This window comes from Salinactinospora qingdaonensis (assembly GCF_039539445.1).
Classification (GTDB): Bacteria; Actinomycetota; Actinomycetes; order Streptosporangiales; family Streptosporangiaceae; genus Salinactinospora; species Salinactinospora qingdaonensis.
Window position 1 is genome coordinate 1 of sequence record NZ_BAABDD010000030.1, and the last position, 56120, is coordinate 56120.

52 protein-coding genes and 1 pseudogene are annotated in these 56120 nt (G+C 69.1%); 34 read left to right on the plus strand and 19 right to left on the minus strand.

Annotation, left to right across the window (positions count from 1 at the left end; all coding sequences use genetic code 11):
* The first annotated feature begins 1285 nt into the window (after window positions 1-1285).
* Window positions 1286-1699 carry a CBS domain-containing protein gene (locus ABD848_RS20840; protein WP_344975347.1) on the plus strand — a complete coding sequence of 138 codons (414 nt, stop codon included), beginning with the start codon at window positions 1286-1288 and terminating at the stop codon, window positions 1697-1699.
* A 182-nt stretch (window positions 1700-1881) separates the two neighbouring features.
* Here ABD848_RS20840 and ABD848_RS20845 read toward each other — a convergent pair whose 3' ends face one another.
* Window positions 1882-2652 (minus strand): DUF2306 domain-containing protein, encoded by a 771-nt coding sequence (locus tag ABD848_RS20845; protein ID WP_344975350.1) that lies wholly within the window; start codon window positions 2650-2652, stop codon window positions 1882-1884.
* A gap of 85 nt (window positions 2653-2737) precedes the next feature.
* Between ABD848_RS20845 and ABD848_RS20850 the strand changes: the two genes are divergently transcribed.
* The 6 genes from ABD848_RS20850 (at window position 2738) to ABD848_RS20875 (ending at window position 11766) form a co-directional block, all read left to right on the plus strand.
* Window positions 2738-3343 carry a TetR/AcrR family transcriptional regulator gene (locus ABD848_RS20850; RefSeq protein ID WP_344975352.1) on the plus strand — a complete coding sequence of 202 codons (606 nt, stop codon included), beginning with the start codon at window positions 2738-2740 and terminating at the stop codon, window positions 3341-3343.
* Between the two features lie 394 nt (window positions 3344-3737).
* Window positions 3738-4187 (plus strand): RrF2 family transcriptional regulator, encoded by a 450-nt coding sequence (locus tag ABD848_RS20855; RefSeq protein ID WP_344975355.1) that lies wholly within the window; start codon window positions 3738-3740, stop codon window positions 4185-4187.
* A 126-nt stretch (window positions 4188-4313) separates the two neighbouring features.
* On the plus strand, window positions 4314-5525 hold the full coding sequence (locus ABD848_RS20860) for a globin domain-containing protein (protein WP_344975358.1): 1212 nt from the start codon (window positions 4314-4316) through the stop codon (window positions 5523-5525).
* Between the two features lie 428 nt (window positions 5526-5953).
* Window positions 5954-10024, plus strand: coding sequence for an AAA domain-containing protein (locus ABD848_RS20865; protein ID WP_344975359.1), 4071 nt, complete (start codon window positions 5954-5956; stop codon window positions 10022-10024).
* A complete protein-coding gene (locus tag ABD848_RS20870; RefSeq protein WP_344975362.1) occupies window positions 10025-10864 on the plus strand; it encodes a hypothetical protein in 840 nt (279 codons plus the stop codon).
* A 272-nt stretch (window positions 10865-11136) separates the two neighbouring features.
* Window positions 11137-11766 (plus strand): methyltransferase family protein, encoded by a 630-nt coding sequence (locus ABD848_RS20875; protein WP_344975365.1) that lies wholly within the window; start codon window positions 11137-11139, stop codon window positions 11764-11766.
* A gap of 123 nt (window positions 11767-11889) precedes the next feature.
* Here the strand turns inward: ABD848_RS20875 and ABD848_RS20880 are convergent, their stop codons facing one another.
* Window positions 11890-12654: an alpha/beta fold hydrolase gene (locus ABD848_RS20880; RefSeq protein WP_344975367.1), complete on the minus strand. Its 765-nt coding sequence runs from the start codon at window positions 12652-12654 to the stop codon at window positions 11890-11892.
* 380 nt (window positions 12655-13034) lie between these two features.
* On the opposite strand from ABD848_RS20880, the gene ABD848_RS20885 reads away from it, so the two are divergent.
* The 6 genes from ABD848_RS20885 (at window position 13035) to ABD848_RS20910 (ending at window position 16838) form a co-directional block, all read left to right on the plus strand.
* Window positions 13035-13781 (plus strand): hypothetical protein, encoded by a 747-nt coding sequence (locus tag ABD848_RS20885; RefSeq protein ID WP_344975370.1) that lies wholly within the window; start codon window positions 13035-13037, stop codon window positions 13779-13781.
* A 61-nt stretch (window positions 13782-13842) separates the two neighbouring features.
* The gene (locus ABD848_RS20890) at window positions 13843-14076 is read left to right on the plus strand and encodes a hypothetical protein (protein ID WP_344975373.1); all 234 of its coding nucleotides are present in this window, start codon (window positions 13843-13845) and stop codon (window positions 14074-14076) included.
* A 158-nt stretch (window positions 14077-14234) separates the two neighbouring features.
* Window positions 14235-14927, plus strand: a complete 693-nt coding sequence (locus ABD848_RS20895) for an energy-coupling factor ABC transporter permease (protein WP_344975376.1) — start codon at window positions 14235-14237, stop codon at window positions 14925-14927.
* Window positions 14928-14930: 3 nt separating this feature from the next.
* Window positions 14931-15284 (plus strand): PDGLE domain-containing protein, encoded by a 354-nt coding sequence (locus ABD848_RS20900; RefSeq protein WP_344975379.1) that lies wholly within the window; start codon window positions 14931-14933, stop codon window positions 15282-15284.
* Window positions 15281-16048, plus strand: a complete 768-nt coding sequence (gene cbiQ / locus ABD848_RS20905; protein ID WP_344975382.1) for a cobalt ECF transporter T component CbiQ — start codon at window positions 15281-15283, stop codon at window positions 16046-16048. The genes ABD848_RS20900 and cbiQ overlap by 4 nt, the downstream gene beginning before the upstream one ends.
* 13 nt (window positions 16049-16061) lie before the next feature.
* Window positions 16062-16838 carry an energy-coupling factor ABC transporter ATP-binding protein gene (locus ABD848_RS20910; protein ID WP_344975385.1) on the plus strand — a complete coding sequence of 259 codons (777 nt, stop codon included), beginning with the start codon at window positions 16062-16064 and terminating at the stop codon, window positions 16836-16838.
* A 214-nt stretch (window positions 16839-17052) separates the two neighbouring features.
* Here the strand turns inward: ABD848_RS20910 and ABD848_RS20915 are convergent, their stop codons facing one another.
* From ABD848_RS20915 to ABD848_RS20940, 6 genes are all read right to left on the minus strand, one after another.
* Window positions 17053-17841 carry a sulfite exporter TauE/SafE family protein gene (locus ABD848_RS20915; protein ID WP_344975388.1) on the minus strand — a complete coding sequence of 263 codons (789 nt, stop codon included), beginning with the start codon at window positions 17839-17841 and terminating at the stop codon, window positions 17053-17055.
* A 41-nt stretch (window positions 17842-17882) separates the two neighbouring features.
* Entirely contained in the window at window positions 17883-18476 is a 594-nt protein-coding gene (locus ABD848_RS20920; RefSeq protein WP_344975391.1) for a rhodanese-like domain-containing protein, read from the minus strand.
* A 272-nt stretch (window positions 18477-18748) separates the two neighbouring features.
* Complete coding sequence (locus ABD848_RS20925) at window positions 18749-20143, minus strand: MBL fold metallo-hydrolase (protein WP_344975395.1); 1395 nt, start codon at window positions 20141-20143, stop codon at window positions 18749-18751.
* Window positions 20144-20171: 28 nt separating this feature from the next.
* Entirely contained in the window at window positions 20172-20501 is a 330-nt protein-coding gene (locus tag ABD848_RS20930; protein WP_344975398.1) for a rhodanese-like domain-containing protein, read from the minus strand.
* 55 nt (window positions 20502-20556) lie between these two features.
* On the minus strand, window positions 20557-20826 hold the full coding sequence (locus ABD848_RS20935) for a metal-sensitive transcriptional regulator (protein WP_344975487.1): 270 nt from the start codon (window positions 20824-20826) through the stop codon (window positions 20557-20559).
* A 161-nt stretch (window positions 20827-20987) separates the two neighbouring features.
* Complete coding sequence (locus tag ABD848_RS20940; RefSeq protein ID WP_344975400.1) at window positions 20988-21821, minus strand: alpha/beta fold hydrolase; 834 nt, start codon at window positions 21819-21821, stop codon at window positions 20988-20990.
* A 404-nt stretch (window positions 21822-22225) separates the two neighbouring features.
* Between ABD848_RS20940 and ABD848_RS20945 the strand changes: the two genes are divergently transcribed.
* The 4 genes from ABD848_RS20945 to ABD848_RS20960 all read left to right on the plus strand — a co-directional run bounded on the left by ABD848_RS20945 (window position 22226) and on the right by ABD848_RS20960 (window position 25791).
* A complete protein-coding gene (locus tag ABD848_RS20945) occupies window positions 22226-22900 on the plus strand; it encodes a redoxin domain-containing protein (RefSeq protein WP_344975403.1) in 675 nt (224 codons plus the stop codon).
* A 127-nt stretch (window positions 22901-23027) separates the two neighbouring features.
* On the plus strand, window positions 23028-23915 hold the full coding sequence (locus ABD848_RS20950) for a cytochrome c biogenesis CcdA family protein (protein ID WP_344975406.1): 888 nt from the start codon (window positions 23028-23030) through the stop codon (window positions 23913-23915).
* A gap of 125 nt (window positions 23916-24040) precedes the next feature.
* Entirely contained in the window at window positions 24041-25153 is a 1113-nt protein-coding gene (locus ABD848_RS20955; RefSeq protein WP_344975408.1) for a CapA family protein, read from the plus strand.
* Window positions 25150-25791 carry a protein-L-isoaspartate(D-aspartate) O-methyltransferase gene (locus ABD848_RS20960; protein ID WP_344975411.1) on the plus strand — a complete coding sequence of 214 codons (642 nt, stop codon included), beginning with the start codon at window positions 25150-25152 and terminating at the stop codon, window positions 25789-25791. The genes ABD848_RS20955 and ABD848_RS20960 overlap by 4 nt, the downstream gene beginning before the upstream one ends.
* 178 nt (window positions 25792-25969) lie before the next feature.
* Here the strand turns inward: ABD848_RS20960 and ABD848_RS20965 are convergent, their stop codons facing one another.
* Window positions 25970-26683: an arsenate reductase ArsC gene (locus tag ABD848_RS20965; protein WP_344975412.1), complete on the minus strand. Its 714-nt coding sequence runs from the start codon at window positions 26681-26683 to the stop codon at window positions 25970-25972.
* Between the two features lie 41 nt (window positions 26684-26724).
* Window positions 26725-27138, minus strand: a complete 414-nt coding sequence (locus ABD848_RS20970) for an arsenate reductase ArsC (RefSeq protein ID WP_344975415.1) — start codon at window positions 27136-27138, stop codon at window positions 26725-26727.
* Between the two features lie 175 nt (window positions 27139-27313).
* Between ABD848_RS20970 and arsB the strand changes: the two genes are divergently transcribed.
* Both arsB and ABD848_RS20980 read left to right on the plus strand, forming a co-directional pair.
* The gene (gene arsB, locus ABD848_RS20975; protein ID WP_344975417.1) at window positions 27314-28414 is read left to right on the plus strand and encodes an ACR3 family arsenite efflux transporter; all 1101 of its coding nucleotides are present in this window, start codon (window positions 27314-27316) and stop codon (window positions 28412-28414) included.
* A 141-nt stretch (window positions 28415-28555) separates the two neighbouring features.
* Window positions 28556-29152 carry a hypothetical protein gene (locus ABD848_RS20980; protein ID WP_344975419.1) on the plus strand — a complete coding sequence of 199 codons (597 nt, stop codon included), beginning with the start codon at window positions 28556-28558 and terminating at the stop codon, window positions 29150-29152.
* A gap of 59 nt (window positions 29153-29211) precedes the next feature.
* Here ABD848_RS20980 and ABD848_RS20985 read toward each other — a convergent pair whose 3' ends face one another.
* The gene (locus ABD848_RS20985) at window positions 29212-30186 is read right to left on the minus strand and encodes a helix-turn-helix domain-containing protein (protein WP_344975422.1); all 975 of its coding nucleotides are present in this window, start codon (window positions 30184-30186) and stop codon (window positions 29212-29214) included.
* A gap of 255 nt (window positions 30187-30441) precedes the next feature.
* Here ABD848_RS20985 and ABD848_RS20990 point away from each other — a divergent pair, with 255 nt between their 5' ends.
* Complete coding sequence (locus ABD848_RS20990; protein WP_344975425.1) at window positions 30442-31269, plus strand: alpha/beta hydrolase; 828 nt, start codon at window positions 30442-30444, stop codon at window positions 31267-31269.
* A 38-nt stretch (window positions 31270-31307) separates the two neighbouring features.
* Here ABD848_RS20990 and ABD848_RS20995 read toward each other — a convergent pair whose 3' ends face one another.
* On the minus strand, window positions 31308-32339 hold the full coding sequence (locus ABD848_RS20995) for a YbgA family protein (RefSeq protein WP_344975429.1): 1032 nt from the start codon (window positions 32337-32339) through the stop codon (window positions 31308-31310).
* Window positions 32340-32401: 62 nt separating this feature from the next.
* Complete coding sequence (locus tag ABD848_RS21000; protein WP_344975432.1) at window positions 32402-32941, minus strand: MarR family winged helix-turn-helix transcriptional regulator; 540 nt, start codon at window positions 32939-32941, stop codon at window positions 32402-32404.
* Between the two features lie 538 nt (window positions 32942-33479).
* On the opposite strand from ABD848_RS21000, the gene ABD848_RS21005 reads away from it, so the two are divergent.
* Window positions 33480-34631, plus strand: coding sequence for a polyprenyl synthetase family protein (locus ABD848_RS21005; protein ID WP_344975435.1), 1152 nt, complete (start codon window positions 33480-33482; stop codon window positions 34629-34631).
* 156 nt (window positions 34632-34787) lie between these two features.
* Here the strand turns inward: ABD848_RS21005 and ABD848_RS21010 are convergent, their stop codons facing one another.
* Window positions 34788-35495: a class I SAM-dependent methyltransferase gene (locus tag ABD848_RS21010; protein WP_344975438.1), complete on the minus strand. Its 708-nt coding sequence runs from the start codon at window positions 35493-35495 to the stop codon at window positions 34788-34790.
* Between the two features lie 518 nt (window positions 35496-36013).
* On the opposite strand from ABD848_RS21010, the gene ABD848_RS21015 reads away from it, so the two are divergent.
* A complete protein-coding gene (locus ABD848_RS21015) occupies window positions 36014-38071 on the plus strand; it encodes an MMPL family transporter (RefSeq protein ID WP_344975441.1) in 2058 nt (685 codons plus the stop codon).
* A 106-nt stretch (window positions 38072-38177) separates the two neighbouring features.
* On the opposite strand, the gene ABD848_RS21020 is transcribed toward ABD848_RS21015, so the two are convergent.
* A complete protein-coding gene (locus ABD848_RS21020; protein ID WP_344975443.1) occupies window positions 38178-39335 on the minus strand; it encodes a PucR family transcriptional regulator in 1158 nt (385 codons plus the stop codon).
* A 1037-nt stretch (window positions 39336-40372) separates the two neighbouring features.
* Here ABD848_RS21020 and ABD848_RS25105 point away from each other — a divergent pair.
* The 9 genes and pseudogenes from ABD848_RS25105 to ABD848_RS21060 all read left to right on the plus strand — a co-directional run.
* Window positions 40373-41539, plus strand: a pseudogene (locus tag ABD848_RS25105) (amino acid adenylation domain-containing protein); the annotation flags it as partial.
* Window positions 41537-42058 carry a phosphopantetheine-binding protein gene (locus tag ABD848_RS25110; RefSeq protein WP_425567639.1) on the plus strand — a complete coding sequence of 174 codons (522 nt, stop codon included), beginning with the start codon at window positions 41537-41539 and terminating at the stop codon, window positions 42056-42058. The pseudogene ABD848_RS25105 and the gene ABD848_RS25110, both read left to right, overlap by 3 nt.
* A gap of 49 nt (window positions 42059-42107) precedes the next feature.
* Complete coding sequence (locus ABD848_RS21030) at window positions 42108-43064, plus strand: chlorinating enzyme (RefSeq protein ID WP_344975449.1); 957 nt, start codon at window positions 42108-42110, stop codon at window positions 43062-43064.
* 75 nt (window positions 43065-43139) lie between these two features.
* Entirely contained in the window at window positions 43140-44351 is a 1212-nt protein-coding gene (locus ABD848_RS21035; protein ID WP_344975452.1) for an alpha/beta fold hydrolase, read from the plus strand.
* Window positions 44348-45736, plus strand: coding sequence for an FkbM family methyltransferase (locus ABD848_RS21040; protein ID WP_344975455.1), 1389 nt, complete (start codon window positions 44348-44350; stop codon window positions 45734-45736). Before ABD848_RS21035 ends, ABD848_RS21040 begins: the two co-directional genes overlap by 4 nt.
* A 53-nt stretch (window positions 45737-45789) precedes the next feature.
* Window positions 45790-46995 carry a benzoate/H(+) symporter BenE family transporter gene (locus tag ABD848_RS21045; RefSeq protein ID WP_344975458.1) on the plus strand — a complete coding sequence of 402 codons (1206 nt, stop codon included), beginning with the start codon at window positions 45790-45792 and terminating at the stop codon, window positions 46993-46995.
* Window positions 46985-47761: a thioesterase II family protein gene (locus ABD848_RS21050; protein ID WP_344975461.1), complete on the plus strand. Its 777-nt coding sequence runs from the start codon at window positions 46985-46987 to the stop codon at window positions 47759-47761. Before ABD848_RS21045 ends, ABD848_RS21050 begins: the two co-directional genes overlap by 11 nt.
* A gap of 20 nt (window positions 47762-47781) precedes the next feature.
* A complete protein-coding gene (locus ABD848_RS21055; protein ID WP_344975464.1) occupies window positions 47782-48951 on the plus strand; it encodes an acyl-CoA dehydrogenase family protein in 1170 nt (389 codons plus the stop codon).
* Window positions 48952-49143: 192 nt separating this feature from the next.
* Window positions 49144-49824: a response regulator transcription factor gene (locus ABD848_RS21060; RefSeq protein ID WP_344975467.1), complete on the plus strand. Its 681-nt coding sequence runs from the start codon at window positions 49144-49146 to the stop codon at window positions 49822-49824.
* 70 nt (window positions 49825-49894) lie between these two features.
* Here the strand turns inward: ABD848_RS21060 and ABD848_RS21065 are convergent, their stop codons facing one another.
* Both ABD848_RS21065 and ABD848_RS21070 read right to left on the minus strand, forming a co-directional pair.
* The gene (locus ABD848_RS21065; protein WP_344975470.1) at window positions 49895-50566 is read right to left on the minus strand and encodes a CBS domain-containing protein; all 672 of its coding nucleotides are present in this window, start codon (window positions 50564-50566) and stop codon (window positions 49895-49897) included.
* Window positions 50563-51075, minus strand: coding sequence for an STAS domain-containing protein (locus ABD848_RS21070; RefSeq protein ID WP_344975472.1), 513 nt, complete (start codon window positions 51073-51075; stop codon window positions 50563-50565). The genes ABD848_RS21065 and ABD848_RS21070 overlap by 4 nt, the downstream gene beginning before the upstream one ends.
* A 238-nt stretch (window positions 51076-51313) precedes the next feature.
* Here ABD848_RS21070 and ABD848_RS21075 point away from each other — a divergent pair, with 238 nt between their 5' ends.
* The 3 genes from ABD848_RS21075 to ABD848_RS21085 all read left to right on the plus strand — a co-directional run bounded on the left by ABD848_RS21075 (window position 51314) and on the right by ABD848_RS21085 (window position 53578).
* Complete coding sequence (locus tag ABD848_RS21075; protein WP_344975475.1) at window positions 51314-52060, plus strand: SDR family NAD(P)-dependent oxidoreductase; 747 nt, start codon at window positions 51314-51316, stop codon at window positions 52058-52060.
* A 50-nt stretch (window positions 52061-52110) separates the two neighbouring features.
* Entirely contained in the window at window positions 52111-52767 is a 657-nt protein-coding gene (locus ABD848_RS21080; RefSeq protein WP_344975477.1) for a CBS domain-containing protein, read from the plus strand.
* 100 nt (window positions 52768-52867) lie between these two features.
* Window positions 52868-53578 (plus strand): CBS domain-containing protein, encoded by a 711-nt coding sequence (locus ABD848_RS21085; protein ID WP_344975480.1) that lies wholly within the window; start codon window positions 52868-52870, stop codon window positions 53576-53578.
* An 862-nt stretch (window positions 53579-54440) separates the two neighbouring features.
* Here ABD848_RS21085 and ABD848_RS21090 read toward each other — a convergent pair.
* Together ABD848_RS21090 and ABD848_RS21095 are read right to left on the minus strand one after the other, a co-directional pair.
* Window positions 54441-54980, minus strand: a complete 540-nt coding sequence (locus ABD848_RS21090; RefSeq protein WP_344975482.1) for a flavodoxin domain-containing protein — start codon at window positions 54978-54980, stop codon at window positions 54441-54443.
* A gap of 147 nt (window positions 54981-55127) precedes the next feature.
* Window positions 55128-55676 (minus strand): flavodoxin domain-containing protein, encoded by a 549-nt coding sequence (locus ABD848_RS21095; RefSeq protein ID WP_344975484.1) that lies wholly within the window; start codon window positions 55674-55676, stop codon window positions 55128-55130.
* Window positions 55677-56120 lie beyond the last annotated feature (444 nt).

A 56120-nucleotide genomic window follows, 5' to 3' on the forward strand; every position in this document is an offset into this window, starting at 1 on the left:
TGCGCCTAGGGCGGGTGCCCTAGCGCCACGTCCCCACAGGAATCCGCCCCCCTGCTAAGGGCAAGCTGCGCCTAGGGCGGGTGCCCTAGCGCCACGTCCCCACAGGAATCCGCCCCCCTGCTAAGGGCAAGCTGCGCCTAGGGCGGGTGCCCTAGCGCCACGTCCCCACAGGAATCCGCCCCCCTGCTAAGGGCAAGCTGCGCCTAGGGCGGGTGCCCTAGCGCCACGTCCCCACAGGAATCCGCCCCCCTGCTAAGGGTGGGGTGTGCCTGGGGTGGGTGCCTTAGCCTTGCGTCGTCCTTCGGGGTATCTGCCGCAGGGGTTGTGCCTGGGGCCTAGCTTGGTGTCGCTTCTCGGAGTGTCGGGCGCAGGGGGGCATGCCGAGGGGCTCGCCTGCCACTTTTCGGGGGTGCCGCCTGCCCTTGGGCGGGTGTGCTCGCGCCTTGGCCACCGGGTGGGCCATGGCGCGGTCATGGCGCCGCCTGCCCTTGGGCGGGTGTGCTCACCGGGCCCCGTATCCGGGGAGGTTGTCGCCTGCTTGTTGTGTGTCGACCTAGCGCAGTGTTCCTTCGCCCGGGCGGCCACCGGCCTCGTTTCATGCCCCTTCGACTCCGGGGTGCCCGTATCGTCTCGCGCCACCTCAACCACCGCCCCCCTTCAGGGTGCCTCAACTACCGCGCCCCCACACTTCTCGTGTCACCCCAGCCACCGTGCCCCCACACTTCTCATGTCACCTCAACCACCGCGCCCCCTTCAGGGCGCCTCAACTACCGCGCCCCCACACTCACACTTCTCGTGTCACCCCAGCCACCGTGCCCCCACACTTCTCATGTCACCTCAACCACCGCGCCTCCTTCAGGCTGCTGAGATCGCGCAGCGATCGAGGCACGAGCGGACGACGCACTCTCCCACCCCGCCGAACACAACCACCCCTCGCGCGGGGAGCACGTCGCGGTGCCGTGTCCCTGGGGCGAGCCCGAAGGTCCATCCCCGCGTGCTCGGGGCTCACACACCCAGACATGGCAGAAACAACTTCACACCCGGTCCATCCCCGCGTGCGCGGGGCTTGGGGTGCCGCTGCGCGGGCGGGCAGTGCCAACGTCCCCCTCACGTGGGTCGATCGGCTCTGGGAGCCGCCGCTTGGACCGGCCAGTCTGGGAGGAGGAGCCTGCCGGCCCTCAGCCGGGAGGAACCGGCTAATCGAACCGGTGCGCAGCGGCCCGGAGGGAGCGTGCCCCGCCGGCATGTCTTGGGCCGGTCGCCCAGCAACTCCAGGGAGGAGCCCGTGAAGACGCAGCAGAGCGAGATCACCGCCGCACATCCCGTTCACGCCATCATGACGACCTCGATCTTCACTGTCGACGGCGGCGATCCGCTGCGCAGTGTCGCCGCAGCCATGACACACCATCGGATCGGCGCGCTCGTGGTCATCGAGGAGGAGGCTCCCACGGGGATCATCTCGGAGCGTGACGTGGTCGATGCCCTAGCCGAGGGTGGCGATCCCGACGAGGTGTGGGCGGCCGACATGATCGGTACCCACACTCTCTGGGCCGATCCCGAGGACAGTGTGCTCCACGTCGCCCGGCTCATGCGCGGAGCCGAAGTGCGGCACATCCCTGTGAGCCACGAGGGGGAGCTGGTGGGGATCGTGTCGCTGCGCGACGTTCTCGACGTGCTCACCGCCGCGGCCGAAAGCTAGGACATCTTTCTCGGCCCCACGGGGGACGTGGGGGTGGGGCCTGGTGCCGCGAGGGCGAGACGACACCCGACCGCCGGGGCGGACCGCCATGCGCGCAGCAAGGGAGCGTGCGCCGCGGGAACACGGCAGCACGACGGTGGCTGGGGCGGCGGTAAGCGGATTGGGCGCATCGGCGTAGCCGGTCAGGAGGTCGCCACGGGGTTGCCCTGCTGCGAGCCGGTGGCGGGCAGTTGGAAGGCGGGCAGGCCGCGGCGGCGGATCAGCCACTCGGCGACGAACATGTTGGGGACCCAGCACAGGAACGGGACGGCGTAGTAGGCGTTCTCGAACATGGCCTGCGGGTCGGCGCTGGGAGCGGCGAAAGGCACCTGGACCAGGATCAGCACACCCAACCACATCCGCAGCATGGGGGCAGCGTAGGTGAAGGCGTAGTTACGGATCATCCACGCCTGGTGGCTGGCGAAGTCTCGGGCGCGGACAGCACGGTAGGCCCGCAGTGCGGTGATCAGCCACAGCACAGCCAGGCCGCCGAAGCCGAAGAAACCCACCATGCCCGCGAAGTTGAACGGCGCCATGACCAGGGCCGCGACACCGGACACCGCGATCATGACCAGGTAGACGCGACCGCTGGCACGGTGGGCCGCGCGGAAGCGCCGCCGCAGCAGGGCGGAGAACTGCCAGGGGCCCAGCAGCAGCGCCACTGAGGCGGTGACGACGTGGACGTAGAAGGCGGCCTGGATAACGAGCGGGGCGGTGGCATAGGTCGAGGCCAGTCCCACGCCGCCTTGGGCCAACTGTTCCAGGGTGCCTTGGGCGTAGGTGTAGAGCGCGTAGGCGACGACGAACAGCGAGGTGAGGGTGACCAGGGTCCAGCCGAAGCGGGAGCGGACGGCAGGGCGGTCAGCCGAGGTCAGCGTGACCGATGGTGGGGTGGCGGGGGGCGCGGCGGACATGCCAATCTCCTCAATAGATACTGATGTATGAGCCATTTACAATGTGATGGTTTCTAACATAGGGCATGATGGAGCTGTGTCCAAGATGTCGCCAGATACCGGCAGCCGCACCTCGTACCACCACGGCGCACTACGGCAGACCCTGGTCGACAGCGCCCGCGAGCTCCTGATCGAGCGCGGCGACGCGGGCTTCAGCCTCAACGAGCTGGCGCGCCGAATCGGCGTGAGCACGGCGGCGCCCTACCGGCATTTCGAAGACCGCGAGGCACTGTTGCTCGCGGTGGCCGAGGAAGCCTACGAGGAACTGCGCGTGGCCTTGGACGCGGCATCGCGGACCACGGACGACCCGGCGGAACGCATCCTGCGCATGGGCGCGGCCTACGTCCGGTTCGCCGCCGACAACGCCAGTGTCTTCAGCATCATGTTCCGCGGCCGAGCGGCACGAGAACACTCCTTCGACCCGGCGGCGTTCCAGTCGCTGGTGGAGGCGGTGACAGTGGCCCAACACAGCGGCGACCTGCGCTCGGAGGCCTCGGCGCGGATGCTCTCGCGCTCCATCTGGGCCACCGTGCACGGCCTGGCCACGCTGCACCTGAGCGGCGGGTTCGTGCGCGTGGGGATGGACGACACCCCGGAACGGCTGGCCAGCGAGACCCTGGCCACCTTTCTGCGCGATCGCGACGGCCGCTGAGCCTGGGCGATGCGCAGGGGACGGCAGTGGGCTAAGGTAACCGGGTCGTGGTCGGGCCGGTCGGCTGGCTCTGGCTGTCCCTGACCGCGCCTACCGTCGTGCGCCATCCGTGACCGGCCCCTGTCCCCCGGCCACCACGGTGGCTAGGGGTCGCCCCGCCGAGCGAGGTGGCCCGCGAATCACCAGGGCCGGTTGCTCCCGGCCAGACGAGGATGGTGTCCAGCCCGTTGGAAGCACGCGAGGAACCGGCACCGCTGGTCGCCGGTGCCCGCCACGCGGCGCCCCCGCGCCGCAGCTCCCCGAACCGCGCGCCCGGGCGCTCACGGCGGCGCCGGGGGCCTGCTGTGTCGGGGCAGCTCCGCGTTCCGATGTTTGGCCGCCCTACGGTGGAGCTATGCGACTGACCGCTTTCACCGATCTCTCGCTGCGGATCGTTATGCGTCTGGCCGTCGCCGAGGGCGAGAAGCTGACCACGCGCGACGTGGCGGGGATGGTCGCCGTCCCCTACACGCACGCGGCCAAAGCGGTGGCGAGGCTGAGCGAGATGGGCCTGGTGGAGGCGAGGCGCGGCAGGGGCGGCGGGCTACGGCTCACCGAGACCGGCCGGCGGGCCTCGGTCGGTCACATCGTGCGGACCTTGGAGGGCAGCGGGGATGTTGTGGGCTGCGAGGATTCCCCGCCGTGTCCACTGCGCGCCGGCTGCCAACTGCGGCGGGCGCTGCACCAGGCTCAGGAGGCGTTCTTCGCCTCACTCGACCCGGTGACGGTGGAGTCCCTCGTGGCCAGCCCCACTGGCCCACTGCTGTCGGCGCTCCGGCCGCCCACCGCCGAAGCAACCTCGTGAGCGGCTGACTCCCCCGCGAACCGTACCCCCCACGCGAGTGGCGTGGCTCACGACTCTAATATTCATTTCAGATTCCAATTAAAGGAGTCGCCCCCCGTTTTCTGTCGAGGACGACCAGGAGGTCGCATGCTGTCCACGGAGTCCGCCACGCTCGTGCGCGCCACCCTGCCCACTGTTGGCGCCGCGCTCGACGCGATCACGGCGCGCTTCTACGACACGATGTTCGCCGAGCGCCCAGAACTGCTCGACGGGCTGTTCAACCGAGGCAACCAAGCCAACGGGCAGCAGCGCCGCGCGCTGGCCGGATCGATCGCCGGCTTCGCCGCCGCCCTCGTGGATTCCCCCGACGAGCGCCCCGACGCGCTACTCGCGCGCATCGCCCACAAGCACGCCGCCGTGGGCGTCACCGAGGACCAGTACGTCATCGTGCACAAGTACCTGTTCGCCGCCATCGCCGACGTGTTGGGGGAAGCGCTCACCCCGGAGGTCGCGGCGGCCTGGGACGAGGTCTACTGGCTGATGGCCGGTGCGCTCATCGCGCGCGAGGCGCGGCTGTACGCCGAGGCGGGCGCGGCATCCGGGGACACCTGGCGCACGTGGACGGTCGTGCAGCGTGTGACGGAGACCTCAGACGTGGTGTCGTTCACGCTGCGCCCCACCGGGGCCGAACCGGTGCCGCCGGCGCGCCCCGGCCAGTACGTCAGCGTGCGCGTGCGCATGCCCGACGGCCTGGAACAGCAGCGCCAGTACTCGCTGTCGGCGGGGGTGGGCTCGGACCTGCGCCGCATCACCGTCAAGCGCGAAGCGGGTGGAGCGGATGAGGCGGGCCACGGTGCGACTCCCCCCGGCGAGGTATCGAGCCTGCTCCACGACACGGTGGAGGTGGGTGACGCGCTGCGGCTGTCGGCGCCCTTCGGCGACGTGCACCTGGAGGAGGGCACCGCGCCCGTGGTGCTGGCCTGCGCCGGGATCGGCTGCACCCCCATCTCGGCGATGCTGCACTTCCTGGCCGCCCACCAGCCGCAGCGGCGCGTGCTGCTGCTGCACGCCGACCGCTCCCCCGCCACCCACGCGCTACGCCGCGAGACCGAGGAGCTGATTGGCGCGATGGACAACGCCGAGCGGATCTTCTGGTACGAGGAGGGCGGCGACGGCGACAGCCTCCCCGGTCGGATGCGTCTCGACGGCGTCGACCTCCCCACCGACGCCGAGGTCTACCTGTGCGGCCCGCTGCCCTTCATGCGCGACGTGCGTAGCCAACTCCTCGCCGCCGGCGTGCCCGCCCGCGCCGTGCACTACGAGGTCTTCGGCCCCGACCTCTGGCTCGGCGCAGACTGACCCCGACTCGTGCACGTGCGCTCCAGAAAAGCCCGGCCATGACTGGCCGGGCTTTTCGTTCGCTCCCCCCTCCCGGCGGCAGTGCCGCTTTCCGCGAATGTGGCAGGTGCCACTCGCCCCTACCTGCTCCGCGTACTTCCACCTCGCGGGCGAATCCCAGAGCAGCCCCCTGAACTGGGAAAAGAAAGCACGCAAGAGACCCAAGAGCTCTCCCCCAAAGAGAACATGAGAAATTTTCACCACAAAAATCAGTGAAATAAGTGACAAATGTCGCATTCAATGCAATTGCATCAGTAGCTAATAAGCTTATCTGGTTGATAACGGCCGGAAGATTCGAGACTATTTAAGGCTCACCACAGAACGGTGGGCCCTGAGGAGCGCTGACATACCTCAGGTGAACCGAACTGTTCTGTCGGAGGAACCGGCCGATGGTTGGCAACATCGACCAACAGCGGGCCGAGCTGGTGCGCCGCAAAGCCGATGACTGGGCGAAGCGACTCATCACCCTCGATCACCGCAATGGACTGCTGAATTTCAAGAATCCGAAGACCGCAAGCCTGGAGCTGACACACTGCGACGAGGCCACGCTGGATCAACTGTTGGGGGGCACCAAAACCGGGCTGAAGAAACTGTTCCCCGATGCGAAAAGCCACAGCGACGCCGTCAACCGCGCTCGGAACCTGCGCCGAAGGATTCGAGAGTTCCGCGAGGAACAGGGGGTCGGTGTCGGCCGGCTGGCTCACGGCCTCGTCTGCACTCCTGACGACACCAAGCGCGGGGCGAAGGCCCCGCTGCGGCTGCGGGCACCTCTGGTACTGCGTTCCCTGAGCATCGAAGCGCAGACCACCACCGAGAGCGACTTCAAACTGGGGGTGGCCGACGACCCTCAGGTCAACCAGGCACTGCTTTACGCGCTGCGCCAAGAGCACGGCGTGGAACTGGAGGTCGCCGAATTCGCCGGCAAGCTGGACGCTCGGCTGGGCGAGCTGGCGGCCCCCGAGGAGCAGCTCCAGACCGTGTTCGCCGAACTGGAGGCCGCAGCCCAGCGCCAAGGCGTACGGCTGGAACTGGAGAAGTCGATCGTCCTGGGCCTGTTCAGCTACCAGAAACTGCCCATGGTGGAGGACCTCCAGACGGCAGGCGAGCAGCTCGCCGCCCACGACTTGGTGGCCGCGCTGGCCGGAGACGAACCCGCCATGGCAACCACACGCGAGGCCGCGGCGGGCTATGCCCCGCCAGAGATCGACCGGCTCGCGCCCAAGAACGAACACCTCGTACAAGACGCCGACTCCTCCCAGCACAAGGCGATCGAGACTGCTCTGGCCGGTCACCACGTGCTGATCGAGGGGCCGCCCGGCACCGGTAAGAGCCAGACCATCGCGAACCTGATCGCTGGAGCCGCCGCACGAGGTCTGCGCGTGCTGTTCGTGGCGGAGAAACGGGCGGCCATCGAGGCGGTCACCGACCGGCTCGCAGAGGTGGAACTCCAGGGCCTGGTGCTGGACCTGCACCAGGTCAGTAACGGCAAGCGCCGACTGGCTGAGCAGCTCTCCACAAGCCTCGCCCGCTCCGCTAACGAGAGGCCGGTCGAGGTCGCCGAGACCCACCGCAAGCTCATCGACCGGCGGGAACGGCTCCTCTCCCACTCTCGGGAACTGCATACCCCGCAGGACCCCTGGGGTTACAGCCCATACCAGGTGCGGGAAGAACTGCTGCGCATCGGCGACGAGCACGCCGGCAGATGCTCCCTGCGCGGCCGGCAGCTACACGACCTCAACGGCGACCGGATCGTGCAGGTGGAGGAGGAGCTGCGCGAGTTCGTCGAACTCGGCGGGCTGCGCCTGGTGCGCCGGGAGTCACCGTGGTGGCAGGCCCAGGTGTGCGACACCGAGGACGCCAGGCGGGTGCTGGCTAAACTCGACGAGGTCACCGCGACGACCCTGCGCCGCAGCAACGACAGCGTCCACCGACTTCTCACCCAGGCCGGCCTGGCCGTGCCCAACGACCTCGCGGGCTGGGAGAAGGCGCTGAAACTGCTCGACAGCGTGGCCGAAAGCGTGGCGGCGTTCGGCCCTGAGATCTTCTCCCACGAGCTGGACGGGCTGTACTACGCCACCGCACCACGGGCCGTCCGCGCCCAGGCCCCGTCCCCCCTCACGTGGCGACAGCGCCGCGCCCTGGTCAAGCGGGCACGGCAATTGAGCCGAGCGGGCCTCACGAAGAAACCGGCGCTGCACGCCGCGCTGCGCAAGGCTGTGGAGCAGCGCGAACACTGGCGGGAATTGGGCGGGCCGCAGGCGCAGCCATCGAAGGTCAGCGGGCTCGACGAGGCCATGCGTGACTACCAGGAGCTGCGGCACCAGCTCGCAGCCGTAGCCGCCTGCGCCCGACTCGACGCACCGGAGCACCGCCCCACCGACGATGTCAAGGCCGATCTTGAGGAACTGCAACGCGAAAAAAGCATGCTGCCCCTCCTTCCCAGGCTCAACGAGACGCGCAGCCGGTTGTCGTCGTTGGGCCTGGAAACACTGCTGGCCGAGATCGCCGAACGCGACGCCTCCCCCGAGCAGGCACGGCTGATGCTGCGCCATGCCTGGCTTCGCGGCCTCGACGAGGAGTTTCGGCTGCGCAGCAGGATCATCGGCGAGTTCACAGCCGGACAGCACAGCCGGATCGCCGCGGAGTTTCGCGAAACCGACGTCGACCACCGCCGGTTGGCCGCACGCCGGGTACGGCGAGCGGTAGCCGAGCGGGCACGGCAGGTCCGCGACGAGCACCCCGAGCAGACGGACCTGGTCCGCACCGAGGCGTCCAAGAAGTCCCGCCACCTGCCGCCGCGCAAACTCGTAGAGAAGGCGCCCGACGTGCTGCTCTCGCTGCACCCGTGCTGGGCGATGTCGCCCCTCGTGGTAAGCCAGACCCTCCCCCAGGAGCAGCTGTTCGACCTGGTCGTCTTCGACGAGGCGAGCCAGATCCAGCCCCACGACGCCATCACCTCCATCATGCGCGGCCAGCGTCTCGTCGTCGCCGGCGACGAGAAGCAACTACCGCCCTCGACGTGGTTCGACCGGATGCTCGCCGAGGACGAGGGCGAGGACGACGAACAGGCGGACCTGGCCGACTTCGAGTCGATCCTGACCTCCACCCGCGCCTTCCTCCCACACCGGCTGCGGCTGCGGTGGCACTACCGCAGCCAGGACGAGCGGCTGATCGCTTTCTCGAACCGGGAGTTCTACGACGACGACCTGGTGACCTTCCCGGGAGCGACCCGGGCGAGCCCGGTACGGCTGGAGGTGGTGGAGGGGGTCGCCTCCCCCGGCCAGGACGGATCAGCCCCCGAGGAAGTGCGCCGGGTCGTGGAATTGGTGGTAGAGCACGCCGAGCAGCGCCCCGAGCAGAGCTTGGGTGTGATCACACTGGGTGACAAGCACCGAGCCCGGGTAGAGAAGGCGATCCGTGACGCCAGGCAGGACCGGCGGGACCTGGACGGTTTCTTCGCTGAGGACGCCGGCCCCACCAAACGGTTCTTCGTGAAGAACATCGAGACCGTGCAGGGCGACGAGCGCGACGCGATCATCCTGAGCGTTGGAGTGGCCAAGAAGAGCAACGGCACCGTTTCACGTACCTCGTTCGGACCGCTCAACCAGTCCGGGGGCGAGCGGCGGCTCAATGTGGCGGTGACCCGGGCGAAACGGCAGATAACCGTGGTGAGTTCGTTCTCCCCCGGCGAGTTGGCCCCTTCGGAGAAGGTCAACGGCACCGAACTGCTGCGGCGCTACCTCGAAGCGGCGCAGCGGCAGAAGTCACCCGATGCCGTGGACCGGATGACCGGCGCCGAACTCAACGGTTTCGAGCAGGACATCATGCATCGGCTGTCGGCGCAGGGCATCGCGGTGTACCCGCAGTGGGGCTGCTCGGGCTACCGGATCGACTTCGCGCTGGCCCACCCCGATGAGCCTGGGCGGATGGTCCTCGCAGTCGAGGCCGACGGCGACACCTACCACCGTTCGGCCAGCGCCCGCGACCGTGACCGGCTCCGCCAGGAGCACTTGACCCGGCTGGGCTGGCGATTCCACCGCGTGTGGGCCTCGGCCTGGTTCGACGACCCTGAGGCTGAGACCCGCCGCATCGTCGAGGCATGGCATCAGGCCGCCCAGGCCCACACGGCGGAACAGGAGCGGGCCGCAGAACCCGCCGCGAGCGACAGCACCGAGCACGTCCCAGAGGACGAGCAGGAGGAGCCGGCCACGTCGATCGGTCGAGAGCGGGGACCGCGCCCGCGGGTACCCAGTGGCCTCAAGACCAGCGAGTACACCGACGAGGAGTTGGTTGAGCTGTGTGCGTGGCTGATCAGCGATGGACTGTTGCTCGACCGTCGGGAGCGGGTGAGCGAGGCGCTTCAAGAGCTGGGGTTCCAGCGGCGCGGTCGCCGGATCGTCGAACGGCTGGAGGCCGCGGTGCAGGAGGCGCAGCGCCGTGCCGACGTAGAGGAGAGGTAGATGTTTCCCCTGGACACCAAGACCACGGAGCGTCTCGCGAAGGTGATCGTCGACATAGAGGGCCCCTACGAACGCAAAGGGTGGCAGATCGCGGAACTGCTGCGCAGCGCATCGTGGCCGGACGCACCCGAGTACGACGGCTCACCGCGCGTGCCCTGGCTGGCCGAGCTTTTGGAGGAGCGACGTGACGACCGAGGGGCCGTTGAGCGGCTGCTGTGCCGAGTGTGCGATCCATTGGAGTATGAGGACGGCATGGCCAGCGCCAAGGACTTTCAACAGGTGGTCAACGCCAAGTTGGAGCACGAGGGCTTGGCTGTCAGCTACGTTGAGGGGCGGCCCGTGCTGGGCGAGGTGGGCGCGGACGGGGCCACGCCAGTCCACTCGGCGCCGCCGGATCTGGAACGGCGGCTGCGCGCTTTGATCAGTGACGACGCCACTGCGGAGATGCAGGTGCGCAGGGCCAACGAGACCCAGTTGTGCGAGCACATCGGTGCGCACACGATGGCGATCATCGGCATCGGTAGCCTGGTGGAGGGGCTGCTGCTGGCCGTGCTCATCGAGCATGACGCCGAGGCGCGCAACAACCGGTTCATCAGCGGCAAGGGCAAACCCGTCCATACGGATCAGCCCAGCCTGGCGCTGTTGATCGACACGGTGCGCGCCAAAGGCTGGATTCAGCTCGACGCGACGAAGTTCATCCACCACGTTCGCGACTTCCGCAACTACATCCACCCCCGTAAGGAGCTGGCGGAACAGCCTGACTTCGACGCCGACAGCGTGGGCCTGTGCTGGGCCCCGGTGCATGCGATCCTCAACGACCTCGAACAACAGCTCAGGTGAACTCCATATCCCTAAGCGGGAAAGTCCGAGGCTCCGCAGCCCCCAGGCAGAGGTAGCGCCGACGGACCCAAAGGTCGGCGAGGAGCGCATCTAGCCCCTCGCCGGCCTTGGGTCCCTGCGGTGAGGGATAGTCCGTGTTCCACGAAGCGGGGCAGGTATAAGAGGCACACCGTCAAAGCAACTACGAGGAACGGTGTCGCGGCCGGCCGCCTATGATTCACTCTCTACTGGATACAGTAGAGGCTGTACTCAAAGATCGAGAGGTGTGGACCGTGCTGGGATGGATCGCGCTGGGAGGCTTCGCCGCGTGGTTGGCGGTGACCTTTGGGTGGCACACGTGGCGGCTGTACCGGCGCACCGGCGACACCGGAGTGCGCATGGCGGGAGGCCGCAGCGGCGTACAGCGGGCGGCGATGCTGCTGTTCGCCGTCGCGCTCCTGGCCGGGATCGCCGCCCCGGTCGCGGCGCTGCTGGGCTTTCCCACCCCCACCGGCCCGCTCGCGCTCCCCGTGGCGGGCGGGATCATCGTCGCCGCCACGATCGTGGCCACACCCCTGACCCAGGCGGCGATGCGCGACTCGTGGCGGATCGGCGTCGAATCGGACGAACACACCGCCCTCGTGACCAGTGGCCCGTTCCGGCTGGCCCGCAACCCGATGTTCACACTGAGCGCGGCCGTGAGCCTGGGGCTGGCGCTGCTCGTACCCAACGTGATCGCGCTCCTCGGCGTCACCGCCACCATCGCCGCGGTTCAACTCCAGGTGCGCGGGGTAGAAGAGCCCCACCTGCTCGCCGCCCACGGCCGCACCTACCGTGACTACGCCGCTGTCACCGGGCGCTTCGTCCCCGGACTTGGCCGGCTCACCGCTCCGGCGCCCGCTGGTGGGCGCCGGAGCGGATGAGCGCGACACCATCGGCCACGCACGCCCCCACGGGCGCGGCCGAACGTCTCCCCGGCTGGGCCCACCTGGCCACATCTGGCCTCCCCCAGCCGGCCGTGGGCGCCCACGGTCAAGACGCGCTGCTCACTTGGCAAGGAACGAGATGATTTCCTCAGTGAACGTGGGGGCACGGACCGCTCCCAGGTGGTCACCGGAGACCATACACAGCCTGGCCCCCGGGATCGCGTCGGCCAGCACCTCCGGACGTGCCGCGAACACGTCCTCGTCCCCGGCGAGCAGCAGCGTGGGGGCGGTGATGCGATCCAGTTCGATGGGCTTTTGGTGCATGGCGCCGGCCTGAGCCGCCAGGGCCAGCCGGTCGGCACCGGTGAAGTCGGCGAAGGCGCGGAACTCGGCGGCCGGCGGATCGTCGATCGAGGCGGGATCGTCGGCACGCAGCGCCGCGATCAGGTTGGCGCCGCCGATCACCCGACTGTCGACCCCGCCCAACTCGACCACGGCGGCGCCGACACCGCCGACGGCCAACCGGCGTACACACTGTTCCCGCGCGGCCACCAGCAGCGAGACGACAGCGCCCATCGAGTAGCCGACGAGGTCGACGCGGGACTCACCGAGCAGTTCCAGCAGGGTGAGCACGTCGGTCGCCATCTTCTCCTCACCGAAGTAGGCGGGGTCATGCGGTTTCTCGGAGTTGCCATGGCCCCGCGCGTCGATCGTGGCCACCCGCCGGCCGGCGTCGCGCAGCGCGTCGACGACGCCGGGAGCCACCCAGTTCGCCTCCCCGCTGGCGGCGAAGCCGTGGTGCAGCACAACGAGGGGAAGGTCGGAGTCTTGCTCCCAGAGTCGGTAGGAGAGGGTAAGCCCATCGGCGGAAGAGAAACTCGGCATGTCTGTGGTCCCTTTGCTTTCGAAACGACCCGAGAGTGGCGCCAGTGCCGCCGCCACCGGGGGCGGCTGTTCCGGAGTCGTTCCCCCGCGTATGACAGGGGTGGTTGTGGAGCTGTCCTCTCAACGATTCCCCTGTGGGCCGCAAACCCCAAGGACTGACATGGAAACTGGTGAAAACCCTGGGTAGAGGCGGTGAGGGGGGCCGGGGCCGGAATTCGGCCGGCTGCTTACACCCTTGCATTTACAGGGATTGATCGATGGAGCGCTCACAGACGGCGGATCTTTGCTTTCATGGGGATCTGAGGGTTCTCAGCCGTGAGGCCCGGAGCCCGCACGGGCTCGACCGCGGACCGTTCGACTACGGGGAAACAGGGATAGCTGTGTCGACAGCAAACACGGAGAGCAATCATTACATCACCCAATACATAGAGCGTGGCGAGTCGCCGGCGCCCGAGCCGCGAGAGCGGTGCAGCGCGACCGACGCGGCTCAAAACGCGGAACTCGCTCGCCTCATCCGGAAACTCGGCACCGTCCGTCCCGACATCCTCTCCGGCCATGGCATGCCCAGGCCCGCCGCGGCCACGGTCACCGCGCCGCACGCAGCCGAACCGGCCACCACCCAACCGGTGGACGAGACCGCCGAACCCGCCGCCGACACGGCGCCCGAGCCCGCCCGCGCCCACGATTCGGCGCCGCTGCCCGCTGGCGTCCCGTCCTCTTCTGAACAGCCCGTTGCCTGTCCTGCCCCCGCGCCGGCTCCCGGCGACACCGCGGGGCACGCTCGGCAGCCGACCCGGCTGCCTTTCCCACGTCCCCGGAGGCCGCTGGAGCCCGAATCGGTGACCGGACGCCGGCCCACCCGCGAGGACTTCCCGGTCGACCGCGACGCGCTGAACCGGATCGCCTGGCTGCGCGCCAACGCCGCCGGGAACGTGCGCCCGGGCGACTACTGGCCCGCCCACGCCAACGCGGCGTTTCGCGCCAGGATGGCCCGCCCCTCCCTGCGCACCCGCACCAAGCGAGCCGTCAAGAAGGGCATGAAGGACCTGTGCACGATCGTCGGCGCCTGCACCCTCGTGGCCGCCCTCGCCAGCGCCGCCATCCTGCCGTTCGTGCCCGCCGTCTGATCGCGAGAGTCCCGGCCGGCAGAAACGGCAGGGCCGTAAGCGTGGCGAGGGCGGGTGCCGGATGGACTCACTCGGTGTCGATATCGGCCTCCCCGAGGAGTTCATCGGCGTGCGCGGCACCGAGTTCGGCCATGAACCCGCGTTCAAGGTCGGCGAGGTAGTTCGCTCGCATATCGATGAAGCCCTGATCGTCGCCGCTGCGCAGCCGGTCGAGCGCCTCTGGCGGAATCCCGTGCGATTCGAGGATCTCATCGCGGATTTCACAGGCTCACCGGCTTCTCCGGTCCAGCGCTGAGCGACACAGAGGAGGCGAACGCCTCCGATCCAGCCGCGCGGTTGCTCGCTCGACGGTGACCTCTCGGTGGGGGCGGTGCATGGGCATTTCGGACTATTGCGTATCTTTTGCTGTTGCAATCCAATGGCGATTAGGCATGCTCTGAGAGGAGGGGCCGGATGCACGTCCCCGACGGGTTCATCAACGCCACGGTCTCGATCGGCGCCGGCGTCGTGGCGGCGGGTGGAGTGGCGGTGTGCCTGCGCAAGGCCCGCGGCGAGGTGGACGAGCGCCTCGTGCCCATGGCGGGTTTGGCCGCGGCGTTCATCTTCGCGGTCCAGATGTTGAACTTCCCGGTCGGGGCGGGCACGAGCGGTCATCTGATGGGCGGAACCCTCGCGGCGCTACTGGTCGGCCCCTACGTCGGCGCGTTAGCGGTGACCGTGGTCCTGATCGTGCAGGCGCTGCTGTTCGCCGACGGCGGGCTGACCGCACTCGGGGTGAACGTGCTCAACGTGGGGTTGATCACCGCCTTCGCCGGATACGGGCTCTTCGTCCTGCTGGTGCGCCTGCTGCCGAAGAACAAAGCGGTCGTGATCGTGGCCGGCGGGGTCGCTGCCGGGGTGTCGGTGCCGCTGGCGGCGTTGGCGTTCGTCGCCGAGTACGCCATCGGTGCGACCACGAGTGTGCCGCTGGCGACGGTGGCTGCCGCCATGGGCGGGGTGCATCTCGCCATCGGCGTGGGGGAAGGGCTGATCACCGCCGCCACGCTGGCCGCCGTGCTCGCCGCCCGGCCCGACCTTGTCCACGGCGCGCGCCATCTGCGCGCCTCCACCCGCCGTACCTCCTCCCCTCTCACTGCGGAAGGCTGACCCATGCGTGAAGGAATCCGCCCCTTCGTTATCGTGGGGCTGCTGGTGACGCTCGTGCTCGCCGGCGGCGTCAGCTACTACGCCAGCACAGCCCCCGACGGTTTGACCCGGGTCGCCCAAGACCTGGGCTTCATGAGTTCCGAGCAAGAACACGCCTTGGGTGACAGCCCGCTGGCCGACTACGGTACGGCGGGCGTGGGCCCGGCATGGCTGTCGGGCGCGATCGCCGGCGTCACCGGCGTGGTGGTCACGTTCGCCATCGCGGGCGGGCTGTTCCTGCTGGTGCGGCGCCGCACCGGCGGCTCGGGCGGCGCGGCGACCGCGGAGGGCTCCGGCGCTCCCGCCCGCGACGAGTGAGCGCGGGCCACCGCCCCCTGCTCTACCGCGAGGGGCACACCCCCCTGCACCGGCTGCCGGCCCAGTGCAAGCTGGCTGCGGCCTGCTGCTTCGTGCTGATCGTCGTGGCGACACCCCGGGAACAGTTCTGGGCCTTCGCGGTATACGCGGGACTGCTCGCCGGGGTGGCCGCGGTGGGCCGGGTGCCGCCCGGCTTCGTCGCGGCTCGGATGCTGATCGAGATCCCGTTCGTGGTGTTCGCCCTGGCGTTGCCTTTCCTGTCCACCGGCGAGCAGACGGTGGAAGTGCTGGGAGTCTCGCTGGTGGTCAACGGGCTGCTCGACGCTTTTGCCTTGCTGGTGAAAGGATCGCTGGGCGTGGCGACCTCGATCGTGTTGGCGGCCACCACGCGGGTCGCCGAGCTGCTCGACGGGCTGGAACGGCTGCGCCTGCCCCGGATCTTGGTGCTGATCGCGGCGTTCATGATCCGCTACATCGCGGTCGTGGCCGAGGAGATGGGGCACATGCGGGTGGCCATGGCGTCGCGGGGCTTCCGGCCGCGGACGCTGCGCCACCTGCCGGCGCTGGCGTCCCTGGCGGGCTCACTGTTCATCCGCACCTACGAGCGCGGCGAGCGGATCTACGTGGCGATGCTCAGTCGCGGCTACAGCGGGACGATGCCGGCGACCGCGGTCCCGGCGACACCGCGCGCATGGGCGGCCACGGCCACCCTGCCGACTTTGGCGCTGGCGGTCCTGGCCGCCGGCTGGATGCTACAGCTTTAACGGGAGCGGCTGCGTGACGGAAACGAGCGAGGCGGGGGCCGGTGCCGTGCCGGCGCTGCACATCGAGGACCTCACCCACGTCTACCCTGATGGCCACGAGGCGCTGGCGGGAATCACCCTCACTGTGGGGCAGGGAGAGCGGGTGGCGCTGCTGGGCTCCAACGGTGCGGGCAAGACCACACTGGCGTTGCACCTCAACGGCGTCCTGACCGCGACATCGGGGCGGGTGCGCCTCGGGGGGCTCGACGTCAGGCGCGAGAACCTGCACGAGATCCGGCGCCGGGTCGGCATCGTGTTCCAAGACCCCGACGATCAACTGTTCATGCCCACCGTCGGCGAGGATGTGGCGTTCGGCCCCGCCAACCACGGGCTGCGCGGTGCTGCGTTGCGCGAGCGCGTGGCGGCGGCACTGGAGCAGGTGGCGATGGCCGAGCACGCCGACCGCGCCCCCCACCATCTCAGTTTCGGGCAGCGCCGCCGGGTGGCGCTGGCGACCGTGCTCGCCATGCGGCCGGAGGTCCTGGTGTTGGACGAGCCGACCTCCAACCTGGACCCGGTGAGCCGCCGTGAACTGGCCGAGGTACTGGCTGCCCTGCCGGTGACCACCCTGGTTGTCACGCACGATCTGCCGTACGCGCTACAGACATGCCCGCGGTCGGTGCTGCTGGGCGGCGGCGAGATCGCCGCCGATGGCGCCACCGCCGACATTCTCAGTGACGAGACGTTGATGCGCGCCAACCGGCTGGAACTGCCCTTCGGCCTCGATCCGGCCGTGCTCCGCGCCCACTAGGTTGTTGTTTTTCGAACGGCTGGAGGTGGGGGCCGTGGGCAGTGTTCTCCGTTCGCTCGTGCCTCGACCGCTGTCCGATCTCGGCAGCCTACGGGGGCGCTCACCCGCTCGCTCTCGCCGCCCTTTTCAAAAAACAACAACCTAGCTGTACTTAGCCGTGTGAGCCCCGCCCTAGGTGTGACGTTCGGATGCGGGCGCGGGCCCGCGGGTGGGCTCAGCCGGCGCCGAGCAGGTGAGGGGCGGTGGTCACCGCGACGGCCATGCCCGCGGCCACCGTGAGCACGGTGACGGCGAAACCGATACGCAGGGGCGCGGCGGGGATGCGGGTGGCCACTCGGCCGGCGGCCAGCGAGGCGACCATGGCCGCACCCGCGAACACGGCGATGCGAGTGTAGTCCAGGTCGGGGGCCGAGCCGAGGTGGGCAGCCAGGCCAGAGACGGCGTTGATGACCACCACGACCAGCGAGGTGGCCACTGCCTCGGCGGGCGCCAACCCGAGGAGCAGGGTCAGCGCGGGGACGATGACGAAACCGCCCCCGACGCCGAACATGCCGGTGAGAAGGCCGACCCCTGCCCCGGCGGCGACGGCTTTGGGCAGGCAGCTCCGCCAGTTGACACCGCCGGAGCTACTACGGCACGCACCGCCGTGGCCGCCTCGGTCGCGCACCATACGCACCGCCACAACCGTCATGAGTACCGCGAACGCGCCCAGCAGCCAGCGTTCGGGTACCAGCCGCCCCAGTGCGGCACCGGCGAAGGCCGCGGGCAGGCCCGCCGTGCCAAAGACCAGCGCGACGGGCCAGCGGATCACGCGGCAGCGCAGCCGTGGCAACAGCGCGGCCACAGCCGAGGCGCCGACCACGACCAGCGATGCCGGGACCGCCTCCGACATCGCCATCCCCACCCCGAAGACGAGGGCGGGCACGGCCAGGATGGAGCCGCCTGCTCCCAGCAAGCCGAGTAGCACTCCGATGAGCAGGCCGAACAGTACAGCCATGACCATGGCTACCCCCTGCGTGTCGTGGCCGGTGTCGGAGCGTCCGGTCAGCGGGCGGCCGGTGCGGGCTCGGTGAGAGAGGCGATCCTGGCCGGAGCGTCAGGGGCGCAGCTTCGATTGAACGGCAGCAGCGCCAGCAGCCGGGCCATGCCGCAGGTGTTGGTGACAGCGGCGAACACCAGCCCCGCCCCCACGAAGGCGGCGACCCACTTAAGGGGGTCGAAGAGCAGGCTGGCCACCACCGCCAGCAGCACGAGAGAGCCGGCGGTCAGCCGCACCTGGCGCTCCATCGCCCAGGGGCCACGCCCGCGGGTAACGGGCGCGCCGGCGTCCTGCCAGGCGGCCAGCCCGCCGCGCAGAACGTGGACCTGTTCCAGACCGGCGGCGGTGACCAAACGCTGCGCCTGGTCGGCACGCGCTCCCGAGGCACACACCAGCACCACTGGGTCCTCGTGGGCGGCGCGCAGTTCGTTGCGGTGCTCGCGCAGCAGGTCCAGGGGCACGTTGTAGGAGCCGGGGATGTGGACTCCGGCGAATTCGCCGGGCGAGCGCACGTCGATGAGCCGCATGTTGGGGTGGGTCTCTCGGAGCCGGCTGACCTGGTCGACGTCGAGGGGCTGCGGGGAGGATGGCTGGTTCATGCGATCGTTCCTTAGGTGGTGTGGGTGTGGGATCTGGATGGGGCAGCGTGGAGAGCCGAATGTGGCTGGTCGCCTCGTGGCCCTCGTGGTGCCGCCCGGTGGGCGGAGCCGGCCCGCGCCGGTAGCGGGTCTGGCTCCGCCGCCTGGATGCCGGGCCGTCTTGGGCACGGCTCGCCGCTGCGCTGCGGCGAGCGCCCAAGGTTGGGGGCCCGAGGGCGGGTGGGCACAGCGGCGCTGTGTCCCTTCCGGGACGAAGGTGGGGTGGTGGAAGGCTATTCGGGCGTGACGGTGGGCACCCCCTTGTCGGCGGCGGTGGCGAACGTGTCGTTGATGACGATCGCGCACCGGTCGGCGGCGTCGAGCAGCGAGGCGGCGGCGGTGGCGCGGTAGCCACTGCCACAGTGCACCCACACCGCCCCATCGGGGATCTCGCCGATGCGTCGCGGCAGTTCGGGCAGCGGGATGTGCACGGCGCCGACGATGTGGGAGTCGCGCCACTCGTTGTTCATGCGCACGTCCAGCACGACGTCGGGAGTCGGCAGCCCCTCGGGGACGGTGCCGGACATGGCTTGGGCCAGCGCGGTGAAATCGGTGCTGGCCATGGCCCGAATCTGCTGGGGGGCGGCGGCCAACTCCTCCGGGGTGCCGGCGGCTGCGGCGGCGAAACGGTCGATGCCGATGCGCGCCAGCTCGCGCTGGGCCTGGGCGACCTGGTCACGGCTCTCCCCCAGCAGCGTCAGGGGAGCCCCCCAGTCGATCATCCACCCCAGCCAGGTCGTCATCGGCCCGTCCAGGCCCAGGCTGACGGTGCCGGCCAGGTGGGCGTCGAAGTAGGCCTTGCGGTGGCGCAGGTCGACCACCCACTCCCCTTCGGCTAGGCGCTGGCGCAGCCGCTGCGGCTCGGCCGTCTCGGGGGCGCGCAGGTCGATCGGGTCGGGGCCGGCGAGGTTCTTGACCCCCATGTGGGCGTAGTAGGCGGGGTAGGCGTCCAGGCCGGCCAGGGTCTCGGTGACGAAGTCGTCCTCGGCCAGGCGCAGGGCCGGGTTGGTGCGGCTCTGTTGTTCCAACGTGGAGTCCTTGCCGCTGACCTGGCCGGCCGAGCAGAAGCTGCCGAAGCCGTGAGTGGGCCACACCCGGGTGCCGGCGGGCAGCAGGTCGGCGAGCCGGCGCGCCGAAGCGTGCTGGTGGCGGGCCAGGGTCTCGGCGTGCTGCTGGCCGAGGAGGTCGGTGCGGCCGGTGGTGCCGAACAGCAGGGAGCCGCCGGTGAACACGTCCTCGGTGCCCTCGGGGCCGTCCAGGGCATAGGAGAGGTGGTGGAAGGTGTGGCCGGGGGTGGCGATGGCGTGTAGCCGCATGTTCGGGGAGATCTCCCAGACGTCCCCATCGGAGATGGGGGTGTGGGCGAAGTTCACGTCGTCGGCGGCGGCGACGCCGTAGGTGGCGCCGGTCAGCCGGGACAGCTCCAGCCCCCCGGAGACGTAGTCGTTGTGGATGTGGGTCTCGACCACGTGGGTGACGCGCACGCCAAGGCTGCCGGCCAGCGCCAGGACGCGGTCGACGTCGCGCTGCGGGTCGACGACGAGCGCGACCGTACCGTCGGTGGCGAGGTAGCTGCGGTCCCCCAGCGAGGAGGTCTCGATCACCTGAACATTGATGTGAGACGTCATCGTGGATACCTCTTCCTCTCGGTTGTTGTCAGTGGCCCTGCTCGACGGGTCGGCCGCTCTCGACCCAGGCCCGCGTGCCGCCGGCGACCGATTCGGCCTGACCGCCGGCTGCGGAGATCGCCTGCGCAGCGGTGTAGCTGCGCCGGCCGGAGGCGCAGATGGTGCGCACCGGCTGGTCGGTGAAGCGGTGGGGCTGTGCCCGCACCTGTTCCAGCGGCACGTTGCGCGCGCCGGGCACGTGCCCTTGGGCGTACTCCGCGGGTGAACGCACGTCGAGTAACGGGGGACCACTACCCATGGCCACGTCCTCCACTGAGATCTCGCGCACGGTCATGCTGTCCTCCCGTTGCAACTTCACACCCCCGGGGGTATCTAATGGTCAAACGTGTGCGCTTGCTGCGCACACGTAACGGTCAGGCCAGGGAGAGGAAGAGCTTCTCCAACTCTTGTTCGGTCATCGGCGGCTCCTCCCCCCGCTCTCGCGCCTCCTGGCAGTGGCGCATACCACTGGCGACGATCTTGAAACCCGCCCGGTCCAACGCACGTGAGACCGCCGCAAGCTGGGTGAGAACCGTCGTGCAGTCCTCGCCTTCCTCGATCATCGACACCACACCGGCCAACTGGCCCTGAGCGCGGCGCAATCGGGTGAGCGCATCGCCCACCAACGCCGGAGACATCTCCATACCGTCACCGCCTTTCGCGAGTTCCAACATACCTCCCCCCGTATGTGTTCCCGCCACCTTGAGATGCGTGACAGGCATCACCCCATGTCGCCGGGAGGGGAGCGACAGGGAGCATCGAACACCGTCCTTGGCCTCGCTCCACGGCACCGCCGTAACCGGTGTCACAGGGCACGCAGGAACGCGGCGACCTCGCGCGTGAAGGTTTCGGGAGCTTCCAGGTTGACCATGTGCGCGGCGCCGGGGACCACCCCCGTGCGCGCGCCGGGCTGGGCGGCGACGATCGCGTCGACGTTGCCGATGATGTCGCTGCTGTCGACATCGCCCACCAGGGTCAGCAGCGGTGCTGCGACCTCGGCGAGGCGTTGCGCCGCCCCCACCTCGCGCAGCGTCCCCGCCCCGAGACCACTGGCATGCCTGGCGACGTTGTGCGCGGCAACGGCACCGAGGCGCTCGCGCATCGCCGGGTCGACTTCGCTCGGTTCGCGGTGGGGGCCGTCCACCCACATCCGCAGAAAGTGCTCGACGAACCGCTGCGCACCGTCGGGCCGGCCCAGGGACGCCTGCTGGGCGCGGGTGTGTTCCAGCACGAACGGGTCGGCGAAAGCGCGCCCGCTGATGCCGGGAGCGGCCAGCACGAGCGCCTCGACGCGCTCGGGACAGGCGAGGGCGAAGTCCAGGGCCGTACGCGCCCCCAGGGACAACCCGACCAGCCGCGCGCGGACGATCTCGTGGTGATCGAGCAGGGCGCGCAGGTCCTCGACGTTGGACCAGTCGCCGGTGACCGTCGACGACGCGCCGTGGCCGCGCGCGTCATAGCGGAGGGTGTAGTGGCCGGTCGCGGCCAACGCCGCAAACTGCTCGTGCCACATCCCGGCGTCGAGCAGGCCGCCGTGCAACAGAACCAGAGCCGGCCCCTCTCCCGCGCTCTCGTAGGCAAGCCGACCGTTGTCGACTGGAGCGAAGCCGCTGCGACCGGCTGAAGAACTGACGTCCACCTTAGTCTCCTTGCCGGAGCTTGCCGCCGAGCGGACGGCGCCAAAAGGGCGAGCCGCAGCGACACCGATGTGACCGGCGGCACAGGCTACCAACAGGCGCACCGGCGCGGGAGAGATGTGGCACGCCCCGGCCACGGGGCCGGGAGGCGGCGCCGGCACTGCTGCGAACGGTCGACAACACGTTCTCCCGTATTGCATGCCATAAGGGAAAATTTCTGTCGCCGGCACGTCGCCTTCGGGGCGACGGTTCCGAATAGAGGTCGACTTGGCTTGCGCCGCTGGTTCCGGCGCTGCCGAGCCGACAGGGGGCGTGCGCCGCCGCGAGGAAGGGGCGCGGCGGCGCGCCGCTCCTGCCGTGATGTGCTGGTGCCGGCGACGACAACACTGACGACCACGAGGTGAGCATGAAGATCACGTTCCGCTCGATCGCCGCCGGCGCGGCGATCGTGGTGGGCCTGTCCGCCTGCGGTTCCCCCGACAGCAGCGTTTCCCCCGACAGCGCCCAGGAGAGCGCCAACTCCGCCCAAGGTAGCGAGGGCGGTGCCAGCAGCGACGACAATACCGGCAGCGCCGGCGGCAGCGGTGACAGCGCCGACAGTGCTGGCAGCGCTAGCAGCGGCAACGCCAGCGGCAGCGACGACATGCCGGTCGACGCACCGGGCGCGTCGGCGCCCCCGCCGGTGTTGAGCTTTGAAACCCAGACGGTCAGCGGTGACGACATCGCCGGCGCCTCCCTGCACGGCGACCCGGCGGTACTGTGGTTCTGGGCTCCCTGGTGTTCCATCTGCCGCGGCGAGGCCGACAGCGTGTCCGCCGCGGCGCAGCGCTACGCCGGCGAGGTCGAGTTCATCGGTGTCGCCGGCCGCGGCGAGGTCGACGCCATGAAGGGGTTCGTCTCCGACACCGGCGTCGACGAGATGCGCCACCTGGTCGATTCCGACGGTTCGATCTGGTCGGGCTTCGAGGTCACCAGCCAGCCCGCGTTCGCGTTCCTGCGCTCCGATGGCAGTTTCACCACGGTCGGGGGCAGCCTCAGCGACAGCGAACTCGACTCCTACATCGACGAAGAACTCTCGTGACTCGGCCGCCGGCTCGACCGCACCGCCGGCAGCCGTGGCCACCCTGGCCGGCCGTCTCGGCCACGCAGCCGGACCGTCGAGCAACTCCCGCTGGAGCGCGGGGGAGGGATGACTCTGGAGGCGACCGGTGAACGAGCTGCCCTTCGCGATCGCCCTGGTGGCGGGCATGCTCGCCGTGCTCAACCCGTGCGGGTTCGCGCTGCTGCCCGGCTATCTGGCGCTGCTGGTGGCTGCTGAGGACGACGCGGACGCGGGCGGTGTCGGGCGACGGGTGCGCTCCCTGGGGCGGGCGCTGGGCACCACCCTGGCCATGACCGGCGGTTTCGTCGCCGTGTTCGCCGGTTTCGGGCTGGTGGTGGCCCCGTTGGCCCTGTCAGTGGAGCGCTACCTGCCATGGGTGACCGTCGTCATCGGGCTGGTGCTCATCGGCGTCGGCGGGTGGCTCCTCAGCGGACGCGACATCACGCTGCTGCTGCCCAAACCCACCCCCGGCAAGCCGACCCGCTCGCTGCGCTGGGCCGCGACCTACGGTGTCAGCTATGCGCTGGCCTCGCTGTCGTGCACGATCGGGCCGTTCCTCGCACTGACCGCCAGTGCGCTGCGCTCGACCAGCGCACTGGGGGCGGTGGGCGTGTTTTTGGCCTACGCCGCCGGCATGGGGCTGGTGATCGCGGTGCTGACCATCGGCGCCGCGCTGGCCCGCGACACGCTGGCGATGCGGCTGCGCCGCTCACTGCCCGTGGTCAACCGGGTCAGCGGAGCGCTGCTGGTGCTGGCCGGCGCCTATGTGGCCTACTACGGCTGGTTCGAGATCCGGGTCCTGGCCAACGGTTCCGTCGACGACCCGGTGATCGAGGCTGCCACGGGCGTCCAAGCCGAACTGGCACGGTGGCTGGACGCGGCCGGCCCGGCGTGGGTGCTGGTGGCGCTGGTGGCGCTGGTGGCTCTGGCAACGGTGATCGGAGTCTGGCGTGGCCGGCGACGCCGTGCCACAACTGTCTCCCCCGCGGAGTGAGGGGAAGCGACGCTGCGCTCCCCGGTTCGATAGCCGGCGCGCCGGCCGGGTGCGGCCACATCGGGCCGGGGTCGCCACGGGCCAGATGACCAGCGAGAAAGCGAGGAACTCCTAGGCTGGAGAATATGGCAGCCACTCCGCTGACCGTGTTCTTGTGCGGTGACGTCATGCTCGGCCGTGGCGTCGACCAGATCCTGCCCTACCCCGGCGCCCCGGAAGTGCGCGAACCCTACGTTGCGGACGCTCGCGGCTACGTGCGCTTGGCTGAGACCGCGAACGGGCCGATCGACGTTCCCGTGGACTTTTCCTGGCCGTGGGGGGACGCGTTGGCGGTACTGGCAGAGACCACGCCCGACGTGCGGGTGGTGAACCTGGAGACCAGCGTCACTAGCAGCGACGACTTCATGTCGAACAAGCTGGTGCACTACCGGATGAACCCGGCCAACCTGCCTAGCCTGAGCGTGGCCCATCCCGACGTCTGTGCCCTGGCCAACAACCACGTGCTGGACTTCGACCGCCGGGGATTGGCGGAAACACTCGACGCGCTCGCGCACGCCAGCCTGCGGACGGTGGGGGCCGGGTTCGACGCGGACCAAGCTCGGCGGCCCGCGATCGTGCCCACCGGCGCCGGCACTCGGGTGGTGGTCTTCTCGTTCGGCATGGCCTCCAGCGGCATCCCGGCGCAGTGGGCCGCCACCGAGGAGCGAGCCGGGGTCGACTTCGTCTCCGCCCCCTCCCCCGCGGCGGCAACGGAGATCGTAGAGCGGGTCGAGCGGGTGAAACAGCCCGGCGACGTGGTGATCGCCTCAGTGCACTGGGGCGACAACTGGGGATACACCGTCACGCCCGAGCAGACCGACTTCGCCCACGCGTTGATCGAAGGCGGGGTCGACATCGTGCACGGGCACTCCTCGCACCACCCCCGCCCGGTGGAGCTGTACCGCAACGGGCTCATCCTCTACGGCTGCGGTGACTTCATCAACGATTACGAAGGCATCGTCGGCCACGAGCAGTACCGCGACGAGCTGCGACTGCTGTATCTCGTCTCGGTGGAACCCGGCCTGGCAGCTCCCACGGAGGTGCGGCTGGTGCCGATGCGGGCGCGGCGGATGCGCCTGGGCCACGCCGGCCACGAGGACACGCGGTGGCTCCAGTCGACCCTCGACCGGATCAGCCGCGACTTCGGCTCTCGAGTCGGCATGACCCCCGACGGCGCGCTCACCGTACGGCGAGTATGACTACCGAGGACGGCCCCGAGGCCCTGGTCCGCGCCGCCCGCGCCGCGGGGGTGCATGACGTGCGGGTGCTGGCGGCCATGCGCGCTACGCCCCGGGCAAAGTTCGTGCCCGCCGCCCACCGGGCGCTCGCCTATATCGACGAGCCCGTACCGATCAACCACGGCCAGGTCACCACCCAACCCTCGCTGGTCGCGCGCATGGTGGCGGGGGTCGCCCCCGCCGCCGACGAGCGGGTGTTGGAGGTCGGCACCGGCCTTGGGTTCCAAACCGCTCTGCTGGCTCACCTGGCCGCCGAGGTCATCAGCGTCGAACTGTGGCCCGACGTGGCCTGGCAGGCGCAGGCGAACCTCGCCCGACACGGCGTGGACAACGCGGAGGTCCGTACCGGGGACGGCAGCCGCGGCGCTGCCGACCGAGCGCCCTTTGGCGCCATCGTGGTCTCGGCGGCGTTTCCTGAGGTCCCGCAGCCGCTGGCCGAGCAGCTTGGGGCGGGTGGTCGGCTCGTGCAACCCATCGGCCCCGGCGGCCAGGAGGAGGTTACCCTGTTCCGGGCCGGCGAGCGGGGGGTTGCGCGGCAGGTCGTGCTCGCTTTGGCCAGCTTCGTCCCGCTGCACGGGGCGTACGGTTTTCCGGCCTAGGTTTGTTTTTGGGAAGGGCGGCGAGAGCGGGCGGTGGGCGGAAACGGGTGAGCGCGTCTGTCGTCGCCCCCGCAGGCTGGCGAGATCGCGCAGCGATCGAGGGGTGAGGAGGCGAAGAGCACTCCCATAGCCTCCGCACCACAGCCGTTCGAAGAACGGAATCCAGCGCGCGGTGGTACTAGTTCTCCTGCGCGCGGGGCCGCGCGAGGTCGTCGGCGAGGCGTCGCACCCGCACGTCGATGGTGTTGCGGATGGCGCGCACCTCGTCGAGGGGGCGCCCCAGCGGGTCGGAGAGGTTCCAGTCGAAATAGCGCTTGCCGGGCAGCACGGGGCAGGCGTCACCGCAGCCCATGGTGACGACGATGTCGGCGGAGCGCAGGATGGCGCCGGTCAGGGGCTTGGGGAAGTCCTCGCTGAGGTCGACGCCGATCTCACGCATGGCGGCGAGAACGGTGGGGTCGATCTGGCCGTGCGGGTGGGAGCCGGCAGAGTGCACGGTGACGCGGTCCGGGAGCCGGCGGGCGAGCAACGCGGCGGCGATCTGGGAGCGGGCGGCATTGTGGTCGCACACGAACAGTACCGTCGGGTGCTCCTTGGGCAACAGACCCTCGGCACGGGCCACGGAGGTGAGCTGCTGGGCGGCGAACCTCTCGGTGATCAGCGGCAGGTGAGCGTGGATGGAGGCGGTGGCGGCCAGCGAGCGGTAGGCGTCGTCGACGTAGCGCTGCACGGTCTCGGCTGCGAAGACGCCGGTGAAGTGGGCGGCGAGGCGTTGACTGACGCGGCGCAGGACGGCCTGGGGGGACAGCAGGCCGGGTAGAGGTGGCTGGCGGCGCATGGTGGGCTCCCCGTACTGGACGAACGGACGTGCGATGAAAACCGTCTTTTTCATTGTGGTGATGCGTCGCTGCGGGGGCCGCCCAGGCTGTCGCGTCAGCGGCTCGGGGAGACACCCAACTCCGCGAGGAGCGTCTCGACGCGGCGGGCGATCTCGTCGCGGACCGGACGCACGCGCTCGATAGGCTGGCCGGCCGGATCGTCGAGCTCCCAGTCGAGGTAGCGCTTACCGGGGAAGACCGGACAGGTGTCACCGCAGCCCATGGTGATCACGACGTCGCTGGCCTCGACGGCGTCTACGGTGAGGGGCTTAGGTTGGGCGGTGGTGAGGTCGATGCCGATCTCACGCATCGCTTCGACGGCCACCGGGTTGACGCTCTCCGCGGGAACCGAACCGGCCGAACGGACCTCAACGGCGTCACCGGCGAGGTGGGTGAGCAGGCCGGCGGCCATCTGGGAGCGACCCGCATTGTGGACGCACACGAACAGCACGCTGGGCTTGTCCGACACGGTGGTGACCTCTTTCGTTGCGCGGCTGCTAGCGGTGCCGGCGGGAAGCTAGCAGGCCAATGGGAAAGCTGCGACCCTACCGACACCCCACAACTTATCAGCTTTGACTGATATCAAAAAATATTGATGTACAGTGAGCGCGGCAACCACGGTGACCGACGGAAGAGAGTAAGGCATGGTGCGAGCCGAGACGAGCACGCACGCCCCCGAGCAGGGGCGGCGGCTGTCGACGCTGGACCGGTTCCTGCCGGTGTGGATCGCGCTGGCGATGGCCGCCGGACTGCTGCTGGGCCGGGTGGCACCGGGGCTTCAGGCGGCGCTGGACTCGGTGAGCGTCGGCGGGATCTCCCTGCCGATCGCGCTGGGACTGCTGCTGATGATGTACCCGGTCCTGGCCAAGGTCCGCTACGACCGCCTGGAGAGCGTCACCCGCGACGCGCGGCTGCTCGTGTGGTCCCTCGTGCTGAACTGGCTGATAGGGCCGGCGGTGATGTTCGCCCTGGCCTGGATCTTCCTCCCCGACCTGCCGGCATTTCGCACCGGGCTGATCATCGTCGGACTGGCGCGCTGCATCGCGATGGTCATCATCTGGAACGACCTGGCCTGTGGCGACCGTGAGGCCGCCGCTGTGCTCGTGGCACTGAACTCGGTGTTCCAAGTCGTCGCCTTCGGCGCGCTGGGCTGGTTCTACCTCGACCTACTACCGGGCTGGCTCGGGCTGTCGCGCAGCGGGATCGACGTCTCCCCCTGGCACATCGCCGCGATGGTGCTGGTCTTCTTGGGTATCCCCCTCGTGGCGGGCTACCTCACCCGGCTGACCGGCGAGCGCTCCAAGGGGCGGGCGTGGTACGAGGGGACGTTCCTGCCTCGCATCGGCCCGCTGGCGCTGTACGGGCTGCTGTTCACCATCGTGATGCTGTTCGCGCTACAGGGCGAGGCGATCACCTCCCAGCCGTTGGACGTGGCACGCATCGCCGTGCCGCTGCTGGTCTACTTCGCGTTGATGTGGGGACTGAGCATGCTGCTCGGGTGGGCCGCGCGGCTGTCCTACGAGCGCACCACGACTCTGGCCTTCACCGCCGCCGGCAACAACTTCGAACTGGCCATCGCCGTGGCCATCGGTGTGTTCGGCGTCACCTCGGGCCAGGCGTTGGCCGGGGTGGTCGGCCCGCTCATCGAGGTGCCGGTGTTGGTGGCTCTGGTCTACGTCTCGCTGTGGGCACGCCGTTTCTTCGCCGGCCGGACTGTCGATGCCCCCGGCGGAAGCGACAGATAGGCGAAACCACGCACAAAGTCCCACTAAGGGGACACACCCTCACACTCGACCACATCCTCCACCAAGAAAACCACCCTCCGTGAGAGACTTTCACATACTGTGTCCACAGTGTGTCGGGGAAACTCACGGAGGGGGAGACCAATGACCACTCTCATGCCGGCGCGGCTGGGCTGGCATGTCCGGAGTGCGCTGGGCGTGGCCCTGACGGTGGCGGCTGTGGCCACCGGCGCCGCGCCGGCCACCGCACAGCCGAGTGCGCCGTCGGAGCGGGAGAACACCCACCTGCGACCGTGCCGAAGTGACGACTTCACGATCATCGAGGATGAGCGCGGCGCGGCGGCGGGAACCATCTACATCGAATTCGCGATGATCCGGACCGGCGGCGACAGCGAAGCCGCCACGCAGCCCTGCGAACTGTCCGACCGCGTGGACGTGTACTGGACCGAAGAGCCGGGCGGCGCACGGGTCGGCTCCTGGGCCGAGTACAGCTCTGACACGCGAGGCCGAACTTTCGTCGTGGAACCGCAGGGCATGGCTCTGTTGACCCTGGCCCAGCCCAACCCGCGCAACTATCCGACCAGGGCGTGTCGCCCCGTCCCTGTGTCGGGGATCGAGGTGTTCGTGAACGTCGGGGATGGCAGTGGCAGCAGCTACGCCCCCACCGGCGGCAAGGACCTCATGTGCTCGGCCCAAGGGGTGGGGGTTCCGCGCGTCTCCGTCGCCGAGTGGCCCTACTGAGGCCCGATGGTGGTGTCCCGCCAAGCGCTCGGGAGAGGGCACCGCCCCCTGGGATCGCCTCAGCGAGGGGCGGAGGTCGCCGGTGCCCGCGTCGCCCGCCACTCCCGAGGGGTGACGCCGTAGGTTTCGCGGAACGCGCGACTGAAGTGCGCGGGGTCGGTGAAGCCCCATCGGCGGGCGATCGAGGCGATCGTGACGGCCCTGGAGGTGGGCTTGGCCAGCGCCTTGCGGCACTCCTCCAGTCGGCGCGCACGAATCCAGTCGCCCAGGCTGATCCCGGAACGCTCCAGCAGCACATAGAGGTAGCGCACCGAGATGTTGTGCGCTCTGGCGATCCGAGTGGCCGAGAGGTCGGGCTCGGCGAGGTGCTGGCGCATGTACTCCACGATGCGGCCGGTCATGCTCTCGTGCAGTGGCTCGCGAGCAAGGCCGAGGTGGTCGACGTGGGTGGCCAGCAACGCGCGGACCAGCTCGACGCTGGGCTGGGCCAACTGCTCGGCGTAGCTACCGGTACGCAGCTCGGGGGCCTCGGCGACCCGAGTGAGGTGGTTGGAGGCCAACCCTTCCATGGGGGTGCGCTCCCCCATGGAGACGGCGCAGATCCGGCGCAGGGCGTCGTGGGGAAGCGCGACCTCACTGAGCGGGATGAAGTAGAAGTGCGTGTTCATGCCCTGTTGGAAAGCCAGCGTGTAAGGGAGCGTCGTGTCGCACAGTGCGAACTCGCCGGGACGCAGTACCGCTTCCCTGCCGCTTTGGAGCACCATCCCCGTTCCCGACCGTTGCAGAGCGAGCACGAGGGTCGGTGGCGTGTCGTCTCGGGCCTGCTTGGAAGTGCGCCGCCCGATAAGACCGCTGGAACGCGCCGAGCACAGCCCGGTGCTCCCAAGGTCACTCAAGGCCAGCCGCACCTGGATGTCCTGGGGTGGGACCTTGTGGTCCACCTCCAGTGGCCCGATCTCGGTGCCCAGGAACTCGCGCAGTGCATCCGCGCGCTCCTGCGGTGGCATGGATGAGGCGTCCCAGATCGCTGTCATCGTTGCCCCCACGATTCGCCGATCCCTCCTACTTCTCTATGGTTATCGCAGGTCAGAGCGGACACAAGAGGCGGTATGGGATTCAACTGTGCACACCGAGCATAGGGGTATGCACATGTATCAACCTTTTGAGCTGGGGTTTCACCTAAATTTTCGGTAGTGCCGAAGAGATGGTGGGAAGAAGCAAAGAGAGGGTGAAAACCCACCCGCCCCACCACCAACTGTTCCATCATCGAAGCCCTCAATGGAGAGAGCATGAATCCCCGAACCACTGGCACGATCGTGTTAATCCATGGCCCGTGGCTGACCCCGGCCGCCTGGCACCCCTGGGTGGCCCGCTATACCGCTGCCGGCTACCGCACGCTGGCGCCCGCCTGGCCCGGCATGAGCGACAACGTGGCCGCGCTGCGGCTGGCTCCTCAGGGGCTGGAGGATATTGGCGTCGGTGAGATCGTCGACCACTATGAGCGGATCATCCGCGACCTGGACGAGCCCCCGATCATCATGGGGCACTCCCTGGGCGGTGCGGTAACCCAGATCCTGCTGGACCGCGGTTTGGGGATGGCCGGTGTGGCGATCAACTCCTCACCGATCAAAGGGGTGCTTCGCCTCCCCCTGCCGACCCTGCGCAGCGCGTTTCCGATCCTGCGCATCCCGAAGAGCCGCACGGGGACGGTGGGGCTGAGCCTACAGGACTGGCACCAATGGTTCTGCAACACGCTGGACCGGGAGGACTCCGACACACTGTACGCGCGCCACCACGTGCCGACACCGGGGCGGCCCCTCTGGCAGGTCGCCACCGCCAATCTGACTCTCCATCCGGCGACGGAAGTGAACCTGGACAACAACGAGCGGGCCCCGCTGCTGTTGATTTCGGGAGGCGCCGACCGGCTGAGTCCCCCATGGCTGAGCCAGGAAACCGTAAAGCGCTACCGGGCCCCCGACGTCACCACCGAGCACAAGGAGTTCCCCGGCCGCCCTAACTTCACCATCGGCGTCTCAGGCTGGGAGCGGGTCGCCGACTACGCCTTGAGCTGGGCCGCGCCCCACCACTCGATCCGCTCTCGGCTGCCCCAACCCTGAACGGGTCACTGTGGCCGCGCCCGGCAGCGGGCCACGGCTCACTTGCGTGGCAACTGGTTGCGCAGCCCCAAGTCGGTGGGGAAGGGCGCGAGGTAGGTCTGCTGGCTGGCCCATGCGACACGTTCAGCGTTGCAGTGGTGCCGGATCAGCGACAGCGGCAGGGTCAGCGGCACGTGGCCGGCCCGGTAGTCGTCGATGGCGGCGAGGATGTCGTGGCGTCTGCTGTCGTCGAGATAGCCACTGACCATGCCGAAGGCGTGTTGTAGCGCATTGACGTGCTTGCCGGGAGAGGTGGGGGTGGCGAGCACACTGTGGAAAGCGGCGGTGTAGTCGGCAGCGATGTCGGAGCGCTCGCCGGTGCCGGCCTCGGTGACGATCCGCCCCAGCGAGCGGGCCCCCTGCGGGGAGTGCGACAGCAATTGGAGCTTGTGGCGGGCGTGGAAGTCGATGAGATCGCGGGGGCGCCACGCCGACTCCAGCAGCGCCCGCAGCCGGGCGTGGGCGAACACGCGCTCGACGAAGTGCTCGCATAGATCGGCGTCGGTAAGCCGCCCCTCCTCCTCTGCGGGCAACTCCGGACACAGGTCGAGGAGCCGGGCGGCGAAACCGCCGCGCCCCTTGCCGTCAACGCGCTTGCCCTCCTCGAACACCGGCAGTCCGAACAGGCCGCAACTGGGGGACTTGTTCTTCAGGACATAGCCGTCGAGGGTGCGCAGCACCGCCAGATGGGCGTCGGCGACGTTACGGATCGCGTCGGTGTGGTCGGTTCCGCTCTTGGTGGCGCGTACCCGTGGCTGGGCGCCACTCGGGGCGTCAGTCCGCTCCAGACGCAAGGTTTCGCGCGGCGTACCCAGACCGATCTCGGCCTCGGGGCAGATCGCGACCCACTCCACGTGGCGTCCCAGGACGTCGGTGAGGAAACGGTTACGGCAGTGGCCGCCGTTGTAGCGGACGGGTTCGCCCAGCAAGCAACTGGACACCCCGATCCGCGGGCGCTGGCCGGCCGTTGACGGCGTGCCCGAGCCGCTGCTGCGGGAAAGAGCCGACGGCCCCGTGGCATCGCTCCTCATAATCCCAGCGTAGGGGCGCTTCGCCGGCAGCGTCGACCCTACAGCGCCCCGAGCGCGCCGGTTCAGGTGCGGCGGTTTCCCGAAGCGACCTCGACCAGTGCGCTGCCGATCCGGTTGAGCCAGTCGGCGATCAGCTCCAACTGCTCCTCGGAGTAGGAGTCGTGCAGCGCGATCATCGCCTCACGCATCCCCAAGCCGGCGCCGCCCTCGATGACCTCGGCGTCCTCGTCCAGCTCGACGACGACCTTGCGCCGATCCTCGGTATGACGGGCGCGGCGCACGAGACCGCGCGCTTCGAGACGGTCGATGACGCCGGTCACCGAGCCGGTGGCGAGCTTGAGGCCCGACGCGATCTCCCCCGGCGTCATCGGCCCGCCGATCTTAAGGAGCACGTAGCACTGGAAGTCGGTCGGGTTGAGATCCACGTTTTCCGACATAGCGTGGAGCAGGCGGATGAGCCCCGTGGCCAGCCGCTGCCCATCGACCTGAATGGCGCGGTAGAGCGCCTCTCGCGAGCGTTGTCCGGCGGTGTCGTCGTCCCGGTGGGCCGGTTCCGGACTCCTCGGCCGATCGGCCCGCGAGGCGTCCGGTGCGGTATCCATACGTCTCCCACATAGTCGTCAGCCGCGACCGGTTCTCGTCGGCCGGCCGCGTTCGTGCGAGTCGTAGGCGGCCACGCGCGCCGAGGTGCGGTGTGGCCGTCCTGACGCTGACCATGCTTTCACGCCCGAAACACGGGCCGGCCGAGGCGATCGCCGGGAACGGCCCGGCGCGCGATCAGCGCCTGAAAAATGATTGTAGGCGGCGGCAGACGTGTGCAGCGCCGCAACGGACAGCGGTGCCGCACGGGGGCGCGACCGGGGTGCGCACCCGGTTCCCGTACCGGTTTGACCAGGTGCGGCGCGTCACGAGCGGTTCTTCGCACCGATCGGATACCTAGCAAGGGGACACCAGTGAATCCCGAGAACAGAGGTGGAGCACCATGACCATATGTCCTTGGGTGGGCGATTGCTTCCCCCTTCCGGAATCACCAAGAAAATGTTTGGAAATCAAGAATCATGAAAAACAAAATTAAGACGAAACGTCCCACGACCACTGACCAGTAACCCGGCTCCGCCCATATCGCCCAGGAGGCTCAGCATGTCCGCGACTCGCCGTAACGACTTCGACGTCGCGTCGCCGGCGCCCAGCGCCTCGCTTACGTCCTCCGCGGAGCTGGATGGGCACGTCCCCGGCGCTGTCACCCACGTCCTCAGCGACTACTTCGCGGCGCGCCGGAGCGCGGCGAGCGAGATCGATCCCCACTTCAGCGAGGAGGTCGTTGCGCGGCTGGAACACTTCACGCTCGGCGGTGGCAAGCGCATGCGCCCCGTATTCGCCTGGTGGGGGTGGCGCGCCGCCGGCGGCTCCGGGAGCGGCCAGGCCGCGACAACCGCGCTGCGCGCCGCCTCGGCGCTGGAACTCATCCAGGCGTGCGCGCTGATCCAAGACGACGTGATGGACGGTTCGGTGCTGCGCCGCGGGCAACCGGCGATACACGTGGCCTTCGCCGAGGCGCACCGCCGCAACGGCTGGGCCGGCTCGCCCGAACGCTATGGCGAGTCGCTGGCGATCCTGGCCGGCGACCTGGCGCTGATCTGGGCCGACGACATGCTCGCCGAGGTCGTCGACGATCCGGCCACGCGGGCGCGCGTGCGTGCCCCCTGGCGGGCGATGCGCACCGAGATGATCGCCGGCCAGTTTCTCGACCTGCGTGCTCAGGCCCGTCGCGACGCCTCGGAGCGCACCGCCCTGCGGGTCGACGCGGTGAAGACAGCGGCCTACAGCGTGGAACGCCCCCTGCACTTCGGTGCCGCTCTGGCCGGCGCCGACGAGGAACTGGTGGCGGCGCTACGCGGTTATGGCGCGGAGGTGGGAACCGCCTTCCAGTTGCGCGACGACCTGTTGGGGATCTATGGCGATCCCGCGCGGACCGGCAAACCCATCGGCGACGACCTGCGTGAGGGCAAGCGCACGCTGCTCCTGGCAATCGGGCTGCGGCGGGCTGAGGAGCGCGACAGCTCCGCCGCCGAGGCACTGCGCGCCGCGGTGGGCGACGCCGAACTTACTGACGACGATGTCCGCGTCGTCGGCAAGCTCCTCGACGAGCTAGGCGCGCGCGAGGCCGTGGAACGGCAGGTGCGGGAACTGCTCGACAGCGGCCTGCAACGCATCGGGAAGGCGCCGATCAAGGCCACCGCCCGCGAGGCGCTGCGGACCCTGGCGCTGGAGGCCACCTCCCGATCCGGCTAGGTTCTGTTTGGGGGAGCGGGCGAGGGCCGGCGGCGGGCGCACGCGGGTGGGCTCCTCCGCCGTCGCCTTCCCATGCTGGCGATATCGCGGCACGAGCAAACGAAGAGCACGGAGATCCCGGGGAGCCACTGCCGCTCCCGACTCCCCCGCAGGGCGTTAAGAGGTGGGGGTCCGGCCGATGAAGGTGTGGACGATGCCGCGCTGCCAGCCCGGCATGGGCAGGGCGCGGACGTTCTCGAAGCCGGCGGCGCGCATGCGCCGGGTGACAGCGGTGGCACCGTCGAAGTCCATGACGCTGCGCCATAGGTAGCGGTACAGGTCGGTGCGTCCCGTGAGGAGCCGGCCAAGCGGGATGATGACGCCCCAGGCCACCAGCGACCACACGGCTCGGGCAGCCGGCGCGTCGGCCACCGAGTACTCGTGGAGCGCGATCCGGCCGCCGGGGCGCAGCAGGGAACCCATCGTCGCCAACGCCGTGTCGGGGGCGGGGCAGTTGCGCAGCAGATAGCCGGCGAGCAGCGCGTCTACCGGGCCGCCTATCTCCGGTGGGGTCAACTCCTCGACGCGGGCGTGGTGGAACCGCACGCGCGGGGTCCACGGTTTGGCGCGGGCCACGGCGAGCATCTGCTCGGAAGCGTCCACGCCGACGATCTGGGCTTGCGGAAACACCTTGGCGAGGGCGGCGGTGGAGGCGCCGGTCCCACAGCCCAGGTCGAGAATCCGCAGCCCCGTCCCGCCGGCGGGCAGCCCGAGCCGGCGGGCCGATCTCCGCAGGTTGCGGTGGTAGCCGGGGTTGGCTCCCACAAGTCGGTCGTAGGAGGCGGCGGCGTGGTCGAACTCGCCGATGACCGCTCCACGTTTCATATCCCGCACCGAAGCGCGCATGGGTCTCCCGTTGTCCGTGTGGCCGTTGCCGGCGGGCGCCTTGGCTGGCAGACGGTGGTGGCTCCGATGCCGCCGGGCGGTCTGACCCGGCTTGCCTCAGCACGGCCGGGAAGTGAACCCGCGCGGGCCGCCACCTCGTCTTCGACGGCGTAACCGCGGCGCTGCGTGGCGCCGGCTCCCCGAGTACACCACCTCGCGCTGCCGGAGTACACCACCGCAGCGCTGCCCGTTGCGGCCGGCCCGAGGGTCACACCGACCGGGCCTGTGCGGCTGGTAAGCTCCCCATTATTAGCTCGTTTTCCAAGAAGCTTTTTTTGGTTCTTTTTTGGGGGTTCCCGGTGAATTCCGTGCATCACTCCGCTGCTGGGAAGGGGCCTCCGGGCGAGCGAGCGGCGCAGCGGTCGTCGAGGCCGCCGCGCCGCCGGAGGCTCTGGTACGCGGCGGCGATCCTGCTGACGCTGGTGTGGCTGCTGGGGGCGGGACCTCTCGGTAGCTTCATGGGCAAGCTCTCGGAGGTGCAGAGCAACGACGAGGCCACGTTCCTGCCCTTGGGTGCGGAGTCCACCAAGGTCCAGGAGGTGGCCGCGGACTTCGCCGACCGTGAGACCGTGCCGGCGATCGTGGTCTACTCCGCCGACCGGACGTGGACACCGCAACGGCTGGCCGAGCTCTCCCAAGACGCCGAGCGCATCGCCGCCGCCGACGGGGTCGCCGGAGAGGTCACGGGACCGATCCCCGGCCCTGAGGACGACACGGTCGCCCAACTCGTCGTTCCGCTGTCGGAGGATGTCGACACCGCCGAGGCCACCGACGAACTGCGCGAAGTGGCCGGCGAACAGGCCGGCGCGGGCGTCACCGTGCAGGTGACCGGGCCCGCCGGCTTCGCCGCCGACCTCTCGGCGGCCTTCGCCGGCATCGACGGCACGCTGCTGGCCGTCGCCCTGGGAGCCGTGCTGGTGATCCTGGTGGCGGTGTACCGCTCTCCGCTGCTGCCCTTTGTCGTGATCGTCGCGGCGATGCTGGCGCTGGTGCTGGCTGCCGCGGTTGTCTACGTCGCTGCGGACACGGGCTGGTTGCAGCTCAACGGGCAGAGCCAAGGCATCCTGTTCATCTTGGTCGTGGGCGCCTGCACCGACTACGCGCTGCTGTTGGTGTCGCGCTACCGCGAAACGCTGGTCGAGCACCGACGCCCGGTCGACGCGGTGGTCGCCGCCGTGGGCGGCACCGTGCAGCCGATCCTGGCGTCGGGAGGCACCGTCATCCTCGGTGTGCTGTGCCTGCTCGCCGGAGACCTCGCCTCCAACCGCAGTCTCGGCCCCGTGGCGGCGCTGGGGATCGCCGCGGCGCTGGCCTCGGCGCTGACGTTCCTGCCCGCCGTGCTGTTGCTGCTGGGGCGGGCGGCGTTCTGGCCGGCCCGGCCCCACTACTCCCCTTCGGCCCAAGCGCAGGCAGGGCCGCTGGAGGCGGTGTACCGCCGCCACGGGGTGTGGGCGCGCGTGGCTCGAACGGTGGGCCGGCGTCCGCGCCTATGGTGGATCGGCGCGACGCTGGTGCTAGTGGCCGCCGCCGCGTTCGTGCCGCAGTTTCGCGCCGAAGGCACCTCCCAGTCCGAGATCTTCCGCACCGAGGTCGAAGCCGTCAGTGGTCAGGAGACGCTGGAGCGCGGTTTCGGCTCGGCCTCCACCGCGGCACCGGCGCAGATCGTCACCGACGCCGACCGGGTCGAGGAGGTGGTGACCGCCGCCGAAAGCGTCGATGGGGTCACCGCGGCCACGCCCGTTCCCGAAGGCGAGGCCGCGCCGCAGGACGGGCCGGCAGGTGTCCAGCCTGAACCGAAGGTGGTGGACGGGCGTGCCCTAGTGCGCGCCACGCTCGCCGAAGAACCCCAATCCACCGAGGCGGTGGAGGTCGTGCGGGAACTGCGCGCGCAGGTCGGCGCGGTCTCAGGCGCGAACGCCCTGGTGGGGGGCACGACAGCGGTGCAGCTCGACACTCTCGACACCGCTCAGCGCGATCTGACGGTGATCGTCGCGCTGGTGTTGGTGGTGGTCCTGCTGGTGCTCATCGTGCTGCTGCGGGCGCTCGTGGCGCCGCTGCTGCTCGTAGCGACGACCGTGCTGTCGTTTGGCTCCGCCCTAGGGGTGGGAGCGCTGGTCTTCAACCACCTGTTGGGCTTTCCCGGCGCCGACCCCGTGGTGCCGCTGTTCGCGTTCGTGTTCCTGGTGGCGCTGGGGATCGACTACAACATCTTCCTCATGACGCGCGCCCGCGAAGAGACCCTGGAGCACGGCACCCGGGAAGGGACGCTGCGCGCGCTCACCGTGACCGGCGGGGTCATCACCTCGGCCGGAGTGGTGTTGGCCGCGACGTTTGCCGCGCTGGCCGTCATCCCGCTGCTGTTCCTGGCGCAGTTGGCCTTCCTGGTGGCCTTCGGGGTGCTGCTCGACGCTTTGCTGGTGCGTTCGGTGCTGGTGCCCGCGCTGGCCCTGGATGCCGGTCGGTGGATCTGGTGGCCGGGACGCGCCTTCCGCCGAGAGCCGGCCGGCAGCTCGTGACGGCCACGGTAGTGACTCGGTCCTGGGGCCCGGTCCCGCCCCAGGCATCGACACCTCCGGGCGCTGGAGCAAACGCTGCCGCGCCCCGGCCGGATGGGCCACGGGGTTACCGCCGAAGCTGGCGCGCGCGCAGCGCGATCTCAAGTTCAAAACGCTGGTCGGGGGTGTGGAGCTGATCTCCGAAGAGCTCCTCAAGCTGGCGCAGCCGGTAACGCACGGTCTGCGGATGGACGTAGAGATGGCTGGCCACCTCGTTGGCGTTACGGGAGTACTGCAACCAGGCGAGCAGGGTCTCGGCGAGGCGATCCTGCTGGGCGGGGCGGAGCTCCCGCAGCGGCGCCAGCCGCGTCTGGACGAGGGAGTCCACCAGCTCCTCGTCTGAGAACACGAACAGGGTGGCCATGTGCTCCGAACAGCGGATAGGGCTACTGGTGTCGATGATGCCGCGCTGGCCCAGCTTGAGGGCCTGGCGCGCGCGGCACAGCGACATGGGCAGCGCGTCCAGCGGCACGGTGGGGCCGATCGCGGCGACCCACCCGCTCAGCGCGGCTTCGATGGTCTGGGGCCGTCCGGGGCCGTCCGGGTCGGGGATCACCAGACGGGCATCGAGCCAGTTGAGATCGACGAGCACGTCGGGAGGTAGCCCTCGGGCGGACAGTTCCTTGTCGCCGTTGCCGGCCACCGCCACCGCGGCGGCGGTGTGGGGGAGCTGCCAGCCGGCGGCACGGGCTTGACTGGCGATGGTGTTGGGATCTGGTTGGGGGGCGGTCAGCAGTAACTGGAGCAGTTGTCTGCGGCGGCGCTCCTGCTCTTCGACGTGGCGGGTTTGGGCTTCGGCGTAGCCTTCGGCGGAGGCGCTGGCCAACTCATCGAGGTGGCGAAAGATCGCGTCGGCGACATGGAAGAGGGTCTGTGGTGGGATCTCGAACAGTTCGTTGTTGTCGACCAAGAACCGCAACGCCACTCGACCGCCGATGCGCAGTGCCGACTGTAGGGTGTCGAGGCTGCGGCCCTCCTTGAGTTCGGCACGGCCGATGTCGCGGTAAAGGTCGACGAGCGACTCGCGCGGCGCGTGCGGGTCTTCGATCTGGTCCCAGAAATGGTGAATCGCCCGCTCCACGCCCCGGTGGAGCCGCCTGCCCAGGCTGCTCTCGGGAGGACGGGCGAACTCGGGGATCTCGCGCTGGATCTGCTCGGTGATCTCCTGGGCACTCTCACCCAGGTAGGGCCTGATCCGGGCGGCCAGCTCGGAGGGGACACCCATCGCAGGGCGAGCTGAGGGGGTCGACCGGTGAGGCGCTGCGTGAGCCATATGTCACTTCCCGGAGCGGAAGGCTTTCACGTTGGTTTGTGACAGCAAGGTAACTTTCTGTTCCCCAGATATCCACACGTCATGGCCTCCACCGTGGCGCGCTTGTTACCGATGCGGCAACTCCGGCGGTTTTTGGCGCTGACGGCGGTGGCGCGGCGACACCGCCGCGCTCCCAACTCTGCACCCGTGTCCCCCTCCACGGCGGCGATAGCCGCCCAGCGAGCCGTGACGGCGGGCGAGGACCGCGGCAAGCCTGTGAAATGGGGGGAAACCTGAATCTCTGCTCCCTGTGCCATCCAACCGAAAAAATTATTTCCCCAGGCTTCACACTGGACAACAGAAAGACCACACCCCCAGCCGATCCCCCCGGAGACCAGCGAAAATAAATCCGACACACAGAGAAACAGAGGAACTACTTGATAGTCCCAGAGAGGACGACTACGATCCTAGTTCGGGGCGAAAAAATGAAAGCGTGACCTCGGGGGAGCCAACCAACAAGAAACAGATATTCTCATCACTCACTTCTTGACGGCTCGCGCTACTTCTCCACATGCCACACCACGGTGACATCGATCGCAAAATCCCTGCTCAAAAGCTTTTACGAGCTTCTTTTCAGCGTTAACGCCACACAGCCGCGGCGCAATCGAACGACGTCTCGGCATGCACTCCGTCGTGCCCAAAACCGGAAATTCGAGATGCGAGAACAACGAAAACCGTTCGGTTTTTCGAAGCAACGAAACCGGTCCCTAAGGCTCTCCGCTGCCCACGAAAACCCGATAAACCAACCGGCGACAGAACCAGTCAAATCACCAGACAGCCATTTCCCAGAGCAGTGAGGAGAGTCGGTGAAAATTTCACAAGAGGATCTGCCCTATCGGGATTACGCTTTATCTCATTCCTTGTTTCCCGGTTCCAGACTGGAGGAGATCTTCGAGGCCAGGGCTGAGGAGCACCCCGAACGCGATGCGGTAACCACTCCTGACGGTTCGATGACCTACCGAGAACTCGACTCCCGCGCTACCGTCGTAGCCCGCCGGCTGACCGGCCACGGTGTCGGTCCGGACGTAGTGATAGCGCTGTACACCGATCGCAGCGTCGAAATGCTGGTGGGCCTGCTTGGCATTCTCAAGGCCGGCGGCGCCTATCTGCCCGTCGACTCCACCGCTCCCGCTGCGCGCGTGCGCTGGCTGCTGGAGGACAGCGGCGCGAGCGCGGTCGTGACCGTGTCCCGGTTGGCCGCGACGCTGGGCGACTGGGCGGGAAAGCGTGTCCTCGTCGACGGCGAGGCGGCCGAGGACGGTGCCCCGGCGCCGGAACCGAGCATGCCGAGGGCGGCCACCGACCTCGCCTATGTGATCTATACCTCCGGATCGACAGGCACCCCCAAGGGCGTGCTGGTCGAACACCGCAACATCGTCGGGCTATTCGAACAGACACGGCAGCAGTTCGACTTCGGCCCCGATGACGTCTGGACGATGTTCCACTCCGTGGCGTTCGACTTCTCGGTCTGGGAGATCTGGGGAGCACTGCTGCACGGCGGTCGGCTGGTGATCGTGCCTGACGAGGTGTGCCGCGCTCCCGCCCGGTTCCGGTCGCTGCTGACCGAGCAGGGAGTCACCGTGGTGAACCAGACCCCATCGGCGCTGCGGCAGTTGATCGGGGCGGAGGTCGCCGCCGACGATATCGGGGGTCCGCGCCTGCGGTGGGTGATCCTCGGCGGGGAACGGCTCGATCCCGGCATGCTCGAACCGTGGATCGCACGCCGAGGCGACGAACAGCCGCGCCTGGTGAACATGTACGGCATCACCGAGACGACCGTGCACGCCTCGTTCCGACGGATCACGCGCGAGGATGTGGACCGGCGCGGCGTCAGCCCGATCGGGGTGGCGCTGCCAGGGCTGGAGTTCCTGGTGCTGCGCGAGAGCGGTGAGGCGACCGACACAGGCGAGGCCGGTGAGCTCTACATCAGCGGTACCGGGGTGGCGCGTGGCTACCTCAACCGCGCGCAGCTAACGGCAGAGCGTTTCGTGTACCCCTCGCAGGCCGACGGCCGACGCTGCTATCGCACCGGTGATCTGGTCGCCCGCGACGACAGCGGCGAGTACCGCTACCTCGGCCGTGTCGACGACCAACTCAAGGTCCGTGGTTTCCGCATCGAGCCCGGCGAGGTCGAGGCAGCCCTCAACACCCACCCCGGTGTGGCTACGAGTGTGGTGACTGCCTGGGACTATGGGGAGGGGGACGTCCGGCTGGTCGCCTATCTCGTCCCCGCCGGCGAGCCCGTCGAAGCGGCGTGGGGACAGCAGGGGCCGGTCGACGCGCTCACCGCGCTCCCCAGCCACATGCACCCCTCGGCGTTCGTAACGCTGCGGAGCCTGCCGATGACGGCCAACGGCAAGGTCGACAGGAACGCTCTGCCCGACCCCAGACAAAGCGGCGATGGCACCGAAGGCAGTGGGCTCTCTGCCGTCCAAGCTGAGATCGCCGCGATATGGCGCCAGGTGCTGGGGGTGGCCGAGGTCGACCTCGACGGGGACTTCTTCGACCTCGGCGGCACATCGCTGACCTTGGTGCGGATGTTCGACCGGGTCAACGCCCACTTCAACACCGACCTCGACATCAGCGTGCTGGTGGACGAGGCCACCGTCCGTTCACTCGCGGCCAACTTCGAGTAGGCCCGCGCGCTCCGGCAGCACCCCCCGATACCCACGGAGGTAACAGCAGGTGAGCATTCAGCCGACACAGAGCACCGACTTCTCACTGAGCGCCGAGGAACTGCGCGAATTCCACGAACGCGGCTACGCCGGACCGTTCACGCTCTACGAGCCCGAAGAGATCAAAGATATCTGGCGCCGGGAACGGGTCAAGCTGCTCGACCGCAGTGCCGCCGTCTACCAAGACGAGGAGGCGCATTCGGGCGTGACCAACATCGCCAACTACGACCGGCACCTCGATCAGACGTTCCTGGCCGAGCACATCTGTCGTCCCGAGATCGTCGACCGGGTGTCGAGCATCCTCGGCCCCGACGTGCTGTGCTGGCGCACCGAGTTCTTCCCCAAGTACCCCGGTGACGAGGGAACCGACTGGCACCAGGCCGACACCTTCGCCAATGCCTCGGGGGCACCGCAGATCGTGTGGCCTGAGGACACCGGCTTCGGCGGAACGATCACCGTGTGGTGCGCCTTCACCGACGCCACTGTTGACATGGGCTGCCTGCAGTTCATCCCCGGCACACACCAGACGATGTTCTATGACGAGACCAAGGGGATGCACTACGACCCCGCCACGGTGAACGCGGTGGACAAGGACGGTGTCCGACGAGGGTTCTTCGGTTATGACTACCGGGATCTCAAGATCGACCCCGATTGGGAGCCCGACGAGTCGCAGGCGGTCTCGATGGACATGGCCGCCGGCCAGTTCATCGTGTTCTGGTCGACGCTGATGCACGCCTCCCATCCCCACCAGGGCAAGACCAACGACATGCGCATGGGGTTCGCCTCGCGCTACGTGCCGGGGTCGACCCACGTGTACCCCGACACCGAGGTCGTCGAGGAGTACGGGGGGCGAGTGAGCCTCGACCGCTACGGCGCCGTGGTCGTCAAGGGCGAAAACCGCAACCCCGAGAACCGGATCGCCACGGAGACCACCCGCGGCGTGCCCTTCTCACGGCGCCACGGATAGGACAGGCGCGCCACCGGAGCCGGCGGCACGGGGCGAACAGTTCGTGACGAGAGCGGGAAAGCGGGTTGAAAAACGATGGCGGAGTCCCCACCGACAGTGGACGACGAAACGTTCGACGGCGCCGACGCAGTGGCGCGGCTCGCGGCGGACTTGGCCGCCACGGCACCGCTCGCCGGCGCGCTGGAGACGGTGCCCCGGGTGGCACCACTGGGAGGCAACCGGGTGGACGGGGAGGCCGGCGACGGGTTCGACGCCCTGGAACGGCTCCTCACGCGACTGGCGCGGGAGCTGGGACTGCCCCCGCTACGGCTGGTCCCCGAGCCACAAGGGTTGACGGCGCCCGAGCTCGCCATCAGCGGACGGCTCGCTCTCGGTGCGCTGCTAGAGCAAGAAGCAGGCGTGGTCGACACCGACGACGACCACCTCAGCCGCGCCGCCGCACGAGTGGCGCGGCCCTGCCCCCGGCTGGCCCACAGCAGGGACGGGTCTCCGATCCACTGTTACGAGGCCGGCCCGACCGACGCCCCGGCGGTTGTCCTCGTCACGGCGTGTGGCATGCCGGTGAGCCTGGTACGGCGCTGGATGGCCGAACTCGGGGACCGGTTCCGGGTCCTGACGTGGGAGAGTCGAGGGCTGTTCGCCCCCGATCCCGGCTTCGACCTGCGCGGTCACGACGTGGCGGCCCAAGCCGAGGACCTGTACGCGGTACTGGACACGTTCGGCGTCGAGGCGGCACACGTGATGGGACTGTGCGGTGGGGCCGCGGTGGCGTTGGCCGCGGCCCCCTCACCACGGGTGCGTTCGCTGAGCCTGTGGCACGGGGACTACGAACTGGGCGATGAGGCCCCCAAGACCGAACACCAGCAGGATGTGCAGTCACTGATGGTTATGGCGGGGGAACGGCGCGAACGGGCCGCGAACCTGCACAAGATTCTGCGACGACCCAATACGTTGGACAAGCTGCGCGCCGACATGGCCCATGAGCTGATCTACCCCTACGCCACTGCGGAACTGCTGCACCGCTATGGCCGGCTCAACGGCGCGATCATGACCACCGACTGCCGGCCCCTGCTGGCTGGGGTGCACCAACCCACCCTGGTGGTCACCAGCGATGCCGACACGACCGCTCATCCGGCCGGATCGGCCTTGGTGGCCGAGCGGATACCGGGTGCGCGGTTAAGGACGCCGGCGCGCGGCGATCACCTGTCGGCCTTTGACGCCGCCCCCGCGGCGATCGCGCTCGCCAGAGCGTTCATGGACGAGGTGGGTTTCGAGGGAGGAATGTGAGCACAGGCATGCATGAAGACGCCGAACGGGAGATGGCGGCGCGGCTGCTGGAACATCCGGCCGTCGCTGAGGCGGTGGTTCGCGGCGGAGGGGAGCGCGTCGCCTATCTGGTTCCCGACGCGCGGCACGCGCCGCTGCTGCACCGCGCCTGCCGGCTCGAAGCCGAGGGCCGGCTGGACGGGCTCTCGTGGCACGAGCCCGAGGGGGCGCTTCTCGTGGCGCAGTTGAATCGGACCGAGACCGACTTCCTGTACCGGGAGATCTTCAGCGACAACGCCTACCTGCGCCACGGGATCACGATCCCGGCCGATGGCGTAGTCGTGGATGTGGGAGCCAACATCGGCATGTTCTCGCTGCTGGCCGCCGCGAGCGCGCCGGGAGTGCGGATTGTAGCGGTGGAGCCGGTGGCGGAGCTGGCCCGCGCGGCTGCGGTCAACGCCGAACTGCACGGGGCCGACGTCACCGTACTCAACCACGGTCTCGGCAGTGACGCGGGCGAGGTGGACTTCACCTACTACCCCAACAACAGCGTCATGTCGGGAATGTACGCTGAAGCCGCCGCCGATCGTGATGTGCTGCGCTCCTACCTGGTCACCGGTGACGGCGCACAACCGGGACCGCAGTTCGACCGGTTGGTGGCGGATCGCATGACGACCGAACCGCGCCGCTGCGCGGTCACCACGCTGACCGACGTGGTCGCCGAACAGAAGTTGGAGCGTATCGACCTGCTGAAGGTCGACGTGGAGAAGGCCGAGGCCGACGTCCTCGCCGGGATCGATGCCGCGACCTGGGAACGGATCGACCGGCTCGTGGTGGAGGTCCACGATCTGGAGGGGCGGCTGGAAACGGTTCTAGCACTACTCGACAGCCTGGGGTTCGAGACCGCGCACGATCGTGACAGACGGCTGGAACTGACTCCCTGCTACAACGTCTACGCGCGCCGCCCAGCGGCGCAAACCGCCACGAGGACAGCACCGCACCCCGCCCAGGAAACGCTCACGGCACTCAGCTCGGCCGTTCTCCGACGCGCCGGCGACGAGCCCGGCGAGGCGGCGGTCCCGGACCGGTGCGTGTGGGTGGCCGATCTGTCGCAGGCCGAGGGCTATGCCGCGCCGATGGCGCGACAGCAGCCGGGGGACGCACCGAGGGCGCTGACCGAAGCGTGGACCGAACTGTTCGGCGCGGGGTCGGCACGGCCCGAGGCCGACTTCTTTGACTTGGGCGGCGACTCGCTGACCGCTGTGCGGCTGCTGGCGAGGCTGGAGTCGCAACTCGGAGAAGAGGTCGTCGAACCCGATATCGTCTTTACCGCCAGCCGCTTCGGCGATCTGGCGACCGCTGTCGAGGCGGGGCTGGCGAAGCGGGGGCGCGCGGGGCCAGGGTAAACCCCGGATGCGCCGACCGAGAGCCGACCCGTAGAACAGGGGCGCCAACGTCCATGGCTTCGTTGAAAAGCGTGCTGCCCGACATTCCGCTGTCGACGGTCACCGCGGGGTTCGTCACGGTCCTGGTCGGGATCACCAGTTCGGCAGCGATCGTCTTCCAGGCGGCGCAGGCGGCGGGCGCCACCCAGGGGCAACTGTCGTCGTGGCTGCTGGCGCTGGGTGTTGGCATGGGCGTGACCTCGATCGGCCTGTCGCTGCGGTACCGGGCGCCCGTCGTCACCGCCTGGTCGACTCCGGGGGCTGCGCTGCTGGCGACAAGCCTGAACGGCACCCCGATGGCCGAAGTGATCGGCGCGTTCCTGTTCTCGGCGCTGCTGATCGTGGTGTGCGGGGTGACCGGCTGGTTCGGCCGACTCATGGGGTACGTGCCGATGCCGATCGTCTCAGCGCTGTTGGCGGGGGTGCTGGTCGAGTTCGGGATGGGGGCGTTCACGTCGCTGGGCGAGCAACCCGTGCTGGTGCTGGGGATGCTGGTGGCCTATCTGGTGTGCAAACGGCTGCTGGCGCGGTACGCGATCGTCGTCGCGCTGACCTCGGGGGTGGTCATCGCGATCGGCCAAGGGCTGCTGGACTTCGCGGCGCTGCGCTTGGAGCCGGCCGCGCCGGTGTTCACCATGCCGGAGCTCTCCTGGACGGTGGCGGTCAGCGTGGGGATTCCACTGTTCGTCGTAACTATGGCTTCGCAGAACATTCCCGGTGTGGCGGTGCTTCGGGGCTCGGGGTACGACACTCCGGTGTCGCCGCTAATCACGGTGACGGGTGCGACGAATCTCGCGTTGGCACCCTTCGGATGCTTCGGGCTGAACCTGGCCGCGATCACGGGGGCGATCTGCTCAGGCCCGGAGTCGCACGAGGACCCCGCGCGGCGCTACCTCGCCAGCGTGTGGGCCGGTGTGTTCTACCTGCTCGTGGGGGTTTTCGGTGGAACCATCGGAGCTTTGCTCACGGCCGTCCCCGAAGCGCTCGTCCTGACCATCGCCGGGTTGGGACTGTTCAGCACCATCGCCAACTCCATGGCTACGGCGCTGCGCGAGGAACGCACCCGGGAGGCGGCGATCATCACGTTCCTGATCACCGCTTCCGGGGTGACTCTCCTGGGAATCGGCTCAGCCTTCTGGGGGTTGGCCGGTGGGGTGGCCGCCTGGACGGTGATGACCGTCAACCGCCGTTCGAGACAGGAGGTCGCCCATGCCGAATGACGGCGGCGAGAGCACGCCCCCGAACTCGTGGCTGTGGCGCCCGCTGCCGCGCCCCGAAGCGGCGTTGCGGCTGGTGTGCTTCCCCCACGCCGCGGGCAGTCCCCTGGTGTTTCGTGGCTGGAGCGAGGCGTTGCCCGCCGAGGTCGAGCTGTGCGCGGTTCGGCTGCCGGGGCGCGACAACCGGCTCGGTGAGACGCCCTACGACGAGTGGAGGCAGCTACTCGACGCGCTGGAGACGGTGTTGGCACCGACCCTGGCGCGGCCCTACGCGCTCTTCGGCCACAGCATGGGGGCGATGGTCGCCTACGAACTGGCGCGACGCCTGGCCGAACGCGCTGCCAGGCCCGCCGTGCGGCTGCTGGTGGCGGGGTGCCGAGGGCCGGACGTGCCGATCCTGGTGCCGGCCATCCACGAGATGGGGGCAGCCGAGTTCAAAGCCAACCTGGGGCGAGTTGCAGGTACCCCGGCGGAGGTCGTCGAGAGCCCCCGATGGTTGAAGACGTTCGAGCCCCTGCTACGGGCCGACCTCAAGCTCGCCGAGACGTGGCCGCCCGCCGCTCCCTCCCCGGTCGGCATCGCCACCACCGGCTTCGCCGGCAGCGACGACCCGATCGCGCCGCCATGGAGCATGCGCTCCTGGAAACGTTACGCCGATCCGTTCGTGCTGCGGGTCGTGGCCGGAGACCACTTCTTCCCGCACGCTGCACGCACTCTCCTTGACCCGCTGAGCGACGAACTCCGCGCGGCACTGGCCGAAACCGCTTGACGAGCAGCAAAGGCAAGATCGTGGACACAATCTACTTCTCAGCCGAGCACACCGATTTCCGCGGCGAAGTCGAGCGGTTCCTGCAGCGTGAGGTCGTGCCGTTCGCCCACGAATGGGAGGAGCAGCGTCGGGTGCCGCGCAGCGCATGGAAGTCCCTGGCCGGGCAAGGACTGCTCGGCCTGTTCCACTCCCCTGAGGTGGGAGGCGGCGGTCGGGACCTGTTCACCACGGTGGTTTTCCTGGAAGAGTTGGGCCGAACCGGCTATGGCGGGGTGCGTGCGGCCGTCTCGGTCCACGCCTACATGGCGACCTACTACTTGGCCCGGGCCGGCTCGGCCTTCCTACGCGAGACCTACCTCGCCCCAGCCGTGGCCGGTGACAGCATCGCTGCGCTCGCGATCACCGAGCCCTCGGCCGGCGCTGACATGGCCGGAATCGCCACAACCGCACACCGGGAAGGGGACCATTTCGTCCTCAACGGCCGCAAAAGCATGGTGAGCAACGGGTCCAGCGCCGACTTCCACGTCGTCGTGGCGCGCACTTCCCTCGACAGCCTCGGAGCGGCGGGGTTGTCGCTGTTCGTCGTCGATGCTGCGACCCCCGGGATCACTGTGAGTAGGCAGGAAACCCTGGGATGGCGCAGCGCCGACCCGACCATGGTCGACTTCGAGGCGGTTCGCGTGCCCGAACGGCAACTCCTCGGCCGGCCGGGGAGCGGGTTCTACCACCTGATGCGGGGCTTGCAGATGGAACGGATCGTGGCCGCTGTCCTCGCCCTGGGCGGGATGGACGCCTGCATGCACGACCTCCGGGAGCACCTGCGGCGACGTGAGGCGTTCGGTGCGAAACTGGGAAGCTTCCAAGCCATCCGCCACCGTGTGGCCGATCTCGCCACCGAGCTGACCGCGGCACGCCAGCTCGTCTACCACGCGGCGTGGCGTTACCAAAACGATGAGATGGCGGCCGTGGACGTGTGCTCGATGGCCAAACTACAGGCGACCGAACTCGCCGTGCGCGTGGCCGACACGAGCGTGCAACTGCATGGTTCTCACGGCTATCTCGACGACACCGCCGTCTCCCGCGCCTACCGCGATGCCCGCGCAGCCACCGTCGCCGCCGGACCGAGCGAGGTGATGCGCGACATCATCGCGCGCATGGCGATCGACGAGGCAGCGTCGCGAGGCCACTGAGGCGAGCGCGGCCAGGGCTGTCACCTTGACCGCGAAAATCACCGGGAAGGGCCGTTTTCCCAGCACATGTGGGTAGGGAATCTTCGCGGGTAGGGGAACGCTACCGCAGCTTTGGGCGGGCGGGAGCGTTACGCCCCTCCAGCCCTGGAGCTCCTGGCGGGGAGAGTACCCACAGAAAGGGGGTGAGGGCCGATGCCGCAGACAAACGACGCCGGCGACACCATCCGGGTGTTCTTGGTCGATGACCACGATGTCGTGCGGCGAGGCATCGCGGCGCTCCTGGCCGAAGAGGCCGACATCGAGGTCGCGGGCGAGGCCGCGACGGCGAGCGGGGCCATCGCGCGTGTCCCGGCGGCCCGGCCGGACGTCGCTGTGCTCGACGTGCGGCTCCCCGACGGCAGCGGGGTCGAGGTCTGCCGCGAAATCCGATCGGCCCTGCCGGAACTGACGTGCCTGATGCTGACCTCCTACTCCGACGACGAGGCCCTCTATGAGGCGGTCATGGCCGGCGCGTCGGGCTACATCCTCAAGCAGATCCACGGCTCTGACCTGGTGGGGGCGATCCGCACCGTGGCTGCGGGCGGCTCGCTACTGGACCCGGGCAGCACGGCGCGGATCATGCGCCGGATGCGGGAGACCGCGGCGCACGAGGACCCGCTGGCGGAACTGTCCGCTCAGGAACGACGCATCTTCGAGCTGATCGGCGAAGGGCTGACGAACCGCCAGATCGGGGAACGCATCTTCCTGGCCGAGAAGACCGTGAAGAACTACGTCTCCAGCGTGCTGTCGAAACTCCAGATGCAGCGCCGCACCCAGGCCGCCGCCTACGCGGCACAACTCAAGGCGGAGTCGTCGCATCAGTCCTCCAATTGAGCGCGGCCCGGCCAGGGTGCGGGCGGCGTCCGCTGCGGGCGCTCCCCCAGCCCCGCAGCGCCAAGCCCACTCATTCGGGCAGCAGCATGCTGGCGAACGGCGAGAGGTCGTCGGCGGCGTACTCGATGCGGTCGTCGACGTGGACGGCCCCTTCGATGTGGCGGATCGCGCGACGCAACGCGAGCGAACTGGAACGCAACCGCACCCGCCCTGTGAGGGTGACGACGCCCCTGTCCACGCTCGCCTGAACCTCCGGGAGGTCGAACTCGATGAGCAGCCGTCGGGAGATCGCATCCTGAATCCAGGCGTCGGGCCGCGTGTAGACCCCGACCAGATCGCTGCGGCTGAGGATGCCGAGCAGTGCCCCCGAGGTGTTGACCACGGGGAGCCGGTTCACCCGGTAGCGGTGCATGAGGGTGGCGGCCTGCTCGACGGTTTCCTCGGGCGCCGCGGTCACCACGGGGGCGGTCATGAGCCGCCACGCAGTGGTGGCGGTGGCCTTAGAACGGTCGTGGCGGGTCCAGCCGTGCGTCATGTGCCAGCTCTCCCCGGTCAGCGGATCAGCGAGCCTAAGCAGTAGGTCCGACTGCGAGACCAGTCCCACCACACGGTCGTGATCGTCGACCACAGGCAGGGCACTGACCTTGAACCGGTGCAACAGGAGCGCGATCTCACGGATTCCCGCCTCTGCCGAGATACTCACGACGTCGCGCGTCATCAGGTCGCGCACGCGGATAGTCATATGTCCTCCCTGGGATCGTCTGAGGGGTGGCTCCTCTCGGTGTGGGTGGAGCCGTGGCCGCCTTCGCTCTGCGGCGGCAGCGAGGTTGTGCTCGATGCTGACGGCGGGGACTCGCGCTGCGTCATCATTTGCGACGAGCGCGAGCGGTCGCGCTGGCCGTTGAGGAAGCGAGACTCCAGGCCGGTGATCCGGAACAGCCGCTTCACCTGGGGAGGAGTGCCGCACAGGGTGAGCGCCCCACCCAGGTGGGCGGCGCAGTTGGCCACCCGCACCAGCACCGCCAGCCCCCGAGCGTCGCAGAAGGTGACCGCGGAAAGGTCGACGGTGAGATCAGGACCGACCTCAGCGATGGTGTCGATCAACATGGCGGCCACCTCTTCCTCGGCCGCGAGGTCGAGTTCTCCCGACACGTGCACAACGTTGCCGCCGCCCCGCTGGACATTGGCGAGAACGGAGAAAAATCCGTGCGGACCCGCGGGCGGGTTCGGCTGGTCATCCGAACGCATCATCGGTGACCCCCTTCGCTGGTTCTTCTACAGTGCCCCCCGCCACCCACCAAGGCGAGGGACGAATGTCCTGCTCAGCACTGTCCTTTCGACTGAAATGCCTCCCCTGGCGCGGGGTAGGGGACTCGATGACAAGCCGATACGAAAGTCCGTGACTCCACATCCTGGGAGCACCGTCAGCAGGCCTGCTCACGCGAGGAGCATGAGGACAGGAGGCGGACAAGCCGAAAGGGGTTTGGCCATGACAGGCACGAGCGGCTCGGCGGTCCTAGTGACGGGAGGAGCACGCGGCATCGGCGCGGCCGTGGCACGTGCCATGCTCGACACGGGAGCCGGTGTGGCTATCGCCGACGTGCTGGACGACGAGGGCGAGCAGCTCGCCAAGGACCTCGGCAACGGTGCCCACTACATCCATCTCGACGTGACGCGCGCCGACAGTTGGACGAACGCGGTGGCCGTGGTCGAAGGCGAGATCGGACCGTTGACGACCCTGGTCAACAACGCGGGCATCCTCACCGTGACGCCTATCGAGTCGCAGCCCGAGGCGGAGTTCCGGCGAGTGCTGGACGTGAACCTGGTGGGGGCCTGGCTAGGGATGCGCGCCACGCTGCCCTCGCTGCGCCGCTCCGGCGGGGGAACGATCGTCAACATCTCCTCGACGGCGGGGTTGCAGGGCTACGCCAACATTGGCGCCTACACCGCCAGCAAGTGGGCACTGCGGGGCCTGACCAAGACGGCGGCGTTGGAGTTCGCCGCCGACGACATCCGGGTGTGCTCGGTACACCCCGGGCTGGTGCACACCCCCATGACCGCCGCGATGGCCGACTCCCTCGTAGCCGACCAGCCCATCGCGCGCTTCGGGACGCCCGAAGAGGTCGCGCGCATGGTGCGCTTCATCGCCACCGAGGCCACCTTCTCGACGGGAAGCGAGTTCGTTCTCGACGGCGGGACCACCACGGGCACCACCCTGCCCCTACCTCAGGACTGACCGGTGAGCCCTGCCGCCCCGCGAGCGACGCCAGGGCCAGTGGAGGAACAATGCTGGTACGAGAAATGATGGCGCCGTCACGTACGCTGCTGGCCAAGGATACGCCGCTGCGCGAAGCCGCCCGCCTGCTAGCCGAATGCGAATGTGAGGCCGCGCCCGTGGTCGACGACTCCGGCGTACTGGCCGGGATCGTCACCGAGATCGACCTGCTGCGCGACCGGTTCGAGCCAAAGCCCACCGGTTACGCCCGATGCGTGCCTGGGGCGAGCGGAACGCACCCACACACGGTGTGCGAGGTCATGACCAGGGCAGTGGTCACCGCATCCGAAGGTGACGACGCCGACGAACTCGCCCACCGGATGATTGAGACTCGCCTGCGGTGCGTGCCAGTGCTGCGCGGGGGCACGATCGCGGGAGTGGTGCGTCGCCGTGACGTACTGGCCGCCTACCTTCGCCCCGACGCCGAGATCCACGAGGAACTCTTGGCCGCGATCGCGCGGCGCGTGCCCACGCACGAGGAGATGACGGTGACCGTGGATGACGGCGTCGTGACCGTCACTGGCCCAGCCCCCGCAGGCACCGGGCGGGTGGTGGCCGCCTTGGGGGCACGGTCCCCGGGGTCCGTCGCGCCGAGGTCGCCTTGGAGACCGTGGCGGCGAGCGCCCGTGCCGACGACCTCGCCCGGCTCCGGTCGTGAGTTTGGCTGAGCGGGCTCAGCCGGATCGCCCGGAGCAGACCAGCGGCAGGCCAAGAGAGCTGGGAGGACAGCACAGTCCATCCCATTGAACACACAGGTGAGGAGGCGTCATGCACAGCACCGTGGGTGACGTGATGACGAGTGACGCGGTTTGGCTCCACAAGAACGCGGGATACAAGGAGATTGTCGAGACCCTGTTGGAGCAGGAGGTCAACTCCCTTCCGGTGACCGACGACACGGGCAGCGTGGTCGGGGTAGTCTCCGATGAAGATCTGGTGCGCAAGGAAGAGTTCTACGGCGAAGGCGTCGCGGACGACTACCGGCCCGCTATCCGTGCTCACCTGCGGTCCATGCTGGGCAGCGGCGGGTTTCACGGTGAACGGGCCCAGAAGCGGGCCCTGGCGACCACGGCCGGCGAGCTGATGACACAGCCCCCGATCACGATCTCGACGTCGGCGTCTGTCACCGAGGCAGCCCGCGTCATGGAGCGCTACGGGATACGACGGCTGCCGGTCGTCGATCGTCATGGCGTGTTGGCGGGGGTGGTCAGCCGTCGGGATCTGCTGCGGGTGTTCCTGCGCGGCGACGACGACATCGCCCACGAAGTCAGGGAGGACATCGCATTCGCCAAGAGCACCATAGAGGGCATCGACGTCACCGAGACGGTTGAGGACGGCGTGGTCACGCTCCAGGGGGCGGTGCCCAGCCGCAGTGTCGCCCACATGCTCACCCGCCAGGTCAGTCGGATCGAGGGCACGGTATCGGTCATCGACAACCTCACGTGGAAGGTCGACGACCTGCTGTATCCTCACCTGCGTTGAGCAGCCCTTACGGGTGGGCTCCCGCCCGCTCCTGCCGCTGATCGGGCGATCCCCGGTCCGAGGGGATCGCCGTTGCGGCTCCCGGGCGGCCTACCCCGCCGCTCCTGCACTGCGGACCCGCCCAGCCTGCCGGAGCGTCCGACCGCCATAGCACCGCGGCAACCAACTTCGCTCGGGCGGCTGAACTGGCCGCGGCAGCCACCCCCGCGCTGGGGGCGGCTGCCGAACGTGGCAAATGGCGCCCAGAGATGCAGACTGGGGAGACTGCCGTCCGTGGGGAGGACGGCCAGTCGGTGGAGCGGGTACCGAGCCCGCGCGTGCGGGGGTCTCCGCCATCTCCGGTTACACCTGTCTGTGCTGGCGTGCGCCCCGTGTTCAGGGACGATCCCGGCGTTTTCGGTGCGTCCCGCTCCTCATCGGCGTGCTCCCCGCGGAGGGATGGTTGTGGCTGGCGAGGGTGGAAAGTGCGTCGTTCGCACATACCTCGACCGCCACGCGATCTCGACACCCTGAGGAGGCGCGGTAGCTCGGGGGGCGTGAAGCGATGCGGGCGGCCCCGACGCGAAGGACGTCGCTACACCTCGAGGCACGACAACGGGTAGCGACCTCTTGGGTCGGGGCGGCAGGTTGGCGCAGTCCCCCGAGAAGCCGCCCCATGACAGGGTGCGGCCTCTCGGGGGCGGCAGATCGAGGTAACCACCCAAGGCACAACCCACCCCTGGGCTCTCGAGATCGCCCAGCGATCGAGGCAGGAGCGACGGGAGACGCCGCGCGACCTCCTCAGCGCCAACCCACACCCCACCGCAAGCCCCGCTGCACGCGGGAAGCAGGACCCCCGGCCCGGTATAGAGCCGGGAGAACGTCAGTTCTTCGCGGCTTTGGAGCGCCCGTTGGAGGTGCCCGAGGCCGCGAGTTCGGCGGCGATCTTGTCGGCCCAGGCGTCGATGTCGGCCCAGTCGCGGAAGTCGGCACGACCGCTGCGCATCAGTCGGGAAAGCAGCCGGCCGGGCAGGGGGAGCTGCTCCTTACGCAGGGCACCGGCGAAGAAGCGGTGGCCGCGCGGCCGGATCTTGCGCTGGATACTGGTCACGTCGCGCGGCGGGTTAACCGGCGCGTTGAAGCGGGCGCCGACGGCGCGTGCGGCTCCGACACTGAACAGCCACGCCGGGCGGGCCGCGAGCGCGGTGGCGTTACGACGCACGTAGGCCGTGGCCTCTTTGAGCCACCGGGAGTAGTACACGGCGCTCCCCAGCACGATCACCTCGTAGGCGTCGGCGCGCCGGGCGCGAGCGAAGGGGCGCGCCTCGGCATTGTGGCTGTGTTCGCGCAGCCGTTGGGCGACCCGTTCGGCGATCTCGCGCGTGGACCCGTGCTTGCTGGCGTATCCGATCAGTACCCGCATATCCACTCCTCCCTGCCAAGATCATGGCAGGTGCGACCCAACGCGGGCCGACAGCGGAACGAAGACGCGGAACCCTCCGGTTAAGAGGGCGTGAGGACGGCGGGTACGGCACACGATAACCGGGTCGCATCCGCCGTCTCTAACCGATCAGCTTGGCGTGCCCTCATGGCCGGCCCCTTTCGGATGGGTACGCGGCACCATGCTCAGGTCGGTGGCGATGCTCTCCGCCCAGGCGTCGACGTCGGCCCAGTCGCGGAAGTCACCGTAGCGTCCCCGCATCAGCCGGTAGAACACGCGGCCGATGGGGGGAAAGTGGTCGTGTCGGATGGCGCCGGCGAAGAGGTGGTGCTCGCGGGAGCGGATCGTGGTGCGGAAGGTGGCGACCGCTTTGGGGTCGCGCACGTGCTTCTCGAACCAACCACCGACGACGCTCGCCATCCCGACGCTGAACAGCCACAGCGGGCGGGCCGCGAGCAGGTCGGCGTTGCGGTTGACGTACTCGATGGCCGGCGGAAGCCAGTCGCCGCCATGGATGGCACTGCCAATGACGAACGCCTCGTAGCCGGCGGCGTCACCAGCGCCGGTCAACTCTTGCGCGTCGGCGTTGTGGCCCCCGTCGCGCAGCCGTTGAGCGATCCGTTCGGCGATCTCGCGCGTGGACCCGTGCTGGCTGGCGTATCCGATCAGTATTCGCATGTCGGTCCCCCTCCGTATGCGTTGTTATTCTTTTCCCTCCTACTGCCCACCGAACGCGCCCGCGAATAGCCGAATCTTCCCTCATAGAAAGGGCTAAGGACTCTTGGCGCCCTCGAGAGGCGGCGGCGAGGGGGCACGGGGCCATGCCGGCTTGGCCGGAAAAGCCGTCCTCGTGGGGAGAAGTCCGCGCCACCGGGGCGATGTGAGGGCGGGGCTGGCCCCACCTGGGCACGCGCTATAGCCACGGCCGTGCTCTCCGGGGCGCCCGGATCGGTTGGGGCGACTCTCGCCATAGCCGCCGCGCCCCTGCCGGCCCGGCGCTACCCCCGGGAGGCGTGCGGCGGGGGAGGGCTCTGGCTGGAGGAGAGTGCGCAGGGTTTCCCGTGGCTCGTGCCTCGATCGCTTCGCGATCTCGGCAGCCTGGGGTGGGCTATGGCTGGGGTG

Coding starts and splice junctions, on each gene's coding strand:
- ABD848_RS20845 (WP_344975350.1), bottom strand. CDS start 2,652: ATGTCCGCCGCGCCCCCCGCCACCCCACCATCGGTCACGCTGACCTCG.
- ABD848_RS20850 (WP_344975352.1), top strand. CDS start 2,738: ATGTCGCCAGATACCGGCAGCCGCACCTCGTACCACCACGGCGCACTA.
- ABD848_RS20855 (WP_344975355.1), top strand. CDS start 3,738: ATGCGACTGACCGCTTTCACCGATCTCTCGCTGCGGATCGTTATGCGT.
- ABD848_RS20860 (WP_344975358.1), top strand. CDS start 4,314: ATGCTGTCCACGGAGTCCGCCACGCTCGTGCGCGCCACCCTGCCCACT.
- ABD848_RS20865 (WP_344975359.1), top strand. CDS start 5,954: ATGGTTGGCAACATCGACCAACAGCGGGCCGAGCTGGTGCGCCGCAAA.
- ABD848_RS20870 (WP_344975362.1), top strand. CDS start 10,025: ATGTTTCCCCTGGACACCAAGACCACGGAGCGTCTCGCGAAGGTGATC.
- ABD848_RS20880 (WP_344975367.1), bottom strand. CDS start 12,654: ATGCCGAGTTTCTCTTCCGCCGATGGGCTTACCCTCTCCTACCGACTC.
- ABD848_RS20890 (WP_344975373.1), top strand. CDS start 13,843: ATGGACTCACTCGGTGTCGATATCGGCCTCCCCGAGGAGTTCATCGGC.
- ABD848_RS20895 (WP_344975376.1), top strand. CDS start 14,235: ATGCACGTCCCCGACGGGTTCATCAACGCCACGGTCTCGATCGGCGCC.
- ABD848_RS20900 (WP_344975379.1), top strand. CDS start 14,931: ATGCGTGAAGGAATCCGCCCCTTCGTTATCGTGGGGCTGCTGGTGACG.
- ABD848_RS20915 (WP_344975388.1), bottom strand. CDS start 17,841: ATGGTCATGGCTGTACTGTTCGGCCTGCTCATCGGAGTGCTACTCGGC.
- ABD848_RS20920 (WP_344975391.1), bottom strand. CDS start 18,476: ATGAACCAGCCATCCTCCCCGCAGCCCCTCGACGTCGACCAGGTCAGC.
- ABD848_RS20925 (WP_344975395.1), bottom strand. CDS start 20,143: ATGACGTCTCACATCAATGTTCAGGTGATCGAGACCTCCTCGCTGGGG.
- ABD848_RS20935 (WP_344975487.1), bottom strand. CDS start 20,826: ATGGAGATGTCTCCGGCGTTGGTGGGCGATGCGCTCACCCGATTGCGC.
- ABD848_RS20945 (WP_344975403.1), top strand. CDS start 22,226: ATGAAGATCACGTTCCGCTCGATCGCCGCCGGCGCGGCGATCGTGGTG.
- ABD848_RS20955 (WP_344975408.1), top strand. CDS start 24,041: ATGGCAGCCACTCCGCTGACCGTGTTCTTGTGCGGTGACGTCATGCTC.
- ABD848_RS20960 (WP_344975411.1), top strand. CDS start 25,150: ATGACTACCGAGGACGGCCCCGAGGCCCTGGTCCGCGCCGCCCGCGCC.
- ABD848_RS20965 (WP_344975412.1), bottom strand. CDS start 26,683: ATGAAAAAGACGGTTTTCATCGCACGTCCGTTCGTCCAGTACGGGGAG.
- arsB (WP_344975417.1), top strand. CDS start 27,314: ATGGTGCGAGCCGAGACGAGCACGCACGCCCCCGAGCAGGGGCGGCGG.
- ABD848_RS20980 (WP_344975419.1), top strand. CDS start 28,556: ATGACCACTCTCATGCCGGCGCGGCTGGGCTGGCATGTCCGGAGTGCG.
- ABD848_RS20985 (WP_344975422.1), bottom strand. CDS start 30,186: ATGACAGCGATCTGGGACGCCTCATCCATGCCACCGCAGGAGCGCGCG.
- ABD848_RS20990 (WP_344975425.1), top strand. CDS start 30,442: ATGAATCCCCGAACCACTGGCACGATCGTGTTAATCCATGGCCCGTGG.
- ABD848_RS20995 (WP_344975429.1), bottom strand. CDS start 32,339: ATGAGGAGCGATGCCACGGGGCCGTCGGCTCTTTCCCGCAGCAGCGGC.
- ABD848_RS21000 (WP_344975432.1), bottom strand. CDS start 32,941: ATGGATACCGCACCGGACGCCTCGCGGGCCGATCGGCCGAGGAGTCCG.
- ABD848_RS21005 (WP_344975435.1), top strand. CDS start 33,480: ATGTCCGCGACTCGCCGTAACGACTTCGACGTCGCGTCGCCGGCGCCC.
- ABD848_RS21010 (WP_344975438.1), bottom strand. CDS start 35,495: ATGAAACGTGGAGCGGTCATCGGCGAGTTCGACCACGCCGCCGCCTCC.
- ABD848_RS21015 (WP_344975441.1), top strand. CDS start 36,014: ATGGGCAAGCTCTCGGAGGTGCAGAGCAACGACGAGGCCACGTTCCTG.
- ABD848_RS21020 (WP_344975443.1), bottom strand. CDS start 39,335: ATGGGTGTCCCCTCCGAGCTGGCCGCCCGGATCAGGCCCTACCTGGGT.
- ABD848_RS21035 (WP_344975452.1), top strand. CDS start 43,140: ATGGCGGAGTCCCCACCGACAGTGGACGACGAAACGTTCGACGGCGCC.
- ABD848_RS21045 (WP_344975458.1), top strand. CDS start 45,790: ATGGCTTCGTTGAAAAGCGTGCTGCCCGACATTCCGCTGTCGACGGTC.
- ABD848_RS21050 (WP_344975461.1), top strand. CDS start 46,985: ATGCCGAATGACGGCGGCGAGAGCACGCCCCCGAACTCGTGGCTGTGG.
- ABD848_RS21060 (WP_344975467.1), top strand. CDS start 49,144: ATGCCGCAGACAAACGACGCCGGCGACACCATCCGGGTGTTCTTGGTC.
- ABD848_RS21065 (WP_344975470.1), bottom strand. CDS start 50,566: ATGACTATCCGCGTGCGCGACCTGATGACGCGCGACGTCGTGAGTATC.
- ABD848_RS21070 (WP_344975472.1), bottom strand. CDS start 51,075: ATGATGCGTTCGGATGACCAGCCGAACCCGCCCGCGGGTCCGCACGGA.
- ABD848_RS21075 (WP_344975475.1), top strand. CDS start 51,314: ATGACAGGCACGAGCGGCTCGGCGGTCCTAGTGACGGGAGGAGCACGC.
- ABD848_RS21080 (WP_344975477.1), top strand. CDS start 52,111: ATGCTGGTACGAGAAATGATGGCGCCGTCACGTACGCTGCTGGCCAAG.
- ABD848_RS21085 (WP_344975480.1), top strand. CDS start 52,868: ATGCACAGCACCGTGGGTGACGTGATGACGAGTGACGCGGTTTGGCTC.
- ABD848_RS21090 (WP_344975482.1), bottom strand. CDS start 54,980: ATGCGGGTACTGATCGGATACGCCAGCAAGCACGGGTCCACGCGCGAG.
- ABD848_RS21095 (WP_344975484.1), bottom strand. CDS start 55,676: ATGCGAATACTGATCGGATACGCCAGCCAGCACGGGTCCACGCGCGAG.